Genomic DNA, 56020 nt, shown 5'->3' on the forward strand with positions numbered 1-56020 from the left:
CGTCCGCCGCTAACGTCATAGAAGCAAGCTTCTAATCAGTTCGCTCGACTTGCATGTATTAGGCACGCCGCCAGCGTTCATCCTGAGCCAGGATCAAACTCTCCGAAGAAATGTTTGACTTGCTCATATAAAATAAAAAAATTAACGTTGACGTTTGTCGCTTTGTTCAGTTTTCAAAGTTCAACCGCCGCTCTTAAGCGACTTTACCATCATAACAAGTTGCAACCTAGTTGTCAACAAGTTTTTTTATTTGTTTATCACTTCGATGTTTGCTTTAGCAGTTCATCTTAGCGACATTTAATAATATACCATGCCTTCTTTTATTGTGCAATAGTTTTTCGATATCTTTTTAAAAACTATTTTCTTGTAAACGAAACGTTAGCCAATTAATAGATACTAGCATATCTAGACCCACACTAGCATAATGTCTATTAAATCATTATCCGCCAAGGAGGCGTTCACTTGGATACCTTAATTGCAGCTGCACTCTATTTGTCCTTTTGTATGTCTATTCTCTTAATTTCACTTGCTTATCGGGAATCAATTCAAATGTCTAATAAAGAAGGCAAAGTCAACGGCCTTTCATTTATTTCACTTTCAACATTCAGCATGATTTTTTGTTTGTTTACTTCATATTTTTATACCATTCTTTATTAACATGCGTTGTCTTCTTATAAAAAGGAGACATTTCTTTATTTTATTACAATATTCGCATTCAGTATACTTACTTATTGAAATCGATGCGATAAATTCAGTTACTTCTCTTCTTCATACGTACGATGGACAGTGAAGGAATTTGTCGAATGATTTTTTGGAACACTTTCTTTAAATTTGATAAACTACTTTTAGAAAACGCTTCCATTTATACTTTAACATTATTCAAGGAGGAAACCAAATGAAACCATTGCTTGAATTAACGGTTGGAGAACTTTTAAAAGAAAGTACAAAAAAGTTTGGGCATCAAGAAGCGGTTATCTACTCTGAACAAAATATTCGCTATACGTACGCGGAATTTTATCAAGAAACCTCTCGAGTTGCAAAGGCACTTCTAGCCACCGGTCTCAAAAAAGGCGACCATATCGCTATCTGGGCTACCAATGTGCCGGAGTGGTTGCTTCTTCAATTCGCAGCAGCTAGAATAGGTGCTGTTTTGGTTACCCTTAATACAAGTTATCAATCCTCTGAATTAGAGTATGTATTGAGTCATTCTGATACAACAGCGCTATTTTTCATTGATGAATTTAAAAGCACTTCTTATACGTCTATTATCACCAGTATTGAACATAATCTTCCCAAACTAAAACATCTTATAAACTTAAGTGGATCAAGCGAACATACATCTTGGAACGAGTTTTTAATGAGTAGCTTAATGGTATCGGATGAGGTTCTCGATAAGCATGAACAATCCCTACATATCCATGATGTTATCAATATGCAATATACTTCCGGAACAACAGGTTTTCCAAAAGGAGTTATGCTAAGTCACCATAATATAGTAAACAACGGCTTTTTAGTTGCTCAGTCTATGAAACTGACTAACGAAGACCGCTTATGCATCCCAGTTCCTTTCTTTCATTGCTTTGGATGTGTGCTGGGTGTTCTAGCATGCGTATCTGTAGGTGCTACTATGCTACCGATTATTGAATTTCAACCTGCCTCTGTTTTACGCACCGTAGAGAACGAAAAATGTACAGCTCTTCACGGTGTACCAACTATGTTTATTGCGGAATTAAATGCACTTGAGTTTAATCAATATGATTTATCTACTCTTCGCACAGGAATCATGGCTGGTTCTAATTGTCCAGCAGAAGTAATGAAACGAGTCATACATGACATGGGCATCAATGAAATTACGATCGCCTATGGTCAAACCGAAACATCTCCTGTAATCACCCAAACAACCCCAACTGATTCTATCGAGCGGCGAGTACAAACGGTTGGCAAAGTTCATAATCATGTACAGATTCAAATTATTAATCCAGTTACAGGTAAACCAGCTTCTTTCGGAGAACAAGGAGAACTTTGTGCAAAAGGATATTTAACAATGAAAGGGTATTATAAAATGCCGGAAGAAACAAAAAAAACAATTGTAGAAGGTTGGCTACATACAGGAGATTTAGCTACCATCGATAAGGATGGCTATGTAAAAATTACAGGACGTCTAAAAGATATGATTATTAGAGGCGGAGAAAACATTTACCCAAGAGAGATTGAAGAGTTTTTATATAGAATACCCGAGGTAGAAGATGTGCAAATTGTCGGTATTCCTGATCCAAAGTATGGAGAACGAGTTGCTGCATGCATTAAACTCAAGCAACATTCTTTTCTTACCGCTCAAGAAATCAAAGACTTTTGCAAAGGTAAGCTTGCTCATTTCAAAATTCCGGAACATATTTATTTTATAGACGACTTTCCCATGACGGCATCCGGCAAGATTCAAAAATATAAATTAAAAGAAAAGATCGTAGCGCTTTATAAATAATCAGATTTTTTTGAATTTCACCTGTCATTATGAAGAAAAGTTTACTATACTGATACATATCTGTTTTTCTTCTTTCATACAGATATAAACAACAATGTTTATTGAAATAGGTGAAAATAATGGAAAATGAAATGTTGCTCAAATTAGGTATTTCCGCTGTACTTGGTCTTATTATTGGAATTGAAAGGGAACTAAAACGAAAGCCTGTTGGTTTAAAAACATCTCTCGTAATTTCCATTATTAGCTGTTTACTCACGATTGTTTCGATTGAGTCTTCTCAAATCTTTAATAAAGGTGATCACATCACAATGGACCCGCTTCGTCTGGCCGCTCAAATTGTTTCTGGAATTGGTTTTTTAGGGGCGGGTGTCATTTTACGAAAAGAAAATGACAGCATCTCAGGGCTTACAACAGCGGCTATTATCTGGGGAGCAGCAGGTATAGGAATTGCTGTAGGTGCAGGGTTTTATCCTGAAGCTATTACCGGAGTTGTACTGCTCATCATCAGCGTTGAACTTCTTCCCTTCCTTATTACTATTTTAGGGCCTAGGCAACTGCGCGAGAAAGAGCTTATTCTTCAACTCAAGCTGGCGGATAAGCACAATATCTTTGATACAACTAACAGCATTAGAGAAAAGAATATTACAATTAAAAATATTCGAATCAAAGATTTAGACACCAATGAATTGTATATACGAATGAAAGTGTCAGTTAATAACCAGCGCCCTACTACAGAAGTGTATTACGAAATTCAAAAAATCAGCGGTATTCGAAGCATTGAAGTTGAAAATGTATAAATAAAAAACGGCCAATTGGCCGTTTTTTATTTATATTTTTCAATCTGTTGTAAAAATTCTCGCTGTTTTACTAGAGACAGCCGGTATTGATCATCGATAATTTCTGTTAATAACTCATGTTTACGGCTCTTTGACACATTCAATCTGTGGATAAGAACTCTGCATTCATACAAAAACTGTGTATACTGTGTGTAACTCTCATCATAATTTGAGGATAAGTCTTCTTTGATTCGTTTTGTCAACAAAGGACTAGCGCCATCTGTGGATATTGCTAGCGATAATCTCCCTCTAGAAAACTGTGCAGGAATTTGAATATTTCCATCGGAAAAACTGCTGGCCATATTAACCAACTGATCATTTTTAATATGCTGCTTAACAAACTTATTCACAGCTTGATCATTTGTAGCCACAACAATTAAAAAGACATTAAGTAAGTCTTCTTCTCCTACTTTTTTTCTTTTTACACGCAGCTGATCTTTAGCTTCCCATTCATTTATTTCAGCTGAAACAGTTGGAGCAACCACTGTAATGGCTGCTCCTTCTTGTAAAAAACCTTTAATTCTACGAGTTGCGATTGTTCCGCCCCCAACTACTAAGACTGAACGACCCTTTAAATCAAGCATAACGGTATACATCGTATTGATTTCCTTTGCTCGATAATAACGTTTTTACTTGGTGACTTAAAATGTGTGCAAGTCCATCATGATAACCTAGGTAGTTGGCTAAGATAAACTGCTGGGCATCTGTTGATAGCTGCTCCAATTCTTCCTTAATTTCGTTCATTAAAATACCGGTAAACAAAAGGTACGGAAGAACGAATACTTGCTTATACGAAGTTCGTTTAGCAAGGTGCAGGCCTTCTTTTAAATTAGGAGAAGCTGCAGCTAAATAGCATGTGCTCACTTCTTTAAAAGCACCTTTACCTTTTAGCAGTTGAGCTATTTCGTTAAAATCTTTTTTCACAGCAGGATCACTGCTTCCTCTGCCGACCAACAATACCATCGAATCTTCATGCTTATCCACATTGGTTTCATTGATTCTCTCTACCAAGATATCAACAATTCGTTCGTCTACGCCGAACGGTTCTCCATACAGCACTTCTACCTGGGGATAACGTTCATATACTTTGTGTATTTCTTCGGGTATATCATGCTTTGCATGCGCAGCTGTTAATAACAGAAGAGGCACAATTGCAATACGAGTAGCACCTTGTTCAATACATACTTCAAATCCTTGTTCAATAGTGGGGGAAGCTAGTTCTAGGAAACAAACTTCTTGAATCGGTACATCTAGATTTTTTTTACATCTTTCAATAAAAGCAACTGCCTGGTCAGCGCCTTCTTTTACGCGGCTGCCATGGCAAACATATAAAACTGCATCCATATAATCAACCTCTTTAGTAAGCTTCTTGTGCATACGAATAGTAATGCTGTCCAGTCTTCTCAAACCAATTTAATCGGTCATGAAAATTCACAACTTCACCAACGATAATCATACTTGGATTTTCAATTTGTTCTTCTTTAACAATATCAACAATTGTACCAAGAGTTCCAGTTACAGTGCGCTGGTCCGCACATGTTCCCCAGTGAATCAATGCAATTGGCGTAGCTGAAGTTTTTCCATGTTTCATTAACTGTTGGCAAATGTACGGTAAGTTCCGCACTCCCATATAAATCGCAAGAGTATCTACACCTTTGGCTAGGCTATCCCATTTGATTGCATCATGCTCGCTATCTTTACGATGGCCTGCTACAAAAGCAAAGCTTGCGCTGTATTCCCGGTGAGTGACAGGGATTCCTGCATAAGCAGCGGCTGCGATGCCTGATGTAATTCCTGGAACAATTTCAAATGAAATGCCCTGCTGCACGAGAGCTTCTGCTTCTTCCCCTCCGCGTCCAAAAACAAATGGATCTCCGCCTTTTAATCGTGTTACAATTTTTCCTTTTTTAGCAAATTTCACTAAAAAGTTGTTAATTGTTTCTTGCTTGAGGGTATGGTAGTTCGGAAGCTTTCCACAGTAAATGATATCTGCATCACTTTTAGCATACTCCAGCAGGTCCTTATTCACTAAACGATCATATAAGATAACATCTGCTTGCTGAATTGCTTTCAACCCTTTTAATGTAATTAAATCTGGATCTCCCGGTCCTGCACCGACTAGATATACTTTCCCCATGAATGCCTTTCACCCTTCCATCATTTCCACGTCTCCGCAGCGCTCCCACATTTTAATTTGAATTAGAACAGCGGACAAAGTCCGCTGTCATTTAGATAAATTTTCGGTTAGCTAAATATTCAATAACAGTTTGTACACATTCTTCTACAGACTGTGTGCTTGTATTAATTGTTAATTCAGCATTAGCCGGTGACTCATACGGAGAATCAATTCCTGTAAAATCACGAATTTCTCCGCTTCTTGCTTTTTTGTAAAGGCCTTTTGGATCTCTTTTTTCACATTCTTCTAACGGACACTCCACGTATACTTCCAAAAATTCATTCCCCTCTAAGATCTCACGCACTTGAGCGCGGTCCTCTTGGAATGGAGAGATAAATGCTGTTAGTACCACTTGACCGCTGTCTACAAATAGCTTAGAAACCTCACCGATACGGCGAATATTTTCTGTACGATCTTCAGCAGAAAACCCTAGATTCTTATTTAAGCCGAAACGAACATTGTCACCATCTAATACATAGTTGCGAATATTTTTATCAAAAAGCGCTTTTGCCACTGCGTTTGCTACGGTAGATTTACCTGAACCCGAAAGACCTGTAAACCATAATACAAAACTGTGATGATTATTTTGCTCGCGTCTTTCCTCTTTTGTAATTCCAGCATCATGCCACGTAATGTTTGTTGATTTGCTCACTTCAACCGCTCCTTATTTTGAAGATAATTTTTGTTTTGCTAATCCTTTAATTAACACTTCAATTACTTCTTTACGGCTGAATGTGCTTGGTGGCACTTCTCCGTTACGAAGCATTTCACGTACCTTTGTTCCAGATAGAATCATATGATCTTCCTTGCTGTGAGGGCATGTTTTCGTTGATGCCATCGCTTCACACTTCTTGCAATAGAAGCTGTGTTCAAAGAATAAAGGTGTAATTCCTAATTCATCTGCTGTAAAGTTACTGAAGATTTTTTGTGCGTCATATGTTCCATAGTAGTCACCAACACCAGCGTGGTCACGGCCTACAATGAAATGTGTGCATCCAAAGTTTTTTCGAACCATTGCATGGAAAATAGCTTCTCTAGGTCCAGCATAGCGCATCGCAGCAGGGAAAACTGCTAAAGCTACACGATCGCTAGGATAATAGTTCTCTAAAAGCACTTCATAACTTTCCATACGGATATCTGCTGGGATATCATCTGACTTTGTTTCTCCTACAAGTGGATTTAAAAACAGGCCGTCTACAATTTCTAATGCCGTTTTTTGAATATATTCGTGCGCACGGTGAACAGGGTTACGAGTTTGGAATCCAACAACCGTTTTCCAACCGCGTTCTTCAAATACTGCTCTTGTTTCAGTTGGATCTAGATAATATTTTTCAAAACGCGTTTTAGGTGTACGTTCTACAAGTACGATTGGACCTGCTACATATACATTTGGGCGTTCCATCATTTTTTTCACGCCAGGATGGGCAAGTTCTGCTGTGCGGTACACATTTTCCGCTTCTTTTTCTTTATTTGGCGTATATACTTCAGAAACTTCTAAAACACCGTACGTTACGCCGTTTTGAACAAGCTTTACTTTGTCGCCAATGTTTAATTCTTTAGCTTGCTCTTCTGTTACAGGAAGAGTGATAGGAATACTCCATACTGTTCCATCTGCTAAACGCATATTTTCAACAACTGATTGATAATCTTTTTCTCCTAAAAATCCTGTAATTGGGCTGTAGGCACCAATTCCAATTAGTTCTAAATCACTTAGAGCCATGTTATCTACTTCGATTTCTTTTGTTAGTGAAGTGTAGTCATATGTTGGTTGATATAAATTAATTAATTCTCCACCGTGTGCTTGAATTGTTGTCATTTTGTAAAATCCTCCTTAAATAATTAACACAATATAATAAAAAGCACTTGAATCACGCAGTCATTTTTTCTTTTTCCGACTGCAAGCTTGCTCTTTTTCTTCTAGTCGTTCTAGCTAAGCTTAGAACACCTGCTGTGGCAATGCAGCCGCTAGCTAGCACCACAAATGAATATAAGTCGCTTTCAAGTACTAGTTTCACAAGAACATATGAGATTACGAGTGAAAATACAGGGGATACCACCCAAACCTTTAACATTTGAATGACCACTTCGCGCTGTTCTTTCGTAAATCCCGTTTTCGCTGCTCCTATTCCAATAATAGAAGACGTCGTGACCTGTGTAAGCGGTACTGGCAAACCAAAAAGTGAAGCTGCTGTAACAAGAGAAGCACCAGTACCCGAGATAATGCACCCTTCTCCTACAGAATAGCGAGTAATTTTTTTCCCGTTTGTTTCAATAACTCGGCCTCCTAGTAAAAGAGCTCCGAGCGCCACAGCCAATCCTCCTGATATGACACCCGTTGTGGCATCCATTAATCCAGCTCCTACTAGAGGACCGACAGCATTTGCCACGTTATTCATTCCAGCTGAGAAGGCTTCAAAGAATCCCGTGGCTATAACTAAAATCGTTAAAACTCTTTTCCACTTTCCCTCTGCTTCTTTTTTATGCGCTCTGCGTTTTATCACTTTTCCAATAAAAAAAGCAATGACAAATGAAACCAGCGGAACAATAATCCAAAAAGACATGACAACTAAAAGTTTTTCCACATACAGAGATTGATAAGCTACTCCTACTCCAACAACTGAACCAACCGTTACTTCACTTGTTGATAGAGGGATACCAATTAAATTCGCGAAAAAGAGTGACAGCGTTGCAGCAGCCAGAATGATAATAACTAATTCTACTGACAGCAATTTTTCAGGTATGATACCTGAACTGATGGTTTTCACCACCTCGCCGCCTCCGATAATGGCTCCGAGCACAATACCTACAGCACAGATGAACAGGGCTACTCTTCGCTTTTTAATCGCACCGGAGCCGTATGAAACGCCCATAGCTGCTGCTGCACCGCTTGCCCCAATATTCATTGCAAAAAAAAGCGCAATGATAAAGGCAACATATAAAAGCATCATTTATTCAGCTCTTTCGTATTTAAGATTCGTGTAATCCGCATTCAACTTTTTGTGTACCTGCCCATCTTCCTGAACGTAAATCGTCTACATTGTAGGCAGGTGCGGTACAGGGCTCACAGCCGATACTTGGGTAGCCTTGATCATGAAGTTTGTTATATGGTAAATCATGCTTATACACATAACGCCAAACTTCTTTCCAAGACCAATGAATTAACGGGCAGACTTTCACTTTCTTGAATTTCTCATCTTTATTAAAATAATTCGTGTTGGCACGAGATTCAGACTGCTCGCGTCTCAAACCAGAAATCCACGCATCATAAGGAGCAAGAGATTCCCTTAACGGGATGATTTTTCGAATTTGACAGCATAGGTTAGGCTGACTCTTCCAAAGCTCATCTCCATGTTTCTCAGCTTGTTCTGCAAGCGTTAAATCCGGTTTTTTTATATGAATACGCAAGTCAGGAAAGCGTTCTTTAATTGCATCAATCACTTCATATGTTTCTTTAAAATGAACGCCCGTATCTAAAAAGACGATTTCAGCATCTTTTTTCACTTTTGAAATTAAATCAATTAACACGATCCCTTCGATACCAAAGCTTGATGCATAAATAATTGAATCTCCGTAGGTATCATACGCCCACTGCAATGCTGAAAGGGCTCCTTTTGTTTCATCTTCACTGTCGAACTCTGGAAATATATCACTCCAGTTTTCATACGTATATAGGTCTGCCATTTTCTTCACTCCAATTCTTATTTATCCGCGTTATCCAATAAAAAAAGACGGTTTTACCCACTAGAATTGGATAAAACCGCCTCTAGTGTGTCTAGTCAGCGAAACTATTTAATTCTTACTTTGCTTTGACGTGCTCAAAGATTTGTTTTAAGTCGGGGGTTACAGTCATTGATGTCCCTCCTTAACTTATCGCTTGCGCTATATCAAAATAAAAAGTCTTCCATATTGAAAGACTGGGTAGGCAATAAATTTTCGCCTTATCTTTCAAAATGATACACACTTTGCTGGAATTAGCACCTTGCTAAGCAGGTTGCCGGGGTTCAGCGGGCCAGATCCCTCCACCACTCTTGATAAGCATTTTTTAAAAATTTTAGCATATTTAGAATATTTGTCAACATTAAAAATCATATATCCGATAAGAAAACTATACTTTAAATTCACAGAAATATCTATACTTTTATTTAAAACAACATATGTAAATTTAAACCAAATGTGAACATACCAGTTTATAAAACGCTTTCTTTTTCCCCAACTTTTTATATTCTCTTGTTAAATAAAACACAAAACCTCTCTATAAAATTAATAAGGGATTTATAAGCTGTACGGATAATTCACCCACATTAGCACACATTACAGATAACACTGACTGACAGATAGGAGCTATATAAGATGGAGAGACAACCCTTTCAATTAGACGATACAATTAAAAATAATGTGCGAACATATTTACAGCAGATTTCAACTGAAGCCTCTAATTTAATTAAACATTTAGACACGAGTGATCATTGTATCCTATGTGATTTTGAGGAGATGAGAAGGTTATTTCAAGATGTTCAAGCTACGGCCGCCTCTTATTACTTGCGTCATTACTTATCGCCTTATACATTTGAATATGCTGCTCTGTCCTTAGCTATTCATAACCTTTCTGAGAAACGTCACGGCGCTTTAATTGTCATTGAACGGGAACAAAATGTAGACTCTCTTATTCAAAAAGGAATGCCTATTCAAGCTCCTGTCAGCGCTACGCTAGTTGAGACACTGTTCTATCCAGGGACACCCTTACATGACGGAGCCGTCCTAATTAGAAATAATCAGCTTATTTCAGCTGCTAATGTTTTACCTCTCTCGTCTATTATTTTAACGAACAAAAAATTGGGAACACGTCATCGTGCAGCCATTGGAATGTCGGAAAAATCGGATGCATTAATTTTAGTTGTATCTGAAGAAACAGGCAAAATTTCGTTTGCTCTTGAGGGAAGCCTCTACCCTATTCACTCCAGCAAAAATATGATTTAAGAGCCCTTTCCTGATAAGCAGCCCTATCTTGACTTCTATATCCTTTCTCTTTAATATATTTCATAGTTTTTACATACTATAGATACGGGTGATGCATATGACAATTTTAAAATTTGAACATGTAGGCGTTCAAGTAAAGGATATAGAAGAATCTATTGAGTTCTATACACAAAAAGTGGGATTAGAGCTCATCGAAACACTACCACATACCGATCCGTCTTTGAAGCTAGCTTTTCTAGGTTTAGAAGGCAATGTAATCGTAGAGTTAATTCAAGGGTATAACTCAAGCTTACCTAACGAAGGTAAAGTTCATCATTTTGCGCTGGCAGTAGACGGAATTGAAGAGGAGTTTGAGCGTTTAAAATCAGCAGGCGTTTCATTTGTGGAAGAAAACATTGTAACTTTGCCAAATGGAGCAAGATACTTATTTTTCTACGGTCCAGACAAAGAATGGATTGAATATTACGAAGTAAAAAGATAAAGATATCTTATACCTTCAGTGAAAAATGGTCATACTGTGGCTATGACTAATCACTGGAGGTTTTTTTATGATGGAATGGCTATTATTTCGACTTTTTCGTCGTTCTATTTTAGTGCGCCTTCTTTTTATTATCGGCTGCCTTGTTCTGCTTTTTGGCATGCTGATACATTTACTAGAGCCGCAAACGTTTGGGAATGTGTTTGAAGGAATTTGGTGGGTTATTATTACAATCTCTACTATAGGGTACGGTGATTTTGCTCCGACCACTACGATTGGAAGGTTAGCTGCAATTATTTTAGTCCTGATCGGAACGGGGTTTATTACTACTTATTTTGTCACGCTTTCTAAAATTGCTGTTTCCGCTGAGAGCGCTTATTTGGAAGGGAATTTAAAATTTTATGGAAAAGATCACTTCATCGTTGTTGGGTGGAATGAGCGCGCCAAACTCGTGTTAGAGTCTTATCGCGATGCATTTCATAAAGAAGACATTGTTCTTATCGACGACTCTCTGACTAAAAACCCCATGATTTGTGATCGCGTTCATTTTATTAAAGGAAGTCCCTCTCACTATGAAGTATTAGAACTTGCCAACGCTCGGTACGCAAAAAAAGTGCTGATTACTGCCGATCAGCATAAGACAGAAGAATATGCAGACATGAATACTATTGTTACGTTAGTGGCTCTGCAAGGATTGAACCCTTCTATTTACAGCATCGTTGAACTGTTAACAAAAAAGCATATTCAAAATGCACAAAATTTGGGGGTGAATGAAATGATTAAAACAAACGAGTTGATTAGTCAAGTCATGTACGAGCATATTTTTGTGAAAAAATTAGAGAGTTTAAAAAAAGAATAGTTCCTTCAATTACTGAAGCAGCTCATCTTCTGCCTCTCTAATTAGCTCTTCTCCTAAGCTGATATACTTTTCTGGAAATGAAGCGTCTGCGTCTTGGGGTTCTGCAAACTGATTAAATGAAGCACTCACATTTCCATTGTGAACATCGTCATCTAGACCAATTTGATATTTATGTGAAAGTAAAAATGGCGTGCCAATCTGTACGGTTGTTCCTTTAGAATCCAGTTCTCCATTCGTAGCTGTAAACGGGATACGTAAAAACTGATAGCCGACTTCATCATTCATCTTATAGTCGAATGAACCATTGTCATAATCCCAATTCCCTCCAATGTTATACCCAAGCGGCTTAAGCGTTTTTTCTAATTCGTAAAGCTTGAATAATGTGCCCTCTAATCTTGAAGATAATTCAATCATGTTATCCCTCCTCTGTTTTAACATGTCCTTTTTCCAGCTTTTTATCCTTTATCTCAAAAGCAAAAAAGAGGTTGAGACATAACTAAATGAATCCAACCTAAATGCGAACAAACTGGATAAAGTAGCTCGTATAAATCGCTTGTGACACCGCAGTTGATGTCCGTGCAAGGCTTCGCTTTCCGCGGACGGGCGCTGAGCCTCCTCGTCGCTTGCGCTTTTCCCGCAGGAGTCTTCGCCTTGCCCTCCAATCAACTGCTAGAAGGACCTAAACAGATGAAACTATATTCACCATAACAAAAAAACGAACCATTAATCAAACATGTTGATTAATGGTTCGTTTTTCACTTGGGCTAAAATACTTTTGTACCGCCCTCTTTTTACTTATTTCAAACGCTTTTCTAATTCTGCTTTTTTCTCTTCAAAACCAGGTTTTCCAAGAAGAGCAAACATATTTACTTTGTATGCTTCTACTCCCGGCTGATCGAATGGGTTTACGCCTAATAAATAGCCGCTGATTGCACATGCTTTTTCGAAGAAATATACAACATATCCGAACGTATACTCATCTAGCGCAGGAATGTTCACAACTAAGTTTGGAACACCTCCATCTGTGTGAGCAAGCATTGTACCTTGGAAGGCTTTTTTATTTACAAAGTCAACTGTTTCACCAGCTAAGTAATTTAATCCATCTAAGTCCGCTGCATCTTCTTCAATTGTTAGCTCATGACGAGAATCTTGAACTTGTACAATTGTTTCAAAAATATCACGACGACCTTCTTGTACATATTGACCTAAAGAATGAAGATCCGTTGAGAAGTTAGCAGATGAAGGGTAAATACCTTTTTGGTCTTTTCCTTCACTTTCGCCAAATAGCTGTTTCCACCATTCAGCAAAGTATTGAAGAGCTGGCTCATAGTTAATCAGCATTTCAATTGTTTTTCCTTTATTATAAAGAACATTACGAGCTACAGCATATTGATAAGCTGGGTTCTCTTCTAGCTCTGATGACGAGAATGCTTCTTGAGCATCAGCTGCCCCTTTCATCATTTGTTCGATATCAAGACCCGCAGCGGCAATTGGTAATAAGCCAACCGCTGTTAATACTGAATAACGGCCGCCTACATCATCTGGAATAACAAATGTTTCATAGCCTTCTTCGTCCGCTAATGTTTTTAATGCGCCACGCGCTTTATCTGTTGTTGCATAAATACGCTTGCGTGCTTCTTCTTTGCCATATTTCTCTTCTAATAATTTACGGAAGATACGGAAAGCAATCGCCGGTTCTGTTGTTGTACCAGATTTTGAAATAACATTAATAGAGAAATCTTTATCTTGTAAAACATCCATTAAGTCTTTCATGTATGTTGAGCTGATGTTGTTACCAGCAAAAATAACTTGCGGAGTTTTACGCTGTTCTTTTGATAATGTGTTATAGAATGAATGCTGAAGCATTTCAATAGCAGCACGAGCACCTAAGTAAGATCCTCCAATACCGATAACAATTAATACATCTGAATCAGATTTAATTTTTTCTGCACTTTTTTGAATGCGTGCAAATTCTTCTTCGTCATACTCCGTAGGAAGGTCGACCCATCCTAAAAAGTCGTTTCCAGCACCTGTTTTCTCATGAATTGAATGGTGAGCTACTTTCACGGCATCACGTAAGTATGTAAGTTCATGTTCACCAAAAAATGATAACGCGTTTGAATAATCAAAACGAACATGTGTCATAGTCTGTTCCTCCATTAAAATATCTTTATTTTTCACTTTATCGAAACTGTTAGCTGAATTCAAGTGAATCCACTTACAATTTGACACAATCATTATAGTTTGTTGAAACTGCAATCATTGTATGTACCCTTTTATTTAACGATAAATTCAGTTATGAAGTCAACTAATGTTCTCTGATTACAGGACGTAATTCATGCACGATTACGCAAATAATAAGCAAATAAAAAACGACTAAAGAGTGGTCTTCAATCGTTTTTTATTTGCTTATCGGGTGGTGCAATATAGTTCATTTCACCTATCTTCACATATTGTCTCGGTTTATAAGAGGCTTTTAAAAGGGAAGAGTCTATTGATATGGAATTTTCAGCTTGGTTTTTAGAAGTGAGTAGCATCCTGTTTTCTTCTTTCATTTCCAAGTGATTATTCAGCACAAATCCGCTCATACATAATGCGGTAAAAATAAGAAAACTGATGGCTATTTGTTTCCTATACATTTCCATCACCTCACTCTTAGAGTGACAATTTCGAGTGATTTTTATACGTCCAAAAAAATTTTTTTATGTTTTTTTTATGGATTTTGTGACGAGTTTCTATTTATTTAATAAGGTTTGAAAAATCCGCTGATACTAAGAAATAGCATGGATGCATGCATAATTAAATTATTATATAATCGGTTACAGAATTGAATATCACAAGGAGGTTTGTCTTTTGTCGTGGTTGCACTTGGTGATTTTATCGCCTTTTTTATTAGCCTTTTTTGTCCCCCTTCTGTATAGGAAATTCCAGCGTATTCATACAGGGTGGTTCGTTTTACCTCTTCCATTTGTGTTGTTCATTTATTTCACACAATATATCAGTGGTGTTTCTAAGGGGGAAACATATCTACATTCAATGAAATGGATACCTAGTCTGGGCATTAACTTTGATGCCTATGTGGATGGACTTGGTCTTCTGTTTTCTCTATTAATCACCGGAATTGGGACACTTGTTATTCTTTACTCCATTTATTATCTTTCTAAGACAAAAGAAGCACTGCATTCGTTTTATGTCTATTTGCTTCTTTTTATGGGGTCGATGCTAGGAGTTGTATTATCAGACAACCTAATGAGCCTTTACAGCTTTTGGGAATTAACAAGCCTTTCATCTTTTTTATTGATTGGTTATTGGTACAAACGAGAGAAATCTCAATACGGAGCCTTAAAATCTATGCTCATTACCGTATTCGGAGGACTTTCCCTATTAGCAGGAATTGTGCTTTTATACGTTATGACAGGTACTTTCAGCATACGCGAAATTATCTCAAACGTAGATGTAGTCACATCAAGTCATCTATTCATTCCAGCTCTAGTCCTCATTTTATTAGGGGCCTTTACAAAATCTGCTCAGTTTCCTTTTCATATTTGGCTGCCAGATGCAATGGAAGCTCCAACCCCAGTGAGTGCATACCTTCATTCAGCCACAATGGTAAAAGCGGGAATTTATCTTTTAGCAAGACTCAGCCCTGTTTTTGCTATAAGCGCCACTTGGTTTTTTACTATTTCAATTATAGGACTAATTACACTGTTTTGGGGCTCGTTTTCAGCAGTAAAGCAACAAGACTTGAAAGGGATTTTAGCTTTTTCAACCATTAGTCAGCTCGGGATGATTATGTCACTTATAGGAGTAGGTAGCGCAGCTATTCACTATGATTTTTTAGACGATAATATCTACTTAGTAGCTCTTACTGCAGCGGTTTTCCATTTGATTAACCACGCTACCTTCAAAGGCAGCTTGTTTATGGTAGTAGGCATTGTCGATCATGAAACAGGCACGCGTGACATTAGAAAGTTAGGCGGGTTAATGAGCTTCATGCCTGTGACATTTACCATTGCTATCATCGGGGGATTTTCAATGGCGGGTCTTCCTCCTTTTAATGGATTCTTAAGTAAAGAGATGTTTTTTACAGGCATGGTAAACGTGACAAAAATGGATATGTATAGCATGCAGACGTGGGGAATTTTGCTGCCTATCATCGCTTGGTTAGGAAGTATTTTCACTTTCGTCTATAGTATGATTCTTGTCTTTAAAACCTTTACAGGCAAATACCAGCCCGAAAAACTAGAGAAGAATCCGCATGAAGCACCAGTAGGCATGCTTATTTCACCTGTTATTTTAGCATCACTGGTTGTTATTTTTGGCTTTGCTCCTAATTTATTAGAATCAACCCTTATTGAGCCAACAATGGCCTCTATCGCACCTAGCCTGCTAGCTGAAGGTAAAGAATATCAAGTGCATATTAAATTTTGGCATGGCTTTACGCCAGAATTATTTATGACGCTAGGGGTCATCATATTTGGTATTTTGTTATTTATGACGATTCAAAAGTGGTCAAAAATTTATACACAATTCCCTTCTTCTTTAACGCTTAATAACGGCTATAATTATGGAATTAAAGGGATAGAAAAAGGGTCAACACGTATCATGAAAACATTAATGACAGGATTTATTAGAGACTATCTTTTAATCATTTTTACTTTCATAGGCATTTTACTTCTCGTGACGCTCTTTTCTCAGAATGCCTTCGCGATTGATTTAAAAGATACTGCTTCTATAGGCGTTTATGAAGCCATATTAGCAGTCGTAATGGTTGCAGCTACTATCACAACTTTATTGGCAAAATCACGCCTCACAGCCATTATTTCGCTCGGAGTTGTCGGGTATACGCTCTCTTTATTTTTCGTATTATTCCAAGCTCCTGACTTAGCTTTGACTCAATTAGTGATTGAAACTGTATCGGTATCCCTGTTTTTACTATGTTTCTACTACTTGCCGGAGTTTCGGAAGCGAAAAGTAAGGGTGAAGTTTCAGCTGCCAAACTTACTGGTTGCTCTTCTTGTAGGAACGACTGTTACACTGCTTGGCATATCAGCAAACAGTACGAAACTATTTGAATCAATTTCACATTACTTTATTGAAAACAGCTATGAAAAAGCAGGCGGCGAAAACATGGTGAACGTAATCCTTGTGGACTTCCGCGGATTTGATACATTATTTGAAATTACCGTACTTTGTATAGCAGCTCTTGCTATCTATGGCATGATTCGTCTTCGGTTAACAAAGGAGGAAGAAGAGTGAAAAAAAATGATTTGATACTACAAACCACAACGAAAGTAGTCACGTTTATTATTATCATTTTTGCCATTCATCTTTTCTTTGCAGGTCATTATACACCGGGGGGAGGGTTTGTTGGGGGACTTACTACCTCAGCAGCCCTTGTATTACTACTGCTGGCTTTCGATATAAAAACCGTATCGAAAGTCATCCCATTTGATTATAAGAAGGTCGCGGCTTCCGGACTGCTGCTAGCTATTTTCACGGGGCTTGGGTCATTTATTTTCAAAGTTCCATTTCTAACTCACACATATAGCTACTTTAACCTTCCCCTTCTCGGGAAAACATCTTTAGCTACCGTTGTACTGTTTGATTTAGGTGTATATCTAGTAGTTGTTGGTGTTACGATGACCATTATTCAAACGATTGGAGAGAGTGAATAGTGGAAATATTAATGTCCATAGTGGCAGGGATTCTATTCACTGCCGCTGTATATCTCATGTTATCCCGCAGTTTACTGCGAATTATTATTGGAACAGGCTTATTAAGCCACGGTGTTCACCTGTTAATTTTAACGATGGGCGGATTAAAAGGAGGGAGTGTTCCCCTTCTGGGAGAAAAGGCTTCTTCTTATACAGATCCTTTACCTCAAGCCTTAATTTTAACTGCCATTGTCATAAGCTTTGGCGTCACTTCTTTTTTCCTTGTACTAGCTTACAGGGCTTATCAAGAACTCGGAACAGACGATATGGACAAGTTAAGGGGAAATGAACATGACGAGTAATTTTGTAATCATCCCACTGCTTATCCCGTTTGTTGTAGGTGTTGTGCTCATTTTTTTCAAAGACAATATTAAACTTCAAAGGATATTCAGTGTTTTATCATTAATCACCACCACTGCTTTTGCTGCCTATTTAGTACAACTGGTTCAATCAAAAGGTGTTTTAACTCACGAGCTTGGGAACTGGAAGCCTCCTTTTGGAATTATTCTAGTAGCGGACATGTTCGCGTCCCTTCTCGTACTTACTGCTAGTGTGGTAACACTATGTTGCGTTCTTTTTGCTTTTCATACAATTGGGGAAAAGCGTGAACGTTTTTACTTTTATTCATTTGTGCAATTTTTATTAGTAGGCGTATTCGGCGCCTTCTTAACAGGTGATATCTTTAACTTATTTGTCTTTTTTGAAGTCATGCTTATGTCTTCGTACGCTCTTATTGTAATTGGCGGTACAAAAGCACAGCTTCGAGAGTCACTTAAGTATATTTTAGTCAATGTCATTTCATCCGCTTTGTTTGTCATTGCCGTTGCTTATTTATATGCCGTAACAGGAACTCTCAACATGGCGGACCTTTCACAGCGAATTGCTGAGGCGAACCAGCCGGGAATTTTAACAACCATTGGCATGCTTTTATTTATCGTCTTTGCCTTAAAAGCAGCTTTATTTCCAATGTATTTCTGGCTTCCAGGTTCATATAGTGCGCCTCCACCCGTGATTATCGGGTTGTTTGGTGCTTTGCTCACAAAAGTAGGCGTTTATTCGATTTTCAGGACTTTCACTTTACTGTTTTACCATCATCCTGAATTTACTCATCAAATTATCGGCTACGTTGCGCTTTTGACTATCGTTGTTGGTGCAGTAGGCGCCATTGCTTATTCGGATATAAATAAAATCTTAATTTATAACATTATTATTGCTGTCGGAGTCATAGTCTACGGGGTGACCTTGACAACAAACGCAGGTTTTGAAGGAGCTATTTATTATTTAATTCACGACATGATTATTAAAGCAGCTCTATTCCTTCTTGCTGGAAGCATCATTCGAATAACTGGAACAACAAAATTAAAGAAAATGGGTGGGTTAATTAAAGACTATCCGCTGCTTGGCTGGATGTTTTTTATCGCTACTATTTCGTTGGCAGGAATTCCTCCCCTAAGCGGCTTTATTGGAAAATTCCTTTTAGTTCAGGGCGGCTTAGAATCAGAGAGCTACACGTTTGTAGGAGTTTTACTAGTTTCAAGCCTGCTTGTTTTATATTCTGCCATTAAGATTTTCATGAGCTGCTTCTGGGGTGAACCTAAGCTTTCTTCTGAGCATGAAAAAATATCCCTTAAAGGCATTCTATACCCATCCGCTATCTTACTTGCTGTTTCTGTCTTTTTGGGACTAGGAGCAGAAGCTGTTATTCCTTATGTATCAACAGCCGCTCAAACGCTTATGGATCCTTCAATTTATATCCAATCGGTGTTAAAGGAGTAGATCTGCATGTCATTTCAACTATTATTAAACGTAATCATTGCATTCACATGGATGTTTTTGAGAGGGATTTGGACACTCCCTTCCTTTATTATAGGTTTTTTCTGGGGAGCGGTACTGCTGTTTGTTTTCCGCCGTTTTTTTCATAGGCGTTTTTACTTGCATAAAGTGTATGCGATCATTAAACTGCTGTTTATTTTCATACGAGAATTATTCAAAGCCAATATTGCAGTGACTAAGGACGTATTGCGCCCTAAATTAAATATTCAGCCAGCCATCTTTGCAATGCCAACCCGTCTGGAGAGTGAATGGGAAATTACCATTCTTTCTCTTTTAATTACGCTAACGCCAGGCACACTGGTGATGGATGTGTCAGATGATAATTCTACTATCTATATTCATGCAATCAATACAGACGATATTGATGACATTATTACAGATATTCAGCAAACATTTGAAAAAGCCATTATGGAGGTGAGTCGTTAAATGCTCGATATTTTTTTAAACGTTTCGCTCATTCTCATTTCTGCTTCAACTATTGGATTTGTTTATCGAGTGGTAAAAGGTCCGTCAACTGCTGATCGAGCAATGGCCCTTGATGCTATTGGAATTAACATCATTGCCATCACGGCCATCATCTCGATTATTTTTCGAACTCAGGCTTTTTTCGAAGTCATTTTACTGCTAGGCATCATAGCCTTTGTAGGTACTGTTGCTTTTTCTAAGTTTTTAGAGAAAGGAGAAGTGATTGAATATGAACGTGATCAGTGAAATCATTGTAGGAGCTTTGGTACTAATAGGGTCTCTTCTGACAGTTGTGACCATGATTGGGCTTATTCGCTTGCCTGATACGTATACAAGAAGTCACGCTGCCTCCAAAAGTGCTACCTTAGGCGTCCTGTTTATATTAGTGGGCTGTTTACTCTACTTTTGGATTGACACCGGCCATATTAGTGCACGGTTAATTTTAGCGATTGTCTTTGTGTTTATCACCTCTCCTATTGCTGGGCATTTACTAGGAAGAGCGGCTTATTACAGCGGAGTTCCTCTTTCTGATAAAACCGTTCGGGATGATTTGAAAACCAAACAGCGGAAAAAGCTTATCCATCATGAATAGAAAAAAACGCCGTGCGGTTTGCACGGCGTTTTTTATCGAGAATTTTATAAAGAAGCGCGTAGGATTGCTAGTACATCTTCTTTGTTTAATTTTTTAAATTTACCAAATTCACCTTTAGCCATTGCACGATCAGCCATAAGATCTAATTTGTCTTCACCAATATCATAATCAGCTAAGCGAGTTGGTGCACCTAGGCTTGACCAGAATTCACGAAGCTTATCAACACCTTCAAGCGCTACTTCTTTATCCGTCTTGCCTTCCGTATCTACGTTAAATACGCGTACAGCTACTTGCTTGAAGCGATCTACGTTCTCATCCATTACGTGTTTCATCCAGTTCGGGAATAAAATTGCCAATCCACCTGCATGTGGAATGTCATATACAGCTGATACCGCATGCTCAATATTGTGAGTAGCCCAATCGCCTTGGTGTCCCATTTGTAACATACCGTTTAATGCGATTGTCCCATTGTATAAAATCGTTTCACGTAACTCGTAGTTCTCTAAGTCGTTTAATAATTTTGGTCCCGTTTCAATAACCGTTTGCAGTACTCCTTCACACATGCGATCTTGAAGCGACGTATTTGTTGCAGCATGGAAATATTGTTCAAATACATGGCTCATCATGTCGACCATGCCATAAACTGTTTGATTTTTTGGTACAGTAAATGTATTAACGGGATCTAAAATAGAGAATTGAGGGAATGTTGCCGGACTGCCCCAGCCGTATTTTTCTTGTGTTTCCCAATTTGTAATAACAGAACCAGCATTCATTTCTGAACCTGTTGCTGCTAATGTCAGCACTGTTCCAAATGGAAGAGCTTCAGCTGCGAATACGTCGCGGTTAATGATGTCCCATACGTCGCCATCATATTTTGCGCCTGCTGCGATTGCTTTTGTACAATCGATTACGCTTCCTCCACCAACTGCAAGTAAAAATTCAATACCGTTTTCTTTACAAATATCGATTCCTTTGCGAACAGTTGTCAGACGAGGGTTCGGTTCTACTCCCGCTAACTCATGTACTTCTGCATTCATGTCATTCAGTACATCCATTACTTGATCGTATAAACCGCTGCGTTTTACGCTTCCTCCGCCGTATACTAATAATATCTTTTTACCAAAGCGACTTGCTTCTGTTTTTAATTGCTCTAATTGACCTTTACCAAAAATTAATTTTGTAGGATTATAAAATGTAAAATTGTTCACTATAAACTCCTCCTTACGAGCTTGATTACATGCATCATTATGAAGAACAACTTTTTGATTGTAAAGAAAATTGACTTCCTAAAGATTATTCCCTGTTGGCTAGATGCTCACCCCATCCAAATGAACGTTTATTTGTCTGTATCTTCCAAAAGCAAATATGCATATTTCCCTCTAAAAAAAGCAGGCTAATAAGTGAACTACAAAACAAGGAGGGTTCATCATGAGTGGTATTCAACGTATTGCGCTCGTATTAACGATTATTGGAGCAATTAACTGGGGACTTATTGGCTTTTTTCAATTTGATTTAGTAGCAGCAATCTTCGGCGGTCAAACATCTGCTTTCTCCCGCATTATCTATGGATTGGTTGGAATTGCAGGACTGATTAACCTAGGTCTATTATTTAAACCTTCTGCTGAAGTAGAGCGTACAGAACCTAGAACGGAACATTAAAAAAAGAAGGATAGCTAAGCTATCCTTCTTTTTTTCTTATTTCTTAATTAGATCTTCGCGGTTTGATTGCTCAATCCACTCTTCTAATTTTTCTTTTAATGTGTTGAATCCTTGAGTAGATTCAGTATGAACTGTTGCTTGACCTTGACGCTTTTTAGCAGGTTTTTTAGGTGCAGAAGCTTCAGTTTTTTCTGGAGCTGGCTCAGTTGCACGAATAGATAAACCAATTTTACCAGTTGACTCATCAACAGATAAAACTTTAACGTTTACTTCGTCTCCTACTGATAAATGTTCGTTAATATCTTTAACGAAGCCATGTTTTACTTCTGAGATATGAACTAATCCTTGAGTTTCTTCATTTAATGCAACGAATGCACCGTATGGTTGAATTCCTGTTACTTTACCTTTTGTAACAGTACCGATTTCAAATTTTGACATATAAACACTCCTAGATACCTTATTATTTTCACCATTATAGCCAATTTAAAATTATAGCACAGTTCATAGATTGAATCAAAAAGTAGTTATACTATATTTATTATTTACCAATTTCGTCACAAATATAAACTAACACTACATTTCATCATAGCAAAAAAGATATTATATCAAACCGTCTATACGATATGACATAATATCTTATTTTTATTATAACTTATTTTCAACAAAACGGCTAATCCGTTTTATGGATTCTTCTAATGATTCCATTGAAGAGGCGTATGAACAGCGAATATGTCCCTCTCCGCCTTTTCCAAATACATTGCCTGGCACCACAGCTACTCGCTCTTCAAGCAAAAGCTGCTCAGCGAATTCTTCCGATGACAATCCAGTTTTCTTGATAGACGGGAACACATAAAACGCTCCTCCGGGAGAATGGCATTCCAAACCAATTTGATTTAATGACTTCACCATGTAGTTCCGTCTTCTGCGATAGCTTTTTCTCATCTCTTCTACGTCATGCTGCCCATTTTGTAGTGCTTCAATTGCTCCATATTGTGCCATGGTAGGCGCACACATCATTGTATATTGATGAATTTTCAGCATTGCTTTAGCAATCTCAGTTGGTGCACATATGTACCCAAGACGCCATCCAGTCATGGCAAACCCTTTAGAAAAGCCAGAAATAATAATAGTTCGTTCTTTCATTCCTTCTAAAGAAGCAATAGATGTAAATTCTTCATCATATGTTAATTCTGCATATATTTCATCCGTGATAACAAGCAAGTCATGCTTTATGACAATATCCGCAATAGCCTGCAGCTCTTCTTTAGATAGTGAGCTTCCTGTTGGATTATTAGGAGAGCATAAAAGAAGAGCTTTCGTGTTGCTTGTAATGACTTCTTCAATCTGTCTAGGCTGTAGTTTAAACTCTGTTTCTGCCGTTGTTTCAATTGCCACAGGAACTCCTCCTGCTAGCGAAATTAACGGACTGTAAGACACAAAATTTGGCTCCACGACAATAATTTCATCTTCAGGGTTAATCAAAGCTCGCATTGTAATGTCTAAAGCCTGACTTCCTCCAACGGTCACAATAATATCATCTTTATAATCATACGAGACGTTAAAATTTCTTTTCATATACTTCATAATTTCAAAGCGGAGCTCTAAAAGCCCCGCATTTGCTGTATAAGAGGTATATCCTCTTTCCAACGATAAAATACTCGCTTCTCGAACAGCCCAAGATGTGACAAAATCAGGTTCACCTACTCCAAGAGAGATGACGTTATCCATACTTGCTGCTAAATCAAAAAAGCGGCGAATACCTGAAGGTTTCAGCTGTTGTACAGTTGTTGACAAGCGCTCTTTCATTACGGAGACACCACGATTCTGCGATCTTCATCGCCTTGGTCGTAGATGGTACCATCGTGCTTGTATTTTTTCATGATAAAGTGAGTCGTTGTAGATAAAACAGAGTCTAGCGTAGAAAGCTTTTCAGAAACAAAAAATGCTACTTCAGACATTGATTTTTCTTCAATAATAACAGACAAATCATATGCTCCTGACATTAGGTACACGGATTTCACTTCTTGAAAACGATAGATGCGCTCCGCAATCTCGTCAAAGCCTACTCCTCGCTTTGGTGCAACTTTTACATCTATCATAGCTGTGACGCCCTCATGTCCATCTACTCGTCTCCAGTTAATATCAGCTGAATATTGCACAATTACTTTTTCTCTCTCTAGCTTTTTAACAATATTAGAGGTTTCTTCAAACGTTAAATCCACCATTTTTGAAATACTATCTATCGAAATACGGCTATTTTTTTCTAGAATTTCTAAAATTTCTAACTCTTTTTCTTCTAAGAACACCGCGTTCCCCTCCTACAGCGATTAAATTTTTTCACTTTTTCCATTATATCAAATTTAAACACATCTTTAATGTGAAATCTATACCGGTAATTGAGTTTCATTTTATAGATTGCTGGAAATTAGGACAGACTAGAAAGAAAAAGATGGAGTGAACCAAATTGACTGAATCTAAAATTACTTGCCACCAGCGTACTTTTAATGGAGTCAATGTTTACTACGAATGCCATAACTATCACCCTGATAAACCAGCCATTGTATTTATTCACGGCTTTTTATCATCGAGTTTTAGCTTTCGACGTTTAATTCCTTTATTTGAAGATACGTTTTCTATCATTACGCTGGACCTTCCGCCATTTGGGCGAAGTGAAAAATCGTTAACCTTTCAATACTCGTATAAAAATTTAGCCAGAATTGTCATCGAGTTGATTGAATATTTAAAATTGAAAGATGTTATACTATCGGGACACTCAATGGGAGGACAAGTTTGTTTAAACGTAGCAAAGTTAAAGCCTTCTTGCGTATCGAAACTAGTTCTTCTGTGCAGCTCAGCTTACTTAGGCCCCTCACATTATGGGTTGGTCATGTCTTCTTATGTTCCCTTCTTTTATCTGTGGGTAAAAACGTGGCTGTCTCGCAAAGGTGTATTAGGTAACTTGCAAAATGTCGTATTTGACCATAAGTTAATCGACGAAGAAATGATTGATGGCTATACTGAACCATTTTTGGATGACCGTACGTTTATGGCTTTAACAAGAATGATTCGTGATCGAGAAGGAGACCTATCCTCAAAGGATTTGCAGCACATAAAAAAACCAAGTTTACTCATTTGGGGAGAAGAAGACCGGGTTGTTCCTTTGCATCTCGGACGTAAGTTAAAAGATGATTTAACAGACTCTACCTTTATCTCTTTAAAGGAAATTGGACACCTTTTACCAGAAGAGTGTCCCGACATTGTGCAATCTCATATGGTCGATTTCTTGTACGGTGAAAAAGCCCTGTCTCAATAATGACTGGGCGAGTTCGTATATTTCACACGAGGCGCTAACTTTAATAAAAAATTTATTAGTGGTGCTTCAGCAATTTTTTTACTTTCTTTATTGACTTCACAAGTTAACTTCGTTGACAAACGTATTAAAAATAAGCAAACTATTATATTAAAAAAGGGGGTACTTTTATTGTCTACTTATTCTTTTGATCAATTAATTAACCGTACAGGTACACAGTCCGTAAAGTGGGACAAAACTGATCTTGTTTTTGGAGCAAAAGATGTTCTGCCTTTTTGGGTAGCTGATATGGATTTCCAAGTGCCACCTAATGTTCTTCGAACCATTAATGAGCGTGTCAAACACGGTATTTTCGGCTACACTTCCCCTACGGAATCTACGGCAAATGCTTTATCATCTTGGGTAGAAAAAAAGCATCAGTGGATTATTGATCATGAATGGATTACATACAGTCCAGGAGTTGTATTTGCCCTGAGTATGGCTATTCAAGCATTTACGGAACCCGGAGATTCAATTTTAATTCAGCCTCCAGTCTATACTCCATTTTTTAACATGATAAAGGTAAATGATCGAGAAGTTGTTGAAAATCCGTTAAAACTTGCAGGCGATAAATACGAAATTGATTTTGCAGATTTAGAGCAAAAATTTGCAGAAGGCGTAAAATTAATGATTCTTTGCAGCCCTCATAATCCAGTAGGACGCGTGTGGACAAAAGAAGAACTGAAGAAGCTTGCCGGTCTTTGTGAAAAATACAATGTATTAATTGTTTCAGATGAAATCCATTCCGATCTAATTTACCAGCCTTATAAACACATTCCCATTAGCATGGTGAGTGAAGATGCAGCCAATCGAACCATTACGTGTATGGCCCCTAGCAAAACATTTAATATACCGGGTCTTCAAGCTTCAGCTATTATTATTCCAAACAAGAAACTGCGCACACAGTATGTTCAACAACAGCAAAAACAAGGGTTTTCTAATTTAAACACATTCGGAATAATTGGGTTAGAGGCGGCTTACAGTGAAGGTGAGGAGTGGCTAGAAGCACTGCTTGTATATCTGAAGAAAAATGTAGATCTCGTGACGCGTTTTATAAGTGAGAACTTGCCTGAACTGCGATTGGTTCAGCCCGAAGGAACTTATTTACTATGGATTGACTGCAACAAGCTGCATTTATCAGAAGAAGAATTACATGAACGCTTATTAGAAAAAGGGAAAATTGCCGTAGAAAAAGGCGAAAAATACAGTTCCACATATGGAAAAGGTTTTATCCGCTTGAACATTGGCTGTTCACATGAACAGCTTCAAGAAGGATTAAATCGCTTAAAAGTAGCTTTAACGTAAAAAACAGCGTTCTTTCTCAGGAAAGAACGCTGTTTTTAATGTTTTTTTGAAATAACTCCGCAGGCGATTCGCTTGCCAGAATTACCTGAAGGCTCTGTCATTCCGTCATCACCTTGTTCGGTAATAACAAGGGATGAACCATCCATACGCTTAACGAGAGATGTCTTTCCTTCTTTTAACGTGACTTGAGGAACCATATCTGTTCCTGTATACGTCTGATCGTCTTCTACCACAATATTTTTCATATCGCCTAAATGCGGTCCTTTTGGATTTAACAGTCCGTGTTTCTTTTTATCAGGATCAAGGTGATTGCCCGCACTTTTAAAGTTAGGAGCTTTGCAAATTCCCATTTCATGAATATGTACGCCGTGTTCGCCAGGTGGAAGTCCGCTTAAATTGTACGTAAACTCAATTCCATCAGCCTGCTCTTTCAACTTGACTGTACCGATGCTATCTCCATCTGCGTTATAGACTTTGACTTCTTTATTGGATATTTCTTTTTCCATACACCCCGTTAACAAGAAAAAAGGCACGGTTCCAATGAGTAGTAGTTTTTTCATGTTGCCCTCCAATCGCATATGCACTAGCGAAAGTTTTAGATGTCTTTCCATAGATTGTCCAGCAACATATCATTTTAAACGCTTACATTTTATTTACATTTCATTACAGTGATTTCTTATTTTCCTGTTCTTTTAGCTTTGCTTCTAACTCCTTCGTTTTTTCTTCTTCTTTTTTCGAAACCTTAATGATTAAACGCCATACCGCAACTGCTGCTAGTACAAAAATCGCCATAGTAGCAAAAGCAGGAATATATTCTCTTTTATCTTCCGGAAAATAAAGCAAAAACATTAAATACATCATGTACAACATCCTTTCATAGAAACGGTAGGGGGTTTTGATTTATACTGGTGATAACAAAAACTTTACTTAAAGGAGATCTGGCAATATGACATTTACAATTGGTCAAACCGTTACGGCACTTTATAAAACTGGGAAATACATCGGTGAAATTACACAAGTTCGAGACCTGCATTATGTTGTGCGGATTCAAGCTGTGTTAAAGCATCCAGAACAAGGTGACTTACATAATCCTGGACAGGTGGACGTACCTTTTTTTCACGAGCGAAAAGCACTTGCATTTCGAGAGCAGGCCAATATTCCTCAAAAAATGGTTCATCTCTATGAAGACAGCGTTCCCGATTATAAAAATTCACTAAAAAAAGCGCTTGAATTAAAGATAGCTGAACAACAGGCCAAAGATAGCCCTTTTGCTCAAGCAAGTATTGCTTGTTTAGAAGAGTTAAAAAAAGAGTACGGTATTCATTAAGTAAAAAGCCAAATTCACGTAGAAGTGATTTGGCTTTTATAATGCAAATTTATTTAATACTTTTGAAAAATCGATTCGATCTCCTATGGTCGTTGGCTCTGGTTTTTGAAGGTACCGCTTATCTTTTTCTACAAGCTTAAAGATGTTGAGTGTCGTCATCGCATCATCAAGCGCGCAGTGGTGCTTTCCAGTTCCTTCTTTACCATACTCTTGCACAGCTTTCCAAAGGCCAGTTTGATTTTGATCTCCAAAAAAGCGCTTATACTCCATTGAAAGATCAATTTCTTTACCTGCAAAAGGAAATGGCACCTTATTTTTTTGACAGCACTGCCTTAATACTTTCATATCCATGTTCCCCCATGTAATGATCGTGCTGTGTTTATACATGCCCAGTCGCTGTACAAGCTGCTCTAGCGTAATGCCTTTATTTACTTGATTTTGTTCGATATGGAGAAATGATTTACAGCGCTCAGTTAATTTTGTAAAGTGTGTAGGCTGTACGTAAGAGGAGAAACGATCAATGATTTCTTGATTTTTAACAAACACCAAACCAACTTCAATGATTTCCGGAAAAAAGCCTTTTGGAAAACCCTTATACTCTGGCATTGTAAATTCAAAATCAATGAATAAATACTGAGAGTTCTTATCCAATATTATCACCCCTTTGTAAAATAAACCGCCCTACTATATTAATGCTATTATAGCACGATTGAACAATCGGAAGGTCTATTTTCTGTTCTTATTTTTAATATTATGAATATTCTAGTTGCTGAATAAAAAGAATACTTTACTACTACTATATTCTAGAGCATGTCTCTATGCGCAGGGTAACTGTCACGAATAGACATAATTTCGCTTATTTTTTTACCTATTTTTTCACTTTTTTATGTATCCGCTCTTCCAAATTCTCTTTAAACTCTAACATGAGTGTGTGAGGTGGCTCCTTCTGACTCCAAAAGCATACCTCACACCTTCTGGACTAAGCATTCTTATGTTTAAGCTTTAGGCAGAATAGCAAGCGTACATCTGGATATACAGATTAAATTCTCTTCTTCATCTTGAATTTTCACTTCCCAAACTGCTGTTTTTTTTCCTTTATGTAAAGGAAGGCCTATAGCTGTAACGATTCCGTCTTTTTTCCCTTTGATATGATTGGCATTAATTTCTAAACCTACGCAGATTTCTTTTTCGAGATCTACACTTTTAATGGCACCTAGACTAGCCACAGTTTCAGCTAACGCCACCGATGCTCCTCCGTGTAAAAGCCCGAATGGCTGACGCGTTCGCTCATCAACAGGCATCGTCGCTTCGACTCTTTGTTCACTCGCACTAATAATCTCAATTCCTAATGCTTCTAACAGCGTATCTTTTGTTTTCATATCCATACCTCCCTTTGTATCTAGTATACAATAACGGTTTTGCTACAACATATACGACCCCTCTACATATACATAATAAAAATCCGTTTTCTAGGAGGATTCTTATATGAAATCATTTGCTCCCTTGTCTTACTATTGGCCACCGTACTACATGCCTCACCCTTATACATACAGGGTACCTAACTTACCTGAGGCGGACATCGCGACATTTCAGCAATCTCTTAAAGTTATTCCCTCTACCATGCAAAGCGCTACTATATTTATTCAAAGAGCTAATACTTCGCCAAATTTAATAAAAAAAATAAAAGCTGCTGCTCAAGAATCCAAAATGAGTGAAGTAAAAAGACTCATTCTTTCCACTGGTGTTAAGACAAAAATCGATGTTTTTTATACTCCAGACTATATTAAAATTACGTTTATTCATCCCGATAACCAATTTGACTGCTGTCACGTATCGTTAAATATTAGATGGTAAAATACAAGGAAAAAAGTCTTATTTTCTTCAAAAAAAGATGTACATGTTGTTTCGTTCCGAATATTATAATATATGCCATTTTTTTATGTAAAAACAAATTACACGATAATTGTATTTAGGATACAAATATGATATTGTATTTGGAAATATATTTTTTCTTTAGGAGGGATGACATGATGAGACATGTTACGCTAGTAGAGATTTTCACGCATCCTATCGCTCAAAAATATTTAACTCGATCTGGCGTTGCGCATGCTGTATCCGTCGCCTATCATGCGTTTCGTCTATCCGTACAGCATAATGTAAACCCCGATTTGGCTACAAAAGCAGCACTGCTTCATGATATTGGCCACTACGAATGGTACACAAATGGTCAGTGGGATTATGAGAAGTATCGTCAAAATGATATTCACGCTATTAAAGGGGCTGAACGTGCACATAAATTACTCATTCGTTTAGGTGAGGAACCTCAGGCGGCAAAAGAAATTGCTTTAGCTATTTTACTACACACAGACTCGTATTTGCCTGAAGGAACAATTCAACAACGCCCTCTTCAAAAAGTAGTCAAACTAGCTGATGAAGCTGATGAAGAGCCAGGCGGCAAACATCATTACCGTGAATTGGAATATAATCTGGCTGTAAAGAAAATTAAGGAGCTTGATAAGAAAGTGCTTGAACTTCTACATTCCAACCAATTTAAACAGTTAGGCTGACAGGATTAACTCCTTTCATAAGAGTTAATCCTTTTTATTATTTCTCCTCATAATTCCCTGCAAATTACTCATACTACTTATTGATTCTCATTTTTGGTTGGTTAGGAGGAAGAAGAATGTCTAAAAACGCTAGAGGTTACGTGCAAGATTCTTGCACATCATTAAATCAGGCAAAAGCAAGCCTTGAACAAGCTCTTCAAACAGTAGAGAAAGATTCAAATCGTGAACGTATTGAACAATCTCTTCAGGCTGTAGAGCAAGCATTAGGAGCTTGTGACAGCACTGCTTCTACTCTTTCTCAAGCATGAAAAAAAGCAGCCGGTTTTGATCGGCTGCTTTTTTTCATTATAGGCCCTCTATTTACAAGATAACCGAGGCAATCCACCCAAAAATAATAAGTGGAATGTTATAGTGAAGAAAAGTTGGTACACACGTATCCCAAATATGATCATGCTGACGATCGACTGCTAATCCAGATGTGGGTCCAAGCGTACTGTCTGAAGCTGGTGAACCAGCGTCTCCAAGCGCTCCCGCTGTACCAACAATACAAATCGTTGCCATTGGACTCATACCAAGTTCTAAGCAAAGAGGAACAAAAATCGTCGCGATAATTGGAATGGTAGAGAAAGAAGAACCAATGCCCATTGTCACTAAAAGCCCGATGACAAGCATAAGAAATGCACCTAGCATTTGGTTGCCACCAATAAGAGCAACAGAGCCTTTTACAAGCGCTTCTACATCTCCAGTTTCTTGAAGAACTTTTGCAAAACCAGAGGCAGACAGCATAACAAATCCGATGAAAGCCATCATTCTCATTCCGTTCGTTAATACTGGATCTGCTTCGTTCCACTTCAAAGCCCCGCTGAAGTAAACGACAACAATCCCTGCAAGCGCTCCGAAAATCATAGAATCTACTAAGAGCTGCACAGTTAAAGCCGCTACAATCGCAAGTAAAGCTACTATAATTCCTCTTGTTGTGTAACCTGTACGCTCCTCTGTGCCTTGATCAATGTCAATGTCTTCATAACTGCGCGGCTTGCGGTACGAAATAAACACAGCAAACAATAAGCCCACTACCATTCCTAAAGCTGGAAGAGCCATCGCCGTGGTAATATCTCCTTTATCAATTGTTAATCCACTTTCTTTGATGTTAGTAAATAAAATGTCGTGATAAATCTTACCGAATCCTGCCGGCAAATACATATAAGGTGTAACCAATCCAAATGTAATAACCGTTGCGACTAATCGGCGATCGATTTTTAACTGATTAAATACTTTTAATAGAGGTGGAATTAAAAGCGGAATAAATGCAATGTGAACCGGAATAACGTTTTGAGAAAAACATGAAATAATAAGGATGATCAGTAAAATCAGTACTTTTGACAGTGACTTCTTTTTTGTTTCTCCTTCTTTCCCTACTATTTTTAACGCTAGCTGAACAACGGCATCAGGCAGCCCTGTCCGCGAAACAGCCATTGCAAATCCTCCAAGCAAAGCATAGCTTAATGCAACAGAAGCACTGTTTCCAAGACCATCTGTGTATATACTTACTGTATCTGTGAGGCTGATACCGCCAACAAGTCCTCCAATTAGCGCTCCGACTGCTAAAGAAAAGACAACGTTGATACGCAATAAGCTCAAAATCAGCATCACGAGCACAGCTATTAATACTGCATTCATTTTGAAACCTCCATTTTCCTTTTTACTTTATCTCATTAAAACATTAGAGAGATAAACAACATGTTCATTATATTAGGTATAGAAAAAAAGTCAATCATCTTACTAAATAAACGTTTGTTTAAATTCTCTCCAGCCTCAACAATATAAGGATTTTTCTAAATAATCTTTTCTTACTAAAAAGAAAAAACATTATGTAAACATATTAAAAAAGAAGCATCATCGATGCTTCTTTTTACGTTTCTTTCTATCACTGCTATATTCTTTTCATTAATTGGCTTCAAATGAACAAACCATTGCAGCTAGTGTTCGCACCATCACGCCTGTTGCACCTGAAGGTCCTAACTCATGAGAAGCAGCGGATGTTGCAGTTCCAGCAATATCCAAGTGAACCCATGGTGTTTGCTCTGCAAACTCACCAATAAAGGTTCCTGCCATAATTGCGTGCCCCTCCCGTCCAGGAGAGTTATTTAAATCTGCTACCTTACTTCCCCGAACACGCTTTTTGTCTCGTTCTGTAATAGGCAGCTCCCAAATCGGTTCGCCTCTCTCAATGCTCGCTTTCACTATTTGCTGCAATAAAGCAGAATCATTCGTCATTGCCCCAGTTGTATGTGTACCAAGAGCTACAATTACACCACCCGTTAATGTCGCCACGTCTACTAAATAATTTGCTCCGTGGTGTTTGGCATAGGAGATACCATCAGCTAACGCTAAACGCCCTTCAGCATCTGTATTCAGTACTTCTATTGTCTTTCCACTCATTGCTGTAATTACGTCATCTGGCTTAAAAGCACGCGCGCTAATAACGTTGTCAGTTGATGGAATGACAGCTACTACGTTTTGATGAGGTTTTAATTCTCCAATCGCTTCCATTGCACCAAGAACAGATGCAGCTCCGCCCATATCTGTTTTCATACCTACAATCCCGTCTTTAGATTTAATAGAGTAACCACCTGTGTCAAAGGTAATCCCTTTTCCTACCAACCCAATAACGTCTTCCCATTTTTCTTTTCCTTGATATTTCAGGACAATCATTTTAGGAGGCTCTGCGGAACCTTGATTAACTGCTAACAGTGCGCCCATTCCCAATGTTTCCATCTCTTCTTTTTCTAAAATTTCATATTCAAAACCATATGTATGTGCCATTTCTACTGCATAATTAGCTAAATCTGTAGCCGTTAGCATATTGCTTGGTAAGTTAACAAGGGTGCGCGCTGAGTTTGTTGCTTTTCCATACGTATATCCAACCAAAGCAGATTGTACAACGTCTTTATAAAAAGAAAACAGTTCAATTTTCTCAAGCTGCTTGTCAGGTTCGTTTGATTTCTTTTTGTAGTTTTCAAACTCGTACATAGCAAGCTGTTGAGCTTCTCCTAATAAAGCTGCAGTTTCTTGCTCTGACCACACTCCTGTATCAAATGTAGAAAGGGCGACCGATGCGTTTGAAATCTTCGCTTCTTTTAACTTTTTAAATAACAGCCCAAAGCTCTCTTTGAGTCCATTTTTAGTTAGCGCTTGCTTTCGTCCGAGTCCCACAAAATAAAGACGTTTCGCTCCTAATTTTCCTAGTGTATGAATCGTTGATGTACGTTTTTCTTGTACACGTATATCCCCTTCTTTAATCAAATGAATGAGCTGTCCACCTAAAGCTTCATCAATTTCTTTTAGAAGACCTTCAAATTGTTGGTTTTGATTAAATAACCCGATTACGAGCGCTTCTGTTTGATGATCAACACCAAATGTTTCTACATGCGAAAACATAAAATTCCTCCCTTTTACGTATAGAGATTTTATTTTTATTTATCATCTGCTTTGTTTAATCTATTCAGCAAGTGGAATATATATCATATTCACCACTGTTTTCATCTATATACATATGATAGCAGAAATACAATTTTTAATCACAGTTCAAAAACCTTAGTTTCACACATATACTTTCATCTACCGCTTTTTTCATTATACGGGTTTAGCTTTTCAGACATTTTAAGTTGAGGGAGGACGTCTCAATGGATTTATTCTCAAATTTTCCACTTTGGAGTTCATTAATCGCTATTTTCTTTGCTCAATTTATTAAGATTCCCCTTTCTTTTGTAGCTACTAAGAAAATAGACGGCAGCTTATTTTTTAGTACGGGAGGCATGCCAAGCTCTCACTCCGCAGCAGTAACTTCCTTAGCAACTGCCATTGGGCTAGCAGAAGGTCTTAAATCCCCCATTTTTGCTCTCTCCGCTATTTTTGCCATTATTGTCATGTTCGATGCTAAAGGAGTAAGAAGACATGCAGGAGAGCAAGCAACGGTTTTAAATCGTTTGGTTGAAGACTTTCAGCGCGCGGTAAAAGAGGCAAAGCTGTGGACGACCAATGAAGAAGACGAAAAACAAGTGAAGCTAAAAGAGCTGCTTGGACATAAGCCTATTGAAGTTTTCTTTGGGGCCTTAACAGGGATAGCAGTTGCTTTTGTAACGTATTATGTATGGCCATAAAACATAAGAAAACACATGAAGAATTCTTCATGTGTTTCTCTTTTATTTTACCTGCTGGCGAAAAACCTGCATCGACTTCTTTTCATTCAGCATTGTTAACTCTTCTTCAGTTAAACGGCCGTCCCCTGATTTCACTACATAGACGTTTAATTCTTTTTTACCCCATATGTTGTACACATCGGAAACAGTCTCAAAATATAAATCAAGATGATTGCCTTTAATAGCCCCACCTTTATCTGCTACCACTCCATAGCCATAGCCCGGAATAAACAAGATCGTGCCGATTGGAAATATGGTTAAATCAGCAGCGATGGTTGAATACAAGTCACGTTTTACTTTAACGCCCGAATATGTAATACCATACCCTGGATGATTGGGATTTTTCCCAGTTGATTCGTAACCAGCTGTGTAACCCGTAGCCAATACATTCTTAGTTGGATAATGCGACCAATCAAATGCTTCTTCAATCGTCAGACGCTCTTTGTCATTGCTAGCCGCTTCAGCTCTTAGTGGTTTTAGAAATGATGGCAAGAGCCTTTCATTCATTAGAGGATGCCCTGTACTGTTTATAAAAGGCATATATTTGATGACTGTAGTTATTGGGACGCTGGTAATTGCTTCATATGTTGTAAACAGCGCTCCGACCAGTAGTAGGCACATAATGAATCGCTTTGCTATTTTTCCAATCATTGTGATTTCCACAACTCCTCTCACGAATCTATTTGTTTCCAACATAAAAACAAATTATTCGTTTGCGAGAAGAATTTACATTTAAAACATTTGGTACCCTCTTGTTCGTAAAGATTTAATGGTAATGCCTGAAGCTAGTGCACCTATAAAACCAGCCATTAAAATCGCAATGTCAGCTGTGGCTAAAGATAGCACTTTTGTTCCTAGCTGCTGAAAGGAGTGAGCGGGATGTTGAATGTAATCAACCGCTCTTACATCATCAATAATAAAAATAAAAATCACGGGATAAATAATGGCCATAATCCAAGACATGCGAAGCAGCATATTCAATAAGAAACCGATTCCAAAAAACAAAACAAAAAACAACAAGATGGAGATAATTAGTACAGGCACACTCATTTCCATTGCTTTTCGCCTCCGTTACTCTTTATACTCTCAGTTTACTTAAGAGTAATGAAGGCGTCAATCACAGAAAAGTAAGTTAATACCAAAAAAGCAAAAGGCTTAAAGACCTTTTGCTTTTTGTTTTAAAAGAAATTAAATTTTCCTTTTTTCAATACAAGACCTGCTCCGCCTTGAAGGAAAAGCGAGCGATTATCAACAACTTTTTTCATAAAAGATGCGCTTGAACCAAATAGTTTTCGACCATATACAACGCCAATTGCGTCATCATGCCCTAACGAACATACCGTTCCTTTAATATCTGGTTTGAACTCGCTTAATTCTTTTTGACCTTTCATCAAACGGCTAATATTTTCAGCGCAGGTACCGCCTTGCTGCATAGCAATTTGAGCTGTTGGGGGATAAGGACGCTCTGTTTCAGGATTAATCATTAGTGAACAATCTCCAATAACAAATACATCTTCATGCCCTGGGGCCAGCAAGCTATTGCTTACTTTTACACGTCCGCGCATGTTCTCAAATCCAGCTTTTTCAATCACATGACTGCCTCGAACACCCGCAGCCCATACAACTGTTGCTGATTTGATTTCTTCTACTTGGTCATCTTTTGATACAATAATTCCTTCTTCTGTACACTCTTTAATCGCTGTTCCGATCTTGAACTCGATTCCTTTTCGTTCTAGTTGTGTTACCGCATATTCTACAAGTTCTGGATCAAAACCTGGCAAAGCCGTAGGCGCTGCTTCTACACAAATAACGCGTACTTTTTCACGCGGAATATCAAACTCTTTGCAAAGCTGAGGGACTCGATTTGCTAATTCTCCCACAAATTCAATGCCGGTAAAGCCAGCACCCCCCACAATAATTGTCAGAAGTTCGTCTCTTTTTTCCACTTCATTGTTGTACGTCGCAAACACATAATCAATATGCTCACGAATTTGACGTGCTGCATTAATGCTCGTAATGGTAAATGCATGTTCTTTTAAACCTTTAATTCCGAAAGTTTCTGCTTCATACCCTAAAGCAACAACTAAATAATCGTACGTTAGCTCACTGTTTTCAAGAAGAACACGCTTTTCATCTAACTTAATATCTACGACCGTGTCTTTGATAAATGTAACCTTATTTGTGTTAATTAAATTTTTAACAGGAACACGAGAGCGATCTTGATGAATTGTACCTGCTGATACTTCATGAAGCCATGTCGTTTCGTAATGGTAATCGTTTTTATTTACCAAAACAATTTCCGCATCACTAGCACCCAGTTTCTTTTGTAAATTAACAATTGTCATAATGCCGCCATACCCGGCACCCAAAATGACGATTTTAGGCTTTTTCATAGGAATGTCATCCACCTTTTTTAGTTATAGTCACAAGTATGTCTTACAAATATAATGATAAGAGCAATTTTATTTGGTTTGCTTTTTTATGTTAGTTTGAGCAAGAACGATCATCGCTATCCATTTATTATTCATATAAGAAAAATAATGTGAATCACTTCACGTTCTTTTTTAAAAAAATACATTTTTCCTTTTTCAAAAAAATGTAAGCATAAGTATTAGCTTGATTTACACAAACATCTTATGCTTTTTTAATCGGTTTTTCAACCCTTCACTTTGTATTTAGAAGCTTTTAAATTTTCAATTACTCTCCTGTATACCCAGTTTTATATTTGACCAAAACGTGTGGTTATGTTAATGATTACAAATACTGATCTTTAAGTTGAGAAAGTTTCTCAAACATTCCAGCGTGTTTTAATGATATTTTATAATTTACTATGCTATCATAAAGTAGAATATGCATTGGCACAGAACAATCTAGAGGTGATTATAAATGAAAGAAGATAAACAAGTATATGATATTACCATCATCGGAGGCGGCCCTACAGGCTTATTTACAGCATTTTATGGCGGTATGCGTCAAGCGAGCGTAAAAATTATTGAAAGCTTACCACAGCTTGGTGGACAGCTTTCTGCTTTATATCCTGAAAAATATATTTATGACGTAGCTGGTTTTCCAAAAGTACGGGCTCAAGAATTAGTCAATAACCTAAAAGAGCAAATGGATCAATTTAAACCTGCAGTTGCGCTAGAGCAAGCCGTAGAAAAGGTAGAAAAACAAGCGGACGGTGTATTTCGATTAACTACTAATTCTGAAGTCCACTATTCAAAAACAATTATTATTACGGCTGGAAACGGTGCATTTAAGCCCCGTAAAATCGAGCTAGAAAACGCAGAACAGTTCGAGCAAGCGAACCTTCATTATTTTGTGGATGATATGAATAAATTCAAAGGCCGCAAAGTATTAGTATGCGGGGGCGGGGATTCTGCTGTAGACTGGTCTCTTATGTTAGAGCCGCTCGCAGAAAAAGTAACGTTAACGCATCGCCGAGACAAGTTCCGCGCTCATGAACACAGCGTAGAAAACTTGCATACTTCATCAGTTGATATTAAAACACCGTATGTACCGGTTGAATTTATTGGAGATGACCGTATTACACAAGTTGTGTTAGAAAATACAAAAGGTGAAGAAAAGACAGTAGTAGACGTAGATGATGTTATTGTAAACTTTGGATTTGTTTCTTCTCTAGGTCCAATTAAAGAATGGGACTTAGATTTAGAGAAAAATGCAATTGTTGTTAACTCAAAGCAAGAAACAAATATTCCTGGCATCTATGCAGCAGGTGATGTCTGCACATATGATGGAAAAGTAAAACTCATCGTGGCAGGATTTGGCGAAGGTCCGACTGCCGTTAATAACGCTAAAGCATACATTGATCCAAAGGCTCGCTTACAGCCTATGCACAGTACGTCAATGTTCTCATAAAAAAAGCAGGCTCTCGCCTGCTTTTTTTCATTGCTGGATTGGTGTAACCATTCGATGGATGATTTCACTCATCATTTCCGCATCACTGCTTATTAAACAGATTTCATAAAAGGAATGGTTTCCTTCTTGACTAGTTACGCTCATTCTGTAGGCCTTCAAACCTTCGAGCTTACTTAAATATTTTACTACCTCTGATTGACCGGCAATACGTTCAATCAGCAGAATATGCTCTCCTTCAACTGCTCCGTAGCTTTCAGCCAGAGATGCATTAGCATTTTCATAATAGCGAATGTAAGGTTCACAATGGTTAAGAGGCGCAGAGGACGAGTTTTGATGACAGGCTTCACCTGAGGAAAAAGGCAAATGTTGAACAAATAAATGCGATTCACTGAAGTGAATACTTTTTGCATCCTCAGACTCCATTTTCCTACTTTCAAGTTTTAACCAGTTTATAAACCCCTTCCATAGAATAGGCAGGGTGTTTTTTTTGCGAAAACTTCCGTAACCTCCTACTTGTTCCGCGTCGTAACGAGTCGCATCTATCAAATCCGTTCATCTCCTCTTTTTTATTGAGTATAAAAAAGACTGATTATTCAGTCAACGTGTTTGGCAGATGATGTAACATACAAAAATTTCTCACTAAAAAAGCTTTCTTCACCAGATGAGGTGAAGAAAGCTTCTTGATAAAAATATATTTAGCACTCTTCAGGAGCACCTGCGTTGCTTGCTGTACGGAAAGAAGAGCCGCAGCCGCATGCTGCAATGGCGTTCGGGTTATCAATTGTAAACCCTCCGCCTAGCATAGATTGCTTGTAATCAATTTTTACATCTTTTAAAATTGGAGCACTTTCGCTATCTACAAGAATCTTAATGCCATGTTGTTCAAACAGCGTATCGTTTTCATTTACTTCGTGAGCAAAACCCATGCCGTAAGAAAGACCTGAACAGCCTCCTCCATTTACATTAACACGTAAATAAGCATTTTCTTCTTCATGTTCTTTCATCATATCTTTTATTTGAAAGCTTGCAGCTTCTGTAATTGTTAGGATATCTTGACTCATTTTTAAACAGACCTCCTTTTTTGTTTAGTATACGACGAAATGGCTGTGACGACAAATCGTCTGCTTCTTCATTTTTTAATAATAATACGTGCCGTCACAAATCACATTGGCTGGACCTGTCATTAATACATTGCCTTTATTTTGCCAAACAATCGTTAAATCTCCTCCAGCGAGGTGTACGACAGTAGGAACATCTTTTTTCGTCTTCTCATTTAACACAGACGAAACAACTGCAGCGCATGCTCCTGTCCCACATGCTTGAGTGATACCCGAACCTCTTTCCCATACACGAAAGTTCAGCTCTCTTTCGTTCACTACCTCGACAAATTCAACGTTCACTCCTTCTGGAAAACGCGAATCTTTTTCAACCACAGGCCCTAATGTAGTAAGAGGCGCTTGTTCAATATCATTTACGTAAAAGACGACGTGAGGATTTCCCATTGATACAGCCGTCCCTTTTAACCGTTCTTTTCCAAATTCCATCTCTTCATTAATGACCTGGTCTTGGCTTGCTCCCGTCATTGGAATTTGTTCTCTAGCTAAAATAGGCGCTCCCATATCAATTGTCACTTCTGGAACTTCATTTCCCTGCGGATGCACCGTTGCTTCTACAACTCCAGAAAGCGTTTCGATAAAAAATCTTTCGCTTGTTACTAAATTATGTTCATATGCATATTTAGCTACACATCTTAAACCGTTTCCGCAGTTTTTTGCTTCCGAGCCGTCATTATTAAATACGCGCATTTTTACATCTGCACGTTCAGATGGACAAATAAGAATCATTCCATCCGATCCAATTCCCGTATAAACATTTGAAACTTTTACAGCAAGCGGTGCTAACTCTTGCTCTTCTATATGTTCTTCAAACATATTTACGTAGATATAGTTGTTGCCAAGTGCATGCATTTTTGTAAACTGAAATTTTTTCATATTATCACCCATTATTTTTTTATGTAGCTCTAGTATAAAGTGATTCTCTTTTGTACACAATAATATCATCCCCCGTTTTTTTAGCTCCTTAATCATAAAGATTAAGGGGTTTTTTATTTTGTCCTCCTTTGGAATATTAAAAAACAAAAGAAGCATTATGATTGTAAAGAGGATGGTTAAAGCGCAGATATTTGCGCAAAAACGCATAAAAAAGCACGGCAAGACAGCCGTGCTTACATCATCTATTCTATTAGCCTCATGTCCCTCTTCTGATAAAAAGAGATACGACAGCGGGGATAGTTTAAAACATTGGGTTTTCTTCTAAATGAATGTAAATATTATCTACTAACTGTTCAGGTGTTTCCGCTGTAACAATCTCTCCGTTTACCAAAGCAAATAAAGATTGTGAACATTTCCCGCAATAACCTAAACATCCGTATTCAATAATATCTAGATTTGGATCTTTTTCAAGCTTTTCTAAAGCTGTTTGAGAACCACTGGCTAAATTGCTAACGCAAAATTCAATAATTGGCTGTATCACGTTTTTCACCTCTCTACTATTAGTTTATCCTATCTCCTTTCATTTTCAACGTCAACTTTGGAAATTCACGTTCATTTTGCGCACGCTTTTTAGCTTCACAGACTTTTTCAACAAAACGTATAAATAAAGCTTTATTACAGGGATAGCTTGAAATTATGTTGAAACATATTGTGGTTTTTTATTAATTTAGTTATACTTTTATGTATAGAAAACCAAACGAGGTTATATTAAATTATTATTTAAGTAAAATATGTTATCTTATATAGCCTTTCATATCTTTTTGGCAACCATCCTTATTAACGGTAATTTGTACTCTCCTATTCTTAAAAGCAAGAATAATAGAGAGAAAACAAAAATGCATGAAGCTAAAGGGGAAATTCACATGAAGAACCTTGTCATACTGGGCGGCGGATACGGTGGTATGCGCGTTTTGCAGCGCCTTTTTCCGAATCAATTGCCTAACGATGTAGAAGTAACGCTTATTGACAAAGCACCTTATCACTCACTAAAAACTGAATTCTATGCACTTGCAGCTGGAACAATCTCTGATCAGCATGTTCGTGTTGCTTTTCCTGAACACCCTCGCTTAAAAATTCGCTACGGCTGTGTAAAACGCATAGACCTGAAAGAGAAATGCGTCTATGTGGATGATCAAATGATCGCTTACGATGACCTGATTGTAGGACTCGGATGCGAAGATAAATATCATGGAGTTCCCGGAGCTCTTGAGCATACATACAGCATTCAATCCATTGATGCTTCACGAGCAACTTATCAGACATTAAACAACTTGCCGGCCCACGCTACTGTTTCAATTGTAGGAGCTGGATTAAGCGGAGTAGAACTAGCAAGCGAGCTAAGAGAAAGCCGCCCGGATTTAAAAATCATCTTATTTGACCGCGGTAAATTAATTTTATCTGCTTTCCCAGAACGTTTAAGTAATTACGTTCAAACTTGGTTTACTTCAAACGGTGTTGAAATCGTAAATAGTGCTAATATTACAAAAGTAGAACCGAACATTCTTTATAATCATGATGAGCCCATTCAAAGCGATGCAATCGTGTGGACAGCAGGTATCCAGCCAAATAAAGTGGTACGCGATTTAGACGTAGAAAAAGATCCTCAAGGACGCGTCGTATTGACGAAATACCATAACTTGCCTGACGATGAAAATGTCTACATTTTAGGTGATTGTGCAAGCCTACCGCATGCACCAAGTGCTCAGCTTGCAGAAGGTCAGGCTGAACAAATTGTGCAAGTACTTCTTCACCGCTGGAAAGGCGAAGCGCTTCCGGATGAATTGCCAACTATTAAATTAAAAGGCATACTTGGTTCATTAGGCAAAAAGCATGGATTTGGCTTAGTTGCCGAACGTCCAATTACAGGACGCGTAGCTCGATTATTAAAATCAGGTATTCTTTGGATGTATAAACACCATAGTGGATAAAATAAAAGCCGTTAGATGACTGACAATCTAACGGCTTTTTTCATTATGATGCGCAGAAACCATACTTCTCCATTTCCTCAAATACGCGCTTTAATTTCGGATTGCCTTCCCCAACAATTTCTCCATTAATAACCACTACAGGATAGAATAAATCTTCTTCAATCACACGCTTGGCAAAGGCTGCTTTTTCCGGATCCGTATGCGGCTCGTTTATATCTACATATGTGATAGCAAACGGTTGGTTCGGATATTTGCGGGAAATCGCTGCCTCTAGCCAATCATAGGTGTCTTTTGAAGATGGCAGATTAACACAGCTTGCACAAACAATTTCAGCTCCATAAATACACACTTCTACCTCAGTTGATTGCATAGCACATCCCCCTTGAATCTTTACATACAAACTGTACGATTATTCACACTTTTACTTCATTATGAATACTATTTTACACAAAACTGATTCATTGCACATCTTTTTCTTTTAAGGTAACATTACGATGTATACTCCGATAGATTTTTCATGAAAGACCGTTTATAATAAGAGTAAAAGAAAGGAGTCGATAGTTATGTCAGAAATGCACGAGCAAGTTCAAGAAGTATTAGAAAAACTTCGTCCGTTTTTACTTCGCGACGGTGGAGACTGTGAGCTAGTAGACGTAGAGGATGGTATTGTAAAGTTACGTCTTTTAGGCGCTTGCGGAAGCTGCCCAAGTTCAACAATCACGCTAAAAGCTGGTATCGAACGTGCCCTTTTAGAAGAAGTACCTGGTGTAGTTGAAGTAGAACAAGTATTCTAATCTCTTTGATTTTATTATAAAAGCAACCTCCCATTTTATTGGGGCTTGCGAATGAAAAATCCTCATTCAAATGAATGAGGATTTTTTTATTAACTCGTTGTGACTTCAGCTTCTACAAATACACCTTTGCGATCAATTTGTAAAACATCTATTTCGCAGTTCGGCAGTAAAGCATACATATGTTCAGCAATCGCTTTTCCTTTTCCTTTTGGTGCTAAACATAATACACTCGGACCGGCTCCGCTTAGTGACACACCGTATGCGCCGAGAGCTTTTGCTTCTTTTCGCACAAGAGAAAGCTCTGGCACGAGCCTCATACGATAAGGTTCGTGATATAAATCTTTCTCCATAAATTCGCCTACTAGAGGTAAATCTTTATTTAACAGGGCCGCTACTAGCATGTTCCCTATTGCCCCAGCTTCTACTGCGTGGCGATAATTAATATCCGAAGGCAGCACATCACGAGCATCGGTTGTTTTTAATTCATATTCTGGAATAGCCATCACGATATCGACATCAAATTCAGGTATTTGAGCAATATATGTTTCATTTTCATGATGGTAACCAACAACGATTCCGCCGTAAATAGACGGGCTGACGTTATCGGGATGTCCTTCCATTAAGCTGCTAATGCGAAGCTTTTCTCTTTTTGATAAACGCAAGTCACACAGTACATTAGCCAGCTCAATTCCAGCTACGATAGCCGATGCGCTGCTTCCAAGTCCCCTTGCTAATGGAATGTTGCTCCAAACAGAGACCTTCGCACTTGGAAGATCAATGTTAAATTGACGAGCCACGTCTTGGGCCACTTCATACATTAAGTTATCTGTACTTCTAGGAATACTTTGCACTTCTTTCGTTTCAGGGATAAAAACCCATTCCTCATGACGCTCTACTGTTAATCTTAAGTAACGAGATAAAGCCACTCCAATGGAATCAAATCCTGGCCCTAAATTAGCAGAGCTAGCTGGGACCGTAATGACAAAACGCTCATTTTCTAGCATGAAGCAACGACACCTTGGATATACTCAAATACCTTTTCTTCATCATTTGGTAAAACCACTGGCTTTACATTATGAGCATCGATTGCTACGTTTGGATCTTTTAATCCGTTACCTGTTAATACAGCTACAACCGTTGAACCCTTTGCAATTTTACCAGAAGCTACATCTTTAAACACACCAGCTATTGAAGCGCAAGAACCTGGCTCTGCAAATACACCTTCTTTGCGTGCAATTGTACGATATGCTTCTAAGATTTGTTCATCTGTTACTTCATCAATTTTTCCGTTGGATTCTTTTGCTGCGTTTACAGCATAATCCCAGCTTGCTGGATTTCCGATTCGAATAGCCGTTGCAATTGTTTCTGGATTTTCGATAACTTGATTACGCACGATCGCCGCTGCACCTTCTGCTTCAAACCCGTGCATGTGAGGAAGAGACGTTTGGTGACGCTCACTGTACTCTTTGAATCCTTTCCAGTAAGCTGTAATATTCCCTGCATTCCCCACTGGGATAGCTAAAACGTCAGGCGCTTTTCCAAGCTGTTCACAAATCTCGAAAGAAGCTGTTTTTTGCCCTTCAATACGATATGGGTTTACAGAGTTTACAAGTGCAACCGGTGATGTTTCACTCAGCTTACGAACCATAGAAAGCGCTTGGTCAAAGTTTCCTTCAATTGCTACAATTTCTGCACCATACATAACAGCTTGAGCTAATTTCCCCATCGCAATTTTTCCATTTGGAATAACAACGATACAGCGCATGCCAGCGCGTGATGCATAAGCTGCTGCAGCTGCAGATGTGTTACCTGTAGATGCACAAATAACCGTATTGCTTCCTTCTTCTTTGGCTTTTGCTACAGCCATTACCATTCCGCGGTCTTTAAATGACCCCGTTGGATTTAACCCTTCTACTTTCACATGTAAATCAATGCCTAGCTCTTTTGATAAATGAGCAAGATGAATTAAAGGTGTATTTCCTTCATGTAGTGTAAGCATAGGTGTTTTCTCTGTTACAGGTAAAAACTCTTTATATTCAGCTAATAGACCTTTCCACATCATACTGTGCCAACTCCCTCTACGCGGTAACTGCTTTTTACATTTTCTACAATTGGTAAATCCCGAAGCTGCTGAAGGATTTCCTCATAATCTTTTTGAGATGTTTTGTGTGTAACAACAACAATCTCAGCTAATTCGCTTCCTTTCACAGGAAGTTGAATAATTTTTTCGAAGCTCACGCCACGCTCTGAAAATAGTGTTGTTAATTTTGCAAATGCTCCAACTTGATCTTTAACATGAATACGTAAGAAATGCTTCGAGAACATTTCATCTTCTGCTTTTAACTGTTTTGGATACTGAGGCGTTACCGCACTTTTACCATTCACACCTAAACGCATGTTTTTCATAACACCTACTAAATCTGACACGACAGCAGTGGCAGTTGGCAGGCTTCCTGCCCCCGGTCCATAAAACATCGTTTCTCCGACAGCTTCTCCGTATACATATACAGCGTTGTACTCATCGCTTACTGAAGCAAGAGGATGTGTGTCTGCTAAAAGCGTTGGCTGAACACTAACTTCTACATTATCGCCGTCACGATGTGCATATCCAATCAGTTTCATCGTATAGCCTAATTGTTTACTATATTGCAAGTCTTCTTCCGTTACTTCTGTAATACCTTGAACACGAACATCGTCCAAGTCAATTTTCATTGAAAATCCTAGTGTAGCCAAGATTGCCATTTTGCGAGCAGCATCTAAACCACCTACGTCAGAAGTTGGATCCGCTTCAGCATATCCTAAATCCTGCGCTTCTTTTAACACTTCATCATAAGCGCTTCCTTCTTTTGTCATTTTCGTTAAAATGAAGTTTGTTGTACCATTTACAATTCCCATCATTTTGGTAATACGATCAGATGCTAATCCATCTGCTAATCCACGAAGAATTGGAATACCGCCTGCTACACTTGCTTCATAAAATAAATCACAGTTATTTTCAGAAGCTACTGTTAACAATTCTGAGCCGTAAACTGCCATCAAATCTTTGTTTGCCGTTACAACATGCTTTTTATTACGAAGGGCTGTTAAGATATAATCTCTTGTTTCTTCAACGCCACCCATTACTTCAATGACAACGTCAATCTCCGCGTTATGTAAAACGTCTTCAACATTCGTTGTTAATTTATCTTCACTGATTTCTACGTCACGTTTCTTATCAATATCTTTAACTACTACTTTTTTAACTTCTACAGGACACCCGACTTGATGACTTAATTTATCCTGATGATTTTCAATAATTTTGACTACTCCGCTTCCTACCGTTCCTAACCCTAATAATCCTACTGAAATACTTTTTGTCATATTCCTCACCTCTGTGTTCTTTCTACGTATACATTTGTTCTCTTATAGAGGACATTATAGACCTTATTTTTCTTTTTTACAAGGTTTACTTGTCATCTTTTCTCGTAAACTCGTTAAAAAAATTGGTATATAAAGATAAATGTAAATTTTTAAAATATTTCATTTTATTATCATAACATGGCTCCCACTGTTTTTTAATAAAAAAAAGACAATTTCACCGAAATGAAATTGCCTTTTTCTGTTATGATTTTTTCGCAAACGCTTCTTTATTTACAATTGTAATAGGAGACTCGTTTGTAAGTACTGCTTTAATGTTTTTAACACATAAAGAAATCATTTCCGTGCGCGTTTCGATACTCGCACTGCCGATATGAGGAAGAGCTACAACATTAGGCAATTGAAGAAGAGAGTGAGAAGCAGAAATAGGCTCTTGATCGAATACATCCAAGCCAGCTCCAGCAATTTCACCGGATTGAACCGCATGTAACAATGCTTGCTCATCAACCACTGCTCCTCTTGAAGCATTAATAAAAATCGCAGTTGTTTTCATCTGTTCAAATGCTGAAGCATTAAATAAATGTTTGGTTTCGTCCGTTAACGGTGTCAAACAAACAACAAAATCAGATCGTTCAAGCAGCTCATTTAACTCACAGTAAACTACATCGAGCTTTTTTTCTGCTTGAAGGTTGCGGCTTCGATTGTGGTACAGAATTTCCATATCAAAACCTGTAGCACGTTTCGCAAGCGTCTCTCCAATTTTCCCCATTCCAACAATACCTAATGTTTTATGATGAACATCTCTACCCGCTAACAAAAATGGACTCCAGCTTTTCCACTGATTTTCTTTCACATATCCAGCAGCTTCTACTAAACGTCTAGCTACACTCATTAATAAACCAAACGTTAAATCTGCTGTTGTATCAGATAAAACATCGGGGGTATTAGAAACGATAATTCCTCGTTCAGTTGCCGCTTCTATGTCAATATTATCGAATCCGACCGCCAAGTTAGCTACAAGCTTTAAATGAGGAGCTTGCGTAAGCAATTCACTGTCAATACGATCTGAAAGCATTGTTAATAGAGCATGTGCGTGCTTAGCTTTTTCACAAAGCAGCTCATGAGGGACTGCCTCATCTTCTTTATCCCACATTTCCACATTCGCTACTGCCTTTAAAGGTTCGATTAATTCATTCGGTATTTTTCTCGTAATAAATACAAACGGCTTGTCCATATGTACGCCACCTCTTTATCCTTTTTAAACTGCATGCATAAAAACAAAATAGAAAAACAGGTTTGGATTATCCAACACCTATTTTTCTATTTTATCATATTCTATAGTAATCGCTTTTTAATGAATCCATGTTAATTCAGGAATGTGATAACGAGACGTTGAAATACCCACCGACTGGTAAAAGCGCTTCAGAAAAGCTTCGTAGTGAGAAGAATGAGCTAATACTCCTTCCAGCTTCTCATAATACTTTTGTTTTTGCCTCTCATCTTGTACACTGTAATACCCTTCAATGACTTCAAAATAATGAACGGGAAAAAGAAGTCTAGCATATAACAGTCTCCATGAAAAAGAAGAAAGCGGATTTACCTTTTCGTATTCACTTAAAAACTGATGCATGTGCCTTTCATCGACAGCGTATGTTAATAAATATTGTTCCCTTATATATTCAGCTATATCTCTGCTCGGATGATCGAAGACCCAATCTGCTGGGAGCTTGTAAACGTAGTCTTCCCCCCATGTTTTTTGCCCGAACCGATGATGACAAATCGTCGCAGCGTCAACTGAACGAGGCAAATCGTCAATTTCCGTGTCTACTAGGTATTGAATAGCATTTTCCGTTAATCCTAGGTAATAAGGAAAAGTTTCTAAAAAACGTTTTTCCATCTCTTGATTAGGCAAAGCACGTAATCTGCCATACCAAAATTGCTCCATCTGGTCGAGACGCTTCTCCCACATGGACTTCCATTGCCCTAGCCGGTTTGCTTTTTCCACTTCATAAGGAAACAGTCTCCCTTTTTGATGAAAAACAGCTAGCTCGTGCCCAGGTGAAAAGTTGGGGTTTTTCTCTTCCGCAAGACAGCGGCAAATGATAAATTTTTCAGTTTCAGTTTCTGTAATCATTTCACCATTCAAATTAGGCATAAATGTTGCCACATGGCGATCACCTTGGCCCATCAGAAATTGACTCATTTGATATAGTTCATTTAACTCGTCTTGTTCCATTTGCTTTACATTAATGATTGTATATAAAATATCTCGATACTGAAAACCTTCAAATTTACCTACGGGCATAAATTCATTTGGACGTAATCCGTAATGCTCATAAATGGTTTGTATCATTTTAATCCCTCTCTTCATTCATTCAAGAAATTATATGATGGAAAACAACATTACTTGTCATAATATTTACGGAGGAATGAATAGATTAGAAATACACCATTTATAGTTATTTACTCCGGGTTAGTAGTATGAAACAACTTTAGACTTAAAAATATATAGAAAACAGGTGATGATACTTGGAGAAAAAACATACACAAAGTGAGTTAGAAAAAAAAGCAAGAGAATGGTTAATAGAACGCGGCGTGGCTCTTACAGACATTGCTGAACTGGTCTATTACTTGCAAAAAAAGTATCACCCAAACTTAACAATTGAAGACTGTTTATATAACGTTGAGCGCGTCATTTCTAAACGAGAAGTTCAAAATGCTATTTTAACGGGTATTCAATTAGATGTCCTCACGGAAAAAAAAGTTATTGAGCCGCCTCTGTTGGATATTCTTGAGAAAGACGAAGGTTTATACGGTATTGACGAGATTTTAGCATTATCGATTGTAAATGTGTACGGATCAATCGGCTTTACCAATTACGGGTATATTGATAAACAAAAGCCGGGTATTCTAGAACGATTAAACGATAAATCGACGGGAGAGTGCCACACTTTCTTAGATGATTTAGTAGGCGCAATTGCCGCCGCTGCTTCTAGCCGGTTAGCGCACCGGGCTGCCAGCCAAGAATAGGTTTAAAAACAAAAAAAGCTGTCAATTGACAGCTTTTTAAATTCGCTCCATCCACTCTTTTAGTGAATCTACCGTATAAGTTGGCTTTTTCTCATACCCTTCTAGTAACTCTCTTGTTGTTACCCCTGTATGGACTAGTAATGTATCTAAGCCTGCATTCATCCCTGCTAAAATATCTGTATCATAGTAATCACCAATCATGATTGTTTCTTCTTTTGGCGTACCGATGACTTCAAGGGCTTGCTCCATAATAATACTTTCTGGTTTGCCAATAAATACTGGATTTGTTTGAGTAGAAACCGTAATAACGGACGTGATAGATCCATTACCAGGCAGTAAGCCTCTTTCAGTAGGAATCGCAATATCTCCGTTCGTTGAAACAAAAAAGGCGCCGTTTCGAACGTTTAAACATGCTTTTGCTAATTTTTCATATGTAATTTCCTGATCCAAACCAACAACTACGAAATCCGTATCTTCCTCTTCAATGGTAAATCCTTTTTCAAGCAACGCATGTCGGATTCCTTCTCCACCAATTACATAAGCTGAAGCGTTTGCTTTGCGTTCGTGTAAATAATTAGCTGTTGCCTGGCTCGTTGTAAAAACTTGCTCTTCTGTTGCAGGAATGCCAAATGCCTCTAGCTTTTCAGCTACTTTATCGGGCGTTTTTGTTGAGTTGTTTGTTACAAATAAATAAGGAATTCCTTTTTCCTTTAATTTAATAACAAAATCACGCGCCTCGGCAATTAGCTCTGTTCCTTTGTACATTGTTCCGTCTAAATCAATCAAATATCCTTTATATTCCTTCATGTTGTGTGATCTCCTTTCAAGTCTCATACTTGAAATCATAGCTTATTTTTTATACAACTACAACTTGCTTGCCTTTAGTTACGAAAAGCAGACACAGGTCCTAACTCTGTCTCTAGATATGTCCTTACGCGCTCTGAAAATGCTGCCAGTACGTCTTTATGCTGCATCACTTTTTGATAAACATCCTGATGTTTAACATCCACATATTCTTGAACAAGGCTTTTACGCAATTGAACGATCTCTTTTAATGGCGTTTCTTCCTCTTTTTTAACCACTTTCTCATCAACTAAAATGTCAATGATATCATCGTAACTGCCTGGATCTCTCATAATAAACCCATCAATCATTGCATTTCCTACATCTAAAACGTTTTCAATTAAAAGGTGTACAATTCTCTCTAATGCCTTTTTCTCTATTTCTGTGTTCCAGCTCGAATGCTCAGCAAACAAACGAACATGTTCATCAAAAAAAACAAGCGTGGCTTCTATTTTTTCACGATCTACAAAGTACATATTATTTCCTCCCTAGTTGTCAGCTCTCTATAAATCTTTTTTCATAAACAAACGGGGTTCCTGTTCTATTTTATCATGACCCATTATCCATTTGATAAATTCATTTTTGTTTTTGACCTTATTTGATATGATACAAATACAACCTATGAAAGGAGTATACCTATGAGCGAACGCTTTTATCTATATGACGATGTTGTATCTACAAAGACCCGGTTTGTCAGCTTTATGGGCGAAAATCAACGATTTGATTTAGCTATTATCCAAACCGACCGTTATTATGGCAAACAAGTTGTTCTTGATATTCAAGGAGGACGCTTTGCCATCATTGGACAAGATGACCTTGAAGAACCAAACTATCTTGAAGAAGTATTTAAATTAAACAGTGAAGACGGTCAGGAACTTCGCGAATTTTTATATGAAATCATCTAAAAAAAAGGCAGCGTGAAGGACAATTAGTGTCTTCGGCTTGCCTTTTTTTACTTATGGACTTTTTTTAAGACAAAATACGCACAGCCAAAATTACAATATTCATGTAAATAGTCTTGAAGCGTACTAATCTTCGTATCATATGTTGCCTTTTGATTTCGGTCATCAAAAAAGCCTCGCAGTCGAAGCTGATTGTATCCCCAATCTCCCACAATATAGTCATAGCGGCTCAGCACGTCAATAAAGCGACCTCTAAACGCCTCTTCATTAAATGCCTCGCGCTCATCTTTTAATACTTCATAACAAATATTATTGATACAGACCATTGCTCACACCTCTTCTCTTAAAATTTACCATACCATAATTATGATGATGAAACCATCAATTAACATGAAATTTTTCACGTATAAGCAGCACTCTAATCCTGTAGGAGTTTTATCGGTATACCTACTGGTCTTTTATGCTCCACATGAAGGTTCGCCGGTTTACCTGGCGTACGATATTTAACTACAGGAGGTGGAAATGGTGAAGAAATCTATTCTTGGAATCGCTTTGATAACAAGTATTTTAACCATTGGCTGTCAAAATAAAAACACAGCTGAAAATGAAAATTTATCACCAAACAACCCAGATGCCATTAATGTAAACGAGCCTAATCATTATTATAATCCAAATAATAATAGCGGCACAAATTATGGATATGTCCGATACACTAAAAACACAAATGAACAAAGTTCCAATATGAACCAAGTAGGAACATTTAATCGAGAAGAAGCAGCCGACAATATTAGTAAACTGAGCACCGCTATACCAAATATTAAGCAAGCCGCTACGCTAGTAACCGATAAAGATGTGCTTGTTGCTTATAAAACAGATGCTAAAAACCGGAATAACGCAGCCGATCAGGTAAAACGTACAGCTATGTCTGTAGTTCCTCGTTATTATCATGTATACGTCTCAGATAATCCGAAACAGATGGACCAAATCGAAAATATCAGTGAAATGAATACGCAAACGAATGATGCTAGAAAACGAATCGATGGAGTTATTCAACAAATGCTAAAATCTCCCCAAGGGCGTAAAATGAACGGCGGAGAAGATGCAAATGGAAGAGAGAAAAACGAATTGAATGAACCGATGACGGACAAAGATATGGTGGAATAAACGAAACAGATAAAATCTACGTTCACCGTAATAAAAAAAACGAACCACTAATCAAACAGTTTGAATAGTGGTTCGTTTTTCACTTCGGCTAAACTACTTTTGTTCCAGCCTCTTTTTACCTTATTTGCTTTCTTGCGCTTTGTTTTTTGCAGCAGCGTTAACTTGCTCATCTGCATGGTAAGAAGAACGTACAAGAGGACCTGCTTCAACATGGCTGAATCCTTTTGATAATGCAATTTCTTTTAGCTCTTCAAATTCATTTGGATGGTAATATTTTTGAACTTTTATGTGCTTTTTAGTTGGCTGTAGATATTGGCCTAGCGTCATAATATCTACATTATTCGCACGCAAATCATCCATCGTTTCAATAATTTCTTCTTTTGTTTCTCCTAGACCAAGCATGATACTTGATTTCGTAGGGATATCCGGCTGCATTTCTTTTGCACGGCGAAGGAACTCAAGAGAACGCTCATATTTAGCACGAGCACGAACACGAGGCGTAAGGCTGCGTACTGTTTCAATATTATGATTTAAAATATCAGGACGTGCGTCCATTACAATACGTAAGTTCTCTTCCACACCGCCCATATCAGAAGGTAATACTTCAATGGTTGTGAATGGATTTTTACGACGAATCGCACGAATTGTTTCAGCTAATACGCTTGCTCCTCCGTCTTTTAAATCATCGCGAGCTACTACTGTAATAACCGCATGTTTTAAGTTCATTAGCTGAACAGAATCCGCTACGCGTTCTGGCTCTTCTAAATCTAATTCTGTTGGTAAACCTGTCTTAACCGCGCAAAAACGACAGGCACGTGTACATACTTCTCCTAAAATCATAAAAGTTGCCGTACGACGAACAGCCCAACACTCATGAATATTCGGACATCTTGCTTCTTCACAAACTGTATGAAGGTTTTTCTCACGCATCATTTTCTTTAAGCCTGTGTAATTTTCGTTTGTGTTTAGCTTAATCTTCAGCCACTCGGGTTTGCGGACATGCTCTTCTTTTGTTGCCATATTATCAACTCCACCAATCTAGAAAATGTCTATAACCTATATGCTTAATTTTAACTACATATTAAAAACATAACTATATGTCACTTTATCATAAAAAAGTGAGATTCGACAAGTTGTCTGCTCTTTATTTTCCTCAGTTTTCTTCTATTTCCCCTTCAAATGTGTGCGTTTTCATCCTCCGTATAATTTCCATTTATCTTCTGAATAAAATTCTTTAAAAAAGTTTTGAAGCGATTTCCATTAATTAATATTTATGAAATCTTTTTTCTCGCTGCAAACTAGTGTTACACACTATTTTTAGAAAGGGGGAAACACGATGCGCAAAACGATTATCTTACTTTTTATGTTCATGTCTATATTCACAGGATGGCACCACGTAACAGCTGAATCATCAGCAGATCAAGAAAAAATACTTATTCAAAAGAGATTAGAGCTGTATAAACAAATGGAAGCCGCTACTACAATTCCTTGGTATTACTTTGCTGGGATTGACCAGTATGAACGAAATATTCGACGCTCTCATAAAGATATTCCAAGAGAAAAAGGCGCGATCGCCATTTATTATCCTCCAGAAAAATGGTCAGGTTCTTTAAATCCGAATTTGGAAGATACAAACCCACTTACTATTTCTCTGCTCGGAGGAATAGGAAAAGATGGGAACGGAGACAAAAAAGCAGACCAGTTTAATGATGAAGATATGCTTTTTACAATGGCAAATTATATTCGGACGTTCGGGGTGTCCGAAGACTATATTAAAATTGCGCTTTGGAACTATTATCACCGGGCTAAAGCAGTTGATATTATTTTAGGGAATGCCAAAATTTTTCGCCATTACGGTCGGATTGATTTAAAAGGTTCTTCATTTCCGGTTCCTCTCCGTGCGAACTACAGTTATCGCAGTACATGGGGAGATGCGCGCGGCTGGGGTGGCAAACGAATTCATGAAGGAACAGACATTTTTGCAGATTACGGAGTTCCAGTAAAATCCCCTTGCTATGGCATTATTGAGCTTAAAGGATGGAATAAATATGGAGGCTGGCGAATCGGTATTCGTGACCTTCATAATAACTATCACTATTTAGCTCATTTAAGCGGATTTGCAAAAAATTTAAAAGTAGGACAAATTGTAGAACCAGGAACACTCATTGGCGGAGTAGGAAGTTCCGGTTATGGACCTCCTGGAACTTCTGGGAAATTCCCTCCTCACTTGCACTATGGAATGTATAAAGATAACGGCAAAAATGAGTGGTCGTTTGACCCATATCCTCAGTTAAGAACGTGGGAACGAAATGATCGTTTAGAACTAAAGAAAAAATAAAAAAACAGGAAGCTGGTGCTTCCTGTTTTTTTATCCTGATTCTTTACTTTCTTTTGCTTTTTTCACAGCATGAGCAATACTCGCGGCCAAGCCGCCCCATATGATGACCATCCCTACAACCATCATTGTCATTGAACTTCCATCCATTATTTAGAAACCCCCTTCTCTTTAACTGACAAACGAAGCGTCCCATCTTTCCATCGTGCAAAAGAAAAAGCAATTCCCAAAATAACAGCCAGAGCTGCCACACCCCAACCAAAAGGACCTACAAAAGTCGTTGCATACTGTTCGTAATTTTCCGAAATATTTTTCCGGAAGTTATCAAACATCATGTATCCAAGTACAAGTGGTGTAACTACTCCTAAACATATTTTCCACCATGAACCGATTCGGATATCAGAAACTTCGTTTGCATGCTGCTGAAGGCTGCTCAACTTCTTAAATACCCAAGCAACTAATACAACTTCTACTAAGCCTGCTAGAGCAACTCCGAAGTTATTAATGAAATAGTCGACCACATCTAAGAAATAAAGTCCTCCTTGTGTTGCAAATAATAGCGAGCAAATTGAAGCGATTCCTCCACCTATTAATACAGATTTTGTACGTGAGATAGTAAATTTATCTTGAATGCCTGCTACGAAGGTTTCAATAATTGAAATAAGCGACGTTAATCCTGCTAATGTTAAGGAAGCAAAGAATAACATTCCAAACAGCTGTTTAAACGCTGGAAATTCATTAATAATTTGCGGGAAAACCACAAAGGCTAGTCCTACCCCTCCCTGAACTACTTTATCAATTGGGATACCTTGCTGAGTAGCCATAAAACCTAGTGCGCTAAACACACCGATTCCTGCTAGTAATTCAAACGCTGAATTACCAAATCCAGTAATAAACGCATTATTAGTTAAAT

General features: G+C 38.0%; 67 protein-coding genes, 1 rRNA gene and 1 riboswitch (1 of these 69 cut by a window edge). Of the genes, 28 read left to right on the plus strand and 40 right to left on the minus strand.

The genetic code is table 11. The annotated features are described in order from the left end of the window. Positions 1-109: ribosomal RNA gene (locus tag ACN6NE_RS09155) — 16S ribosomal RNA — on the minus strand; the annotation flags it as partial. Positions 110-462: 353 nt separating this feature from the next. On the opposite strand from ACN6NE_RS09155, the gene ACN6NE_RS09160 reads away from it, so the two are divergent. The 3 genes from ACN6NE_RS09160 (at position 463) to ACN6NE_RS09170 (ending at position 3279) form a co-directional block, all read left to right on the plus strand. Further along, positions 463-657 carry a hypothetical protein gene (locus ACN6NE_RS09160; RefSeq protein ID WP_129705208.1) on the plus strand — a complete coding sequence of 65 codons (195 nt, stop codon included), beginning with the start codon at positions 463-465 and terminating at the stop codon, positions 655-657. 238 nt (positions 658-895) lie between these two features. After that, positions 896-2482 carry an AMP-binding protein gene (locus ACN6NE_RS09165; protein WP_474325227.1) on the plus strand — a complete coding sequence of 529 codons (1587 nt, stop codon included), beginning with the start codon at positions 896-898 and terminating at the stop codon, positions 2480-2482. A gap of 119 nt (positions 2483-2601) precedes the next feature. Then, positions 2602-3279 carry an MgtC/SapB family protein gene (locus tag ACN6NE_RS09170; protein WP_013059577.1) on the plus strand — a complete coding sequence of 226 codons (678 nt, stop codon included), beginning with the start codon at positions 2602-2604 and terminating at the stop codon, positions 3277-3279. Positions 3280-3305: 26 nt separating this feature from the next. On the opposite strand, the gene ACN6NE_RS09175 is transcribed toward ACN6NE_RS09170, so the two are convergent. The 7 genes from ACN6NE_RS09175 to ACN6NE_RS09205 form a co-directional block, all read right to left on the minus strand. Then, positions 3306-3914 (minus strand): NAD(P)-binding protein, encoded by a 609-nt coding sequence (locus ACN6NE_RS09175; RefSeq protein ID WP_129705211.1) that lies wholly within the window; start codon positions 3912-3914, stop codon positions 3306-3308. After that, positions 3895-4662: a sirohydrochlorin chelatase gene (locus tag ACN6NE_RS09180; RefSeq protein WP_474325229.1), complete on the minus strand. Its 768-nt coding sequence runs from the start codon at positions 4660-4662 to the stop codon at positions 3895-3897. Before ACN6NE_RS09180 ends, ACN6NE_RS09175 begins: the two co-directional genes overlap by 20 nt. A 13-nt stretch (positions 4663-4675) precedes the next feature. Further along, a complete protein-coding gene (gene cobA, locus ACN6NE_RS09185) occupies positions 4676-5455 on the minus strand; it encodes a uroporphyrinogen-III C-methyltransferase (RefSeq protein ID WP_057239738.1) in 780 nt (259 codons plus the stop codon). Between the two features lie 91 nt (positions 5456-5546). Beyond that, on the minus strand, positions 5547-6146 hold the full coding sequence (gene cysC / locus ACN6NE_RS09190; RefSeq protein ID WP_129705217.1) for an adenylyl-sulfate kinase: 600 nt from the start codon (positions 6144-6146) through the stop codon (positions 5547-5549). 12 nt (positions 6147-6158) lie between these two features. After that, entirely contained in the window at positions 6159-7310 is a 1152-nt protein-coding gene (sat, locus tag ACN6NE_RS09195; RefSeq protein ID WP_129705219.1) for a sulfate adenylyltransferase, read from the minus strand. Between the two features lie 52 nt (positions 7311-7362). Next, entirely contained in the window at positions 7363-8442 is a 1080-nt protein-coding gene (locus tag ACN6NE_RS09200) for an inorganic phosphate transporter (RefSeq protein ID WP_129705221.1), read from the minus strand. A 19-nt stretch (positions 8443-8461) separates the two neighbouring features. Beyond that, on the minus strand, positions 8462-9175 hold the full coding sequence (locus ACN6NE_RS09205) for a phosphoadenylyl-sulfate reductase (protein WP_129705223.1): 714 nt from the start codon (positions 9173-9175) through the stop codon (positions 8462-8464). A gap of 254 nt (positions 9176-9429) precedes the next feature. Next, a riboswitch (SAM riboswitch) is annotated at positions 9430-9532 on the minus strand. A gap of 312 nt (positions 9533-9844) precedes the next feature. On the opposite strand from ACN6NE_RS09205, the gene cdaS reads away from it, so the two are divergent. From cdaS to ACN6NE_RS09220, 3 genes are all read left to right on the plus strand, one after another. Further along, positions 9845-10471: a sporulation-specific diadenylate cyclase CdaS gene (gene cdaS / locus ACN6NE_RS09210; RefSeq protein WP_129705225.1), complete on the plus strand. Its 627-nt coding sequence runs from the start codon at positions 9845-9847 to the stop codon at positions 10469-10471. A 97-nt stretch (positions 10472-10568) separates the two neighbouring features. Then, positions 10569-10952, plus strand: a complete 384-nt coding sequence (locus tag ACN6NE_RS09215) for a VOC family protein (RefSeq protein ID WP_013085297.1) — start codon at positions 10569-10571, stop codon at positions 10950-10952. A 67-nt stretch (positions 10953-11019) separates the two neighbouring features. Beyond that, complete coding sequence (locus ACN6NE_RS09220) at positions 11020-11808, plus strand: potassium channel family protein (RefSeq protein ID WP_129705227.1); 789 nt, start codon at positions 11020-11022, stop codon at positions 11806-11808. A 9-nt stretch (positions 11809-11817) separates the two neighbouring features. On the opposite strand, the gene ACN6NE_RS09225 is transcribed toward ACN6NE_RS09220, so the two are convergent. The 3 genes from ACN6NE_RS09225 to ACN6NE_RS09235 form a co-directional block, all read right to left on the minus strand. Next, positions 11818-12222 (minus strand): YugN-like family protein, encoded by a 405-nt coding sequence (locus ACN6NE_RS09225; RefSeq protein ID WP_474325233.1) that lies wholly within the window; start codon positions 12220-12222, stop codon positions 11818-11820. A 381-nt stretch (positions 12223-12603) separates the two neighbouring features. Next, on the minus strand, positions 12604-13953 hold the full coding sequence (locus tag ACN6NE_RS09230) for a glucose-6-phosphate isomerase (RefSeq protein WP_129705231.1): 1350 nt from the start codon (positions 13951-13953) through the stop codon (positions 12604-12606). 245 nt (positions 13954-14198) lie between these two features. Then, positions 14199-14447 carry a hypothetical protein gene (locus ACN6NE_RS09235; protein ID WP_238159370.1) on the minus strand — a complete coding sequence of 83 codons (249 nt, stop codon included), beginning with the start codon at positions 14445-14447 and terminating at the stop codon, positions 14199-14201. Positions 14448-14661: 214 nt separating this feature from the next. Here ACN6NE_RS09235 and ACN6NE_RS09240 point away from each other — a divergent pair, with 214 nt between their 5' ends. The 7 genes from ACN6NE_RS09240 to mnhG are packed head-to-tail and all read left to right on the plus strand — an operon-like array spanning position 14662 to position 20415. Continuing rightward, positions 14662-17067: a Na+/H+ antiporter subunit A gene (locus ACN6NE_RS09240; RefSeq protein ID WP_474325236.1), complete on the plus strand. Its 2406-nt coding sequence runs from the start codon at positions 14662-14664 to the stop codon at positions 17065-17067. Beyond that, positions 17064-17486: a Na(+)/H(+) antiporter subunit B gene (locus tag ACN6NE_RS09245; RefSeq protein ID WP_129705235.1), complete on the plus strand. Its 423-nt coding sequence runs from the start codon at positions 17064-17066 to the stop codon at positions 17484-17486. The genes ACN6NE_RS09240 and ACN6NE_RS09245 overlap by 4 nt, the downstream gene beginning before the upstream one ends. After that, positions 17486-17827: a Na(+)/H(+) antiporter subunit C gene (locus ACN6NE_RS09250; RefSeq protein WP_013059592.1), complete on the plus strand. Its 342-nt coding sequence runs from the start codon at positions 17486-17488 to the stop codon at positions 17825-17827. The genes ACN6NE_RS09245 and ACN6NE_RS09250 overlap by 1 nt, the downstream gene beginning before the upstream one ends. After that, positions 17817-19301, plus strand: coding sequence for a Na+/H+ antiporter subunit D (locus ACN6NE_RS09255; RefSeq protein WP_129705237.1), 1485 nt, complete (start codon positions 17817-17819; stop codon positions 19299-19301). The genes ACN6NE_RS09250 and ACN6NE_RS09255 overlap by 11 nt, the downstream gene beginning before the upstream one ends. A 6-nt stretch (positions 19302-19307) precedes the next feature. Next, positions 19308-19784 carry a Na+/H+ antiporter subunit E gene (locus ACN6NE_RS09260; RefSeq protein ID WP_013059594.1) on the plus strand — a complete coding sequence of 159 codons (477 nt, stop codon included), beginning with the start codon at positions 19308-19310 and terminating at the stop codon, positions 19782-19784. Then, a complete protein-coding gene (locus ACN6NE_RS09265; protein ID WP_013059595.1) occupies positions 19785-20069 on the plus strand; it encodes a Na(+)/H(+) antiporter subunit F1 in 285 nt (94 codons plus the stop codon). Then, positions 20053-20415 (plus strand): monovalent cation/H(+) antiporter subunit G, encoded by a 363-nt coding sequence (gene mnhG / locus ACN6NE_RS09270; protein WP_129705239.1) that lies wholly within the window; start codon positions 20053-20055, stop codon positions 20413-20415. Before ACN6NE_RS09265 ends, mnhG begins: the two co-directional genes overlap by 17 nt. 44 nt (positions 20416-20459) lie before the next feature. On the opposite strand, the gene ACN6NE_RS09275 is transcribed toward mnhG, so the two are convergent. Beyond that, positions 20460-21623 (minus strand): iron-containing alcohol dehydrogenase, encoded by a 1164-nt coding sequence (locus ACN6NE_RS09275; protein ID WP_129705240.1) that lies wholly within the window; start codon positions 21621-21623, stop codon positions 20460-20462. Between the two features lie 220 nt (positions 21624-21843). On the opposite strand from ACN6NE_RS09275, the gene ACN6NE_RS09280 reads away from it, so the two are divergent. Next, positions 21844-22074 carry a DUF378 domain-containing protein gene (locus tag ACN6NE_RS09280; RefSeq protein WP_013059598.1) on the plus strand — a complete coding sequence of 77 codons (231 nt, stop codon included), beginning with the start codon at positions 21844-21846 and terminating at the stop codon, positions 22072-22074. A 36-nt stretch (positions 22075-22110) separates the two neighbouring features. Here ACN6NE_RS09280 and yugI read toward each other — a convergent pair whose 3' ends face one another. The 3 genes from yugI to ACN6NE_RS09295 all read right to left on the minus strand — a co-directional run bounded on the left by yugI (position 22111) and on the right by ACN6NE_RS09295 (position 24380). Next, positions 22111-22512, minus strand: coding sequence for a S1 domain-containing post-transcriptional regulator GSP13 (gene yugI / locus ACN6NE_RS09285; RefSeq protein WP_013059599.1), 402 nt, complete (start codon positions 22510-22512; stop codon positions 22111-22113). Positions 22513-22719: 207 nt separating this feature from the next. Beyond that, on the minus strand, positions 22720-23880 hold the full coding sequence (locus tag ACN6NE_RS09290) for an aminotransferase (protein ID WP_013059600.1): 1161 nt from the start codon (positions 23878-23880) through the stop codon (positions 22720-22722). Beyond that, positions 23880-24380 (minus strand): Lrp/AsnC family transcriptional regulator, encoded by a 501-nt coding sequence (locus ACN6NE_RS09295; protein WP_013059601.1) that lies wholly within the window; start codon positions 24378-24380, stop codon positions 23880-23882. The genes ACN6NE_RS09290 and ACN6NE_RS09295 overlap by 1 nt, the downstream gene beginning before the upstream one ends. Before the next feature lie 158 nt (positions 24381-24538). On the opposite strand from ACN6NE_RS09295, the gene ACN6NE_RS09300 reads away from it, so the two are divergent. Together ACN6NE_RS09300 and ACN6NE_RS09305 are read left to right on the plus strand one after the other, a co-directional pair. After that, on the plus strand, positions 24539-25387 hold the full coding sequence (locus ACN6NE_RS09300; protein ID WP_474325239.1) for an alpha/beta fold hydrolase: 849 nt from the start codon (positions 24539-24541) through the stop codon (positions 25385-25387). Positions 25388-25555: 168 nt separating this feature from the next. Next, positions 25556-26728, plus strand: a complete 1173-nt coding sequence (locus ACN6NE_RS09305; RefSeq protein ID WP_474325241.1) for a MalY/PatB family protein — start codon at positions 25556-25558, stop codon at positions 26726-26728. A gap of 35 nt (positions 26729-26763) precedes the next feature. Here ACN6NE_RS09305 and ACN6NE_RS09310 read toward each other — a convergent pair whose 3' ends face one another. Continuing rightward, a complete protein-coding gene (locus ACN6NE_RS09310) occupies positions 26764-27288 on the minus strand; it encodes a superoxide dismutase family protein (RefSeq protein ID WP_013059604.1) in 525 nt (174 codons plus the stop codon). A 103-nt stretch (positions 27289-27391) separates the two neighbouring features. Further along, a complete protein-coding gene (locus tag ACN6NE_RS09315) occupies positions 27392-27589 on the minus strand; it encodes a hypothetical protein (protein ID WP_116516552.1) in 198 nt (65 codons plus the stop codon). 85 nt (positions 27590-27674) lie between these two features. On the opposite strand from ACN6NE_RS09315, the gene kapB reads away from it, so the two are divergent. Further along, on the plus strand, positions 27675-28055 hold the full coding sequence (gene kapB / locus ACN6NE_RS09320; protein WP_013059606.1) for a kinase-associated lipoprotein KapB: 381 nt from the start codon (positions 27675-27677) through the stop codon (positions 28053-28055). Positions 28056-28091: 36 nt separating this feature from the next. On the opposite strand, the gene kapD is transcribed toward kapB, so the two are convergent. Further along, positions 28092-28706: a 3'-5' exonuclease KapD gene (gene kapD, locus ACN6NE_RS09325; protein ID WP_474325244.1), complete on the minus strand. Its 615-nt coding sequence runs from the start codon at positions 28704-28706 to the stop codon at positions 28092-28094. A 344-nt stretch (positions 28707-29050) separates the two neighbouring features. Then, entirely contained in the window at positions 29051-29434 is a 384-nt protein-coding gene (locus ACN6NE_RS09330) for a hotdog fold thioesterase (RefSeq protein ID WP_129705244.1), read from the minus strand. A 106-nt stretch (positions 29435-29540) separates the two neighbouring features. On the opposite strand from ACN6NE_RS09330, the gene ACN6NE_RS09335 reads away from it, so the two are divergent. The 3 genes from ACN6NE_RS09335 (at position 29541) to ACN6NE_RS09345 (ending at position 30930) form a co-directional block, all read left to right on the plus strand. Then, positions 29541-29909 (plus strand): YuzC family spore coat inner layer protein, encoded by a 369-nt coding sequence (locus ACN6NE_RS09335; RefSeq protein ID WP_013059609.1) that lies wholly within the window; start codon positions 29541-29543, stop codon positions 29907-29909. A 176-nt stretch (positions 29910-30085) separates the two neighbouring features. After that, positions 30086-30622 (plus strand): HD domain-containing protein, encoded by a 537-nt coding sequence (locus ACN6NE_RS09340; protein WP_028409590.1) that lies wholly within the window; start codon positions 30086-30088, stop codon positions 30620-30622. A 116-nt stretch (positions 30623-30738) separates the two neighbouring features. Continuing rightward, on the plus strand, positions 30739-30930 hold the full coding sequence (locus ACN6NE_RS09345) for a hypothetical protein (protein ID WP_013059611.1): 192 nt from the start codon (positions 30739-30741) through the stop codon (positions 30928-30930). Positions 30931-30982: 52 nt separating this feature from the next. Here ACN6NE_RS09345 and ACN6NE_RS09350 read toward each other — a convergent pair whose 3' ends face one another. Both ACN6NE_RS09350 and ACN6NE_RS09355 read right to left on the minus strand, forming a co-directional pair. Then, positions 30983-32302: a Na+/H+ antiporter family protein gene (locus ACN6NE_RS09350; protein WP_050688971.1), complete on the minus strand. Its 1320-nt coding sequence runs from the start codon at positions 32300-32302 to the stop codon at positions 30983-30985. Positions 32303-32569: 267 nt separating this feature from the next. After that, the gene (locus tag ACN6NE_RS09355) at positions 32570-34063 is read right to left on the minus strand and encodes a leucyl aminopeptidase (RefSeq protein WP_129705246.1); all 1494 of its coding nucleotides are present in this window, start codon (positions 34061-34063) and stop codon (positions 32570-32572) included. A 245-nt stretch (positions 34064-34308) separates the two neighbouring features. On the opposite strand from ACN6NE_RS09355, the gene ACN6NE_RS09360 reads away from it, so the two are divergent. Further along, entirely contained in the window at positions 34309-34785 is a 477-nt protein-coding gene (locus ACN6NE_RS09360; protein WP_013059614.1) for a divergent PAP2 family protein, read from the plus strand. A gap of 42 nt (positions 34786-34827) precedes the next feature. On the opposite strand, the gene ACN6NE_RS09365 is transcribed toward ACN6NE_RS09360, so the two are convergent. From ACN6NE_RS09365 to ACN6NE_RS09375, 3 genes are all read right to left on the minus strand, one after another. After that, positions 34828-35475 (minus strand): 3D domain-containing protein, encoded by a 648-nt coding sequence (locus ACN6NE_RS09365; RefSeq protein ID WP_129705596.1) that lies wholly within the window; start codon positions 35473-35475, stop codon positions 34828-34830. Positions 35476-35556: 81 nt separating this feature from the next. After that, positions 35557-35880, minus strand: coding sequence for a YuiB family protein (locus ACN6NE_RS09370; protein WP_013059616.1), 324 nt, complete (start codon positions 35878-35880; stop codon positions 35557-35559). A gap of 122 nt (positions 35881-36002) precedes the next feature. Next, positions 36003-37217 (minus strand): NAD(P)/FAD-dependent oxidoreductase, encoded by a 1215-nt coding sequence (locus ACN6NE_RS09375; protein ID WP_025752690.1) that lies wholly within the window; start codon positions 37215-37217, stop codon positions 36003-36005. A gap of 493 nt (positions 37218-37710) precedes the next feature. On the opposite strand from ACN6NE_RS09375, the gene ACN6NE_RS09380 reads away from it, so the two are divergent. Continuing rightward, positions 37711-38703 (plus strand): NAD(P)/FAD-dependent oxidoreductase, encoded by a 993-nt coding sequence (locus ACN6NE_RS09380; RefSeq protein WP_129705248.1) that lies wholly within the window; start codon positions 37711-37713, stop codon positions 38701-38703. A gap of 27 nt (positions 38704-38730) precedes the next feature. Here ACN6NE_RS09380 and ACN6NE_RS09385 read toward each other — a convergent pair whose 3' ends face one another. The 4 genes from ACN6NE_RS09385 to ACN6NE_RS09400 all read right to left on the minus strand — a co-directional run bounded on the left by ACN6NE_RS09385 (position 38731) and on the right by ACN6NE_RS09400 (position 41235). Beyond that, positions 38731-39249, minus strand: a complete 519-nt coding sequence (locus ACN6NE_RS09385; protein ID WP_129705250.1) for a hypothetical protein — start codon at positions 39247-39249, stop codon at positions 38731-38733. Positions 39250-39398: 149 nt separating this feature from the next. Then, on the minus strand, positions 39399-39764 hold the full coding sequence (locus ACN6NE_RS09390) for a HesB/IscA family protein (protein WP_013059620.1): 366 nt from the start codon (positions 39762-39764) through the stop codon (positions 39399-39401). 75 nt (positions 39765-39839) lie between these two features. After that, positions 39840-40694 (minus strand): diaminopimelate epimerase, encoded by an 855-nt coding sequence (dapF, locus tag ACN6NE_RS09395; protein ID WP_129705252.1) that lies wholly within the window; start codon positions 40692-40694, stop codon positions 39840-39842. A 301-nt stretch (positions 40695-40995) separates the two neighbouring features. Continuing rightward, the gene (locus ACN6NE_RS09400; RefSeq protein ID WP_013059622.1) at positions 40996-41235 is read right to left on the minus strand and encodes a YuzB family protein; all 240 of its coding nucleotides are present in this window, start codon (positions 41233-41235) and stop codon (positions 40996-40998) included. 382 nt (positions 41236-41617) lie between these two features. On the opposite strand from ACN6NE_RS09400, the gene ACN6NE_RS09405 reads away from it, so the two are divergent. Beyond that, the gene (locus tag ACN6NE_RS09405) at positions 41618-42682 is read left to right on the plus strand and encodes an NAD(P)/FAD-dependent oxidoreductase (RefSeq protein WP_013085326.1); all 1065 of its coding nucleotides are present in this window, start codon (positions 41618-41620) and stop codon (positions 42680-42682) included. Between the two features lie 43 nt (positions 42683-42725). On the opposite strand, the gene ACN6NE_RS09410 is transcribed toward ACN6NE_RS09405, so the two are convergent. Beyond that, complete coding sequence (locus tag ACN6NE_RS09410; protein ID WP_013059624.1) at positions 42726-43052, minus strand: YuzD family protein; 327 nt, start codon at positions 43050-43052, stop codon at positions 42726-42728. 193 nt (positions 43053-43245) lie between these two features. Between ACN6NE_RS09410 and ACN6NE_RS09415 the strand changes: the two genes are divergently transcribed. Then, the gene (locus ACN6NE_RS09415) at positions 43246-43476 is read left to right on the plus strand and encodes a NifU family protein (RefSeq protein WP_013059625.1); all 231 of its coding nucleotides are present in this window, start codon (positions 43246-43248) and stop codon (positions 43474-43476) included. Positions 43477-43565: 89 nt separating this feature from the next. Here ACN6NE_RS09415 and thrB read toward each other — a convergent pair whose 3' ends face one another. From thrB to yutH, 5 genes are all read right to left on the minus strand, one after another. After that, a complete protein-coding gene (thrB, locus tag ACN6NE_RS09420) occupies positions 43566-44480 on the minus strand; it encodes a homoserine kinase (protein WP_129705254.1) in 915 nt (304 codons plus the stop codon). Then, a complete protein-coding gene (gene thrC, locus ACN6NE_RS09425) occupies positions 44474-45535 on the minus strand; it encodes a threonine synthase (protein ID WP_025752680.1) in 1062 nt (353 codons plus the stop codon). The genes thrB and thrC overlap by 7 nt, the downstream gene beginning before the upstream one ends. Further along, positions 45535-46836: a homoserine dehydrogenase gene (locus ACN6NE_RS09430; protein ID WP_013059628.1), complete on the minus strand. Its 1302-nt coding sequence runs from the start codon at positions 46834-46836 to the stop codon at positions 45535-45537. The genes thrC and ACN6NE_RS09430 overlap by 1 nt, the downstream gene beginning before the upstream one ends. Before the next feature lie 241 nt (positions 46837-47077). Beyond that, positions 47078-48067, minus strand: coding sequence for a 2-hydroxyacid dehydrogenase (locus tag ACN6NE_RS09435; protein WP_474325253.1), 990 nt, complete (start codon positions 48065-48067; stop codon positions 47078-47080). A gap of 117 nt (positions 48068-48184) precedes the next feature. Beyond that, positions 48185-49186 carry a spore coat putative kinase YutH gene (yutH, locus tag ACN6NE_RS09440; RefSeq protein ID WP_013059630.1) on the minus strand — a complete coding sequence of 334 codons (1002 nt, stop codon included), beginning with the start codon at positions 49184-49186 and terminating at the stop codon, positions 48185-48187. A gap of 176 nt (positions 49187-49362) precedes the next feature. Here yutH and ACN6NE_RS09445 point away from each other — a divergent pair, with 176 nt between their 5' ends. After that, entirely contained in the window at positions 49363-49863 is a 501-nt protein-coding gene (locus ACN6NE_RS09445; protein WP_013059631.1) for a phosphatidylglycerophosphatase A family protein, read from the plus strand. Between the two features lie 36 nt (positions 49864-49899). Here ACN6NE_RS09445 and ACN6NE_RS09450 read toward each other — a convergent pair whose 3' ends face one another. Beyond that, positions 49900-50670 carry a TIGR01457 family HAD-type hydrolase gene (locus ACN6NE_RS09450; protein WP_013059632.1) on the minus strand — a complete coding sequence of 257 codons (771 nt, stop codon included), beginning with the start codon at positions 50668-50670 and terminating at the stop codon, positions 49900-49902. Between the two features lie 74 nt (positions 50671-50744). Then, complete coding sequence (locus ACN6NE_RS09455) at positions 50745-51182, minus strand: DUF86 domain-containing protein (RefSeq protein ID WP_129705258.1); 438 nt, start codon at positions 51180-51182, stop codon at positions 50745-50747. 162 nt (positions 51183-51344) lie between these two features. Between ACN6NE_RS09455 and ACN6NE_RS09460 the strand changes: the two genes are divergently transcribed. Further along, positions 51345-51611 carry a DUF3055 domain-containing protein gene (locus tag ACN6NE_RS09460; RefSeq protein ID WP_013059634.1) on the plus strand — a complete coding sequence of 89 codons (267 nt, stop codon included), beginning with the start codon at positions 51345-51347 and terminating at the stop codon, positions 51609-51611. Between the two features lie 47 nt (positions 51612-51658). On the opposite strand, the gene ACN6NE_RS09465 is transcribed toward ACN6NE_RS09460, so the two are convergent. Further along, the gene (locus tag ACN6NE_RS09465; RefSeq protein WP_013059635.1) at positions 51659-51934 is read right to left on the minus strand and encodes a YutD family protein; all 276 of its coding nucleotides are present in this window, start codon (positions 51932-51934) and stop codon (positions 51659-51661) included. A 196-nt stretch (positions 51935-52130) separates the two neighbouring features. Here ACN6NE_RS09465 and ACN6NE_RS09470 point away from each other — a divergent pair, with 196 nt between their 5' ends. Next, positions 52131-52772 carry a YhcN/YlaJ family sporulation lipoprotein gene (locus ACN6NE_RS09470; protein WP_057244874.1) on the plus strand — a complete coding sequence of 214 codons (642 nt, stop codon included), beginning with the start codon at positions 52131-52133 and terminating at the stop codon, positions 52770-52772. Positions 52773-52892: 120 nt separating this feature from the next. Here the strand turns inward: ACN6NE_RS09470 and lipA are convergent, their stop codons facing one another. Beyond that, positions 52893-53792 (minus strand): lipoyl synthase, encoded by a 900-nt coding sequence (gene lipA / locus ACN6NE_RS09475; RefSeq protein ID WP_013059637.1) that lies wholly within the window; start codon positions 53790-53792, stop codon positions 52893-52895. A gap of 316 nt (positions 53793-54108) precedes the next feature. Between lipA and ACN6NE_RS09480 the strand changes: the two genes are divergently transcribed. Beyond that, positions 54109-55110, plus strand: a complete 1002-nt coding sequence (locus ACN6NE_RS09480) for a M23 family metallopeptidase (protein WP_129705260.1) — start codon at positions 54109-54111, stop codon at positions 55108-55110. Positions 55111-55140: 30 nt separating this feature from the next. Here ACN6NE_RS09480 and ACN6NE_RS09485 read toward each other — a convergent pair whose 3' ends face one another. Together ACN6NE_RS09485 and ACN6NE_RS09490 are read right to left on the minus strand one after the other, a co-directional pair. Then, entirely contained in the window at positions 55141-55257 is a 117-nt protein-coding gene (locus ACN6NE_RS09485) for a methionine/alanine import family NSS transporter small subunit (protein ID WP_129705262.1), read from the minus strand. Further along, a protein-coding gene (locus ACN6NE_RS09490) for a sodium-dependent transporter (protein ID WP_474325258.1) crosses the window boundary here: on the minus strand, positions 55257-56020 show its 3' portion. The gene runs 751 nt beyond the window's last position; only the last 764 of its 1515 coding nucleotides appear in the window; its start codon lies off the right edge, out of view; its stop codon occupies positions 55257-55259. The genes ACN6NE_RS09485 and ACN6NE_RS09490 overlap by 1 nt, the downstream gene beginning before the upstream one ends.

The sequence above is a fragment of the Priestia sp. 53B2 genome, assembly GCF_056099005.1.

Excerpts from the sequence above, each read along its gene's own strand:
- ACN6NE_RS09220 (WP_129705227.1), top strand. The coding sequence starts at position 11,020 with ATGATGGAATGGCTATTATTTCGACTTTTTCGTCGTTCTATTTTAGTG.
- ACN6NE_RS09455 (WP_129705258.1), bottom strand. The coding sequence starts at position 51,182 with ATGTACTTTGTAGATCGTGAAAAAATAGAAGCCACGCTTGTTTTTTTT.
- yugI (WP_013059599.1), bottom strand. The coding sequence starts at position 22,512 with ATGTCAAAATTTGAAATCGGTACTGTTACAAAAGGTAAAGTAACAGGA.
- ACN6NE_RS09360 (WP_013059614.1), top strand. The coding sequence starts at position 34,309 with ATGGATTTATTCTCAAATTTTCCACTTTGGAGTTCATTAATCGCTATT.
- ACN6NE_RS09170 (WP_013059577.1), top strand. The coding sequence starts at position 2,602 with ATGGAAAATGAAATGTTGCTCAAATTAGGTATTTCCGCTGTACTTGGT.
- ACN6NE_RS09310 (WP_013059604.1), bottom strand. The coding sequence starts at position 27,288 with ATGAAAAAACTACTACTCATTGGAACCGTGCCTTTTTTCTTGTTAACG.
- lipA (WP_013059637.1), bottom strand. The coding sequence starts at position 53,792 with ATGGCAACAAAAGAAGAGCATGTCCGCAAACCCGAGTGGCTGAAGATT.
- kapB (WP_013059606.1), top strand. The coding sequence starts at position 27,675 with ATGACATTTACAATTGGTCAAACCGTTACGGCACTTTATAAAACTGGG.
- ACN6NE_RS09315 (WP_116516552.1), bottom strand. The coding sequence starts at position 27,589 with ATGATGTATTTAATGTTTTTGCTTTATTTTCCGGAAGATAAAAGAGAA.
- ACN6NE_RS09290 (WP_013059600.1), bottom strand. The coding sequence starts at position 23,880 with ATGAAAGAGCGCTTGTCAACAACTGTACAACAGCTGAAACCTTCAGGT.
- ACN6NE_RS09365 (WP_129705596.1), bottom strand. The coding sequence starts at position 35,475 with ATGATTGGAAAAATAGCAAAGCGATTCATTATGTGCCTACTACTGGTC.
- ACN6NE_RS09415 (WP_013059625.1), top strand. The coding sequence starts at position 43,246 with ATGTCAGAAATGCACGAGCAAGTTCAAGAAGTATTAGAAAAACTTCGT.
- ACN6NE_RS09430 (WP_013059628.1), bottom strand. The coding sequence starts at position 46,836 with ATGACAAAAAGTATTTCAGTAGGATTATTAGGGTTAGGAACGGTAGGA.
- thrC (WP_025752680.1), bottom strand. The coding sequence starts at position 45,535 with ATGTGGAAAGGTCTATTAGCTGAATATAAAGAGTTTTTACCTGTAACA.
- ACN6NE_RS09410 (WP_013059624.1), bottom strand. The coding sequence starts at position 43,052 with ATGCAATCAACTGAGGTAGAAGTGTGTATTTATGGAGCTGAAATTGTT.
- ACN6NE_RS09380 (WP_129705248.1), top strand. The coding sequence starts at position 37,711 with ATGAAAGAAGATAAACAAGTATATGATATTACCATCATCGGAGGCGGC.
- ACN6NE_RS09355 (WP_129705246.1), bottom strand. The coding sequence starts at position 34,063 with ATGTTTTCGCATGTAGAAACATTTGGTGTTGATCATCAAACAGAAGCG.
- ACN6NE_RS09350 (WP_050688971.1), bottom strand. The coding sequence starts at position 32,302 with ATGAATGCAGTATTAATAGCTGTGCTCGTGATGCTGATTTTGAGCTTA.
- ACN6NE_RS09465 (WP_013059635.1), bottom strand. The coding sequence starts at position 51,934 with ATGGTCTGTATCAATAATATTTGTTATGAAGTATTAAAAGATGAGCGC.
- ACN6NE_RS09450 (WP_013059632.1), bottom strand. The coding sequence starts at position 50,670 with ATGAAGGAATATAAAGGATATTTGATTGATTTAGACGGAACAATGTAC.
- ACN6NE_RS09235 (WP_238159370.1), bottom strand. The coding sequence starts at position 14,447 with ATGTATAGGAAACAAATAGCCATCAGTTTTCTTATTTTTACCGCATTA.
- ACN6NE_RS09370 (WP_013059616.1), bottom strand. The coding sequence starts at position 35,880 with ATGGAAATGAGTGTGCCTGTACTAATTATCTCCATCTTGTTGTTTTTT.
- ACN6NE_RS09330 (WP_129705244.1), bottom strand. The coding sequence starts at position 29,434 with ATGAAAACAAAAGATACGCTGTTAGAAGCATTAGGAATTGAGATTATT.
- ACN6NE_RS09175 (WP_129705211.1), bottom strand. The coding sequence starts at position 3,914 with ATGTATACCGTTATGCTTGATTTAAAGGGTCGTTCAGTCTTAGTAGTT.
- ACN6NE_RS09390 (WP_013059620.1), bottom strand. The coding sequence starts at position 39,764 with ATGAGTCAAGATATCCTAACAATTACAGAAGCTGCAAGCTTTCAAATA.
- ACN6NE_RS09375 (WP_025752690.1), bottom strand. The coding sequence starts at position 37,217 with ATGAAAAAGCCTAAAATCGTCATTTTGGGTGCCGGGTATGGCGGCATT.
- ACN6NE_RS09485 (WP_129705262.1), bottom strand. The coding sequence starts at position 55,257 with ATGGATGGAAGTTCAATGACAATGATGGTTGTAGGGATGGTCATCATA.
- dapF (WP_129705252.1), bottom strand. The coding sequence starts at position 40,694 with ATGAAAAAATTTCAGTTTACAAAAATGCATGCACTTGGCAACAACTAT.
- ACN6NE_RS09265 (WP_013059595.1), top strand. The coding sequence starts at position 19,785 with ATGCTCGATATTTTTTTAAACGTTTCGCTCATTCTCATTTCTGCTTCA.
- ACN6NE_RS09460 (WP_013059634.1), top strand. The coding sequence starts at position 51,345 with ATGAGCGAACGCTTTTATCTATATGACGATGTTGTATCTACAAAGACC.
- thrB (WP_129705254.1), bottom strand. The coding sequence starts at position 44,480 with ATGCTAGAAAATGAGCGTTTTGTCATTACGGTCCCAGCTAGCTCTGCT.
- cdaS (WP_129705225.1), top strand. The coding sequence starts at position 9,845 with ATGGAGAGACAACCCTTTCAATTAGACGATACAATTAAAAATAATGTG.
- ACN6NE_RS09340 (WP_028409590.1), top strand. The coding sequence starts at position 30,086 with ATGAGACATGTTACGCTAGTAGAGATTTTCACGCATCCTATCGCTCAA.
- cobA (WP_057239738.1), bottom strand. The coding sequence starts at position 5,455 with ATGGGGAAAGTATATCTAGTCGGTGCAGGACCGGGAGATCCAGATTTA.
- ACN6NE_RS09260 (WP_013059594.1), top strand. The coding sequence starts at position 19,308 with ATGTCATTTCAACTATTATTAAACGTAATCATTGCATTCACATGGATG.
- ACN6NE_RS09230 (WP_129705231.1), bottom strand. The coding sequence starts at position 13,953 with ATGACACATGTTCGTTTTGATTATTCAAACGCGTTATCATTTTTTGGT.
- ACN6NE_RS09200 (WP_129705221.1), bottom strand. The coding sequence starts at position 8,442 with ATGATGCTTTTATATGTTGCCTTTATCATTGCGCTTTTTTTTGCAATG.
- ACN6NE_RS09435 (WP_474325253.1), bottom strand. The coding sequence starts at position 48,067 with ATGGACAAGCCGTTTGTATTTATTACGAGAAAAATACCGAATGAATTA.
- ACN6NE_RS09345 (WP_013059611.1), top strand. The coding sequence starts at position 30,739 with ATGTCTAAAAACGCTAGAGGTTACGTGCAAGATTCTTGCACATCATTA.
- yutH (WP_013059630.1), bottom strand. The coding sequence starts at position 49,186 with ATGATACAAACCATTTATGAGCATTACGGATTACGTCCAAATGAATTT.
- ACN6NE_RS09480 (WP_129705260.1), top strand. The coding sequence starts at position 54,109 with ATGCGCAAAACGATTATCTTACTTTTTATGTTCATGTCTATATTCACA.
- ACN6NE_RS09255 (WP_129705237.1), top strand. The coding sequence starts at position 17,817 with ATGACGAGTAATTTTGTAATCATCCCACTGCTTATCCCGTTTGTTGTA.
- ACN6NE_RS09280 (WP_013059598.1), top strand. The coding sequence starts at position 21,844 with ATGAGTGGTATTCAACGTATTGCGCTCGTATTAACGATTATTGGAGCA.
- sat (WP_129705219.1), bottom strand. The coding sequence starts at position 7,310 with ATGACAACAATTCAAGCACACGGTGGAGAATTAATTAATTTATATCAA.
- ACN6NE_RS09335 (WP_013059609.1), top strand. The coding sequence starts at position 29,541 with ATGAAATCATTTGCTCCCTTGTCTTACTATTGGCCACCGTACTACATG.
- ACN6NE_RS09205 (WP_129705223.1), bottom strand. The coding sequence starts at position 9,175 with ATGGCAGACCTATATACGTATGAAAACTGGAGTGATATATTTCCAGAG.
- ACN6NE_RS09215 (WP_013085297.1), top strand. The coding sequence starts at position 10,569 with ATGACAATTTTAAAATTTGAACATGTAGGCGTTCAAGTAAAGGATATA.
- ACN6NE_RS09180 (WP_474325229.1), bottom strand. The coding sequence starts at position 4,662 with ATGGATGCAGTTTTATATGTTTGCCATGGCAGCCGCGTAAAAGAAGGC.
- ACN6NE_RS09225 (WP_474325233.1), bottom strand. The coding sequence starts at position 12,222 with ATGATTGAATTATCTTCAAGATTAGAGGGCACATTATTCAAGCTTTAC.
- ACN6NE_RS09405 (WP_013085326.1), top strand. The coding sequence starts at position 41,618 with ATGAAGAACCTTGTCATACTGGGCGGCGGATACGGTGGTATGCGCGTT.
- ACN6NE_RS09470 (WP_057244874.1), top strand. The coding sequence starts at position 52,131 with ATGGTGAAGAAATCTATTCTTGGAATCGCTTTGATAACAAGTATTTTA.
- ACN6NE_RS09165 (WP_474325227.1), top strand. The coding sequence starts at position 896 with ATGAAACCATTGCTTGAATTAACGGTTGGAGAACTTTTAAAAGAAAGT.
- mnhG (WP_129705239.1), top strand. The coding sequence starts at position 20,053 with ATGAACGTGATCAGTGAAATCATTGTAGGAGCTTTGGTACTAATAGGG.